We start from the raw sequence: 57,671 nt of genomic DNA on the forward strand, positions 1-57,671 counted from the left end.
GTCCGTACCGCGGGGTTCGGTGGTTCGGTACGGTACGGTCCGACGTCCGTGCAGGTCAGAGCCCAGCTGAAGGAGGAACCGAGGTCAGACGACGGCGGGATCGGAGCCCTTCCAGAGCGCCACGAACTCACGCCGGCCAGGGGTCCCGAGTTTCCGGTAGGAATTCGTCAGGTGCTTTTCCACCGCGCGCGAACTCACCCCGAGTTCGCCGGCGATCTCCTGGTTGGTCAGCCCCCGGGTGACCAGCGCCGCAACCCGGGACTCGGTCGGCGTCAGCAGGGCCTCGGGCGCGGCGCCGCCGGGCGCGCCGGGCGCCTCCTCGCCGGCCGGAGCGCCGCGTTCCGTCCGCCAGGGGGCCGCACAGGCGCGGGCCAGCACGGCGGCCTCCCGCAGGACCGCCTGCGCCTGCCCGCCGTCGCCCAGCCGCCTGCCCAACGCTCGCAGGGTGCGGGCGAGTTCGAGCTCGTTGGCGGAGCCGCGCAGCACCTCGACCGCCTCGCGCAGCAGCGCGGTGCCCGGCTCGCCGCTCAGCAGTGCGCCGTGCAGCCGCAGCGCGCGGCCCACCGCGGCGGGCGCGCCCCAGGCGGTGGCGCGCCCGTGCTCCTCCTCGGCGAGCACCAGCGCCGAGCGGGTGTCACCGAGTCGGCGGTAGAGCCCGATCGCCCAGGGGCGCCAGGGGAACAGCAGGGAGTTGTGCCAGCCCGCCGCCTCGAACGTCCGGCCGCCGGCGAGCACGGTGTCCAGCGCGTCGCTCCAGTGGCCGCGCTGCGCCTGGGCCGCGCCCTCCAGCAGCCGTCGCAGTCCGGTGGAGATCAGACCGGCCGGCTGGTGGCGGCCCAGGTGGCAGAGCACCCGCTCGGTGAACATCGGGTCGCGCACCTCCAGGGCCACGGCGCACAGTGCGGCGGTGGCGATGTCCCCGGCCTCCTGCCAGTCGGCCGGGCCCAGGTCGAAGGCGGACTCCACATGCTCGCGAGCGGGTGCCAGCCGCCCGAGGCCGACGAACACCAGCGCGCGTTCGGCGTGCACCAGCGCGTCGACGGCGGCGCCGCTGTGCCGGCGGGTCTGCTCCTCCGTCGCGTGCCAGGAGCACAGCGTGCGCAGCGAGTCCGCGCCAAGGAAGCCCAGCGCCAGTAGCGGCAGCACCGAACGGGACCGGGCGGAGGTCGCCGGTTCGCGTTCCAGGATCCGGTTGGCGTGCCGGGCGACCTCGGCGGCCGGCACGCCGGCGCTGAGCGTCGCGGCGTTGAGCAGCACGGCCAGCAGCTCGCGCTCGGCGCCCGAGCACACCGCCGGCTCCTCGCCGAGCCGGCGCAGGCGCTCGACGGCGTCGGCCAGTTCGGCCGCGTCCTCGCGGGCGGAGTGCCGCAGCCGCGCCTCCAGCCGCAGTCCCACGTCGCGGGCCGAGCCCCTGAGCTGGTCGGGGCAGCCGAGCTCCTCGGCGGCCCGGCGCAGCAGGTCCACGGCCGAGGGCGGCAGCGTGCCCAGGAAGCCCGGGAAGATCCGCAGTGCGGCGGCGGCCCGGTCCCTGGCCGTGCTCAGCAGCGGGATCGCCTGCGAGATGTGCCGCTCGCAGGCCGAGGTGTCGAAGGAGCGCTCGGCGGTGGCCAGGTCGATGAGCAGCCGGGCCCGGTCCTCGCCCTGCTCGGAGCTGTCCAGCAGCGCGCGGCGCAGGTAGCGGGCGGCGACGTCGGGCGCGCCGCGGCGGACCGCGGTGTCGGCGGCGGTCCGCAGCACGGCCGCCGACCAGGGCATGCTGGAGGTGGCGACGGCCATCAGCTGGGCTGCGACCTGCTCGGCGGGACGGCCCGCCTGGTAGAGCCGGGTCGCCGCGGACTCGTGCCAGTACTGGCGCTGCGCCACGGTCATCGAGGACTCCACCGCGTCCTGGACGACGCGGTGGACGAAGCGCGGTTCGCCCGCGTCGGCCAGCAGCCCCAACTGGTGCAGGCCGCGCAGCGCTTGCTCGGTGCCGATCTCGTCGAGTCCGGCCAGCCGGGCGATCAGCACGGGGTCGCCGTGCTCGCCGAGGGTGGCGATCGCCGCCGCGAGGTCGCGCACGGGTGTGGACTGGGCGCGCAGCGAGTTCGCCAGACGCTCCCTGAGCTGACGGGGGCGCAGCGAGCGGGCCGCCTGGGCCCGGTCGGCGGTCGGGCGGTGGCCGCCGACCGCCAGGCCCACCAGGACCGCGAGCAGGAAGACCGGGTTGCCCGCCGAGATCTCGTGGCAGGCGCGGACGAACTCCTCCTCCCCCGGTTCGCCGAACTTCAGGCGCACCATCGTGCGCACGGCCGCAGGCGACAGCGGCTGGGGGCGCAGCACCAGGGTCGAGCTGTCCACCACCTCGCGCACCAGCGGGTCCTGGGCCCGCGGGTCGCCGTCGCGCACGGTGCAGACCAGCACCACCCGCAGGCCGTTCAGGCGCTTGCCCAGGTAGGCCAGCCAGCGCAGCGAGGAGGTGTCCGCCCAGTGCAGGTCGTCCAGCAGGATCAGCAGCGGCGCGTCCGCGCTCACCCGCGCCAGCAGCGAGCGCAGATCGTGCAGGACCGCCTCGCAGGCGCAGTCGGGGCTCTCCTCGTCGGGCAGGGCGTCGTCGGCGAAGACCAGCCGGGCGGAGCCGGCGTCGCGCAGCCAGCGCTCGCGGTCCTCCGCGGGGGCCACCGCCAGCAGGCTGTCGAAGAGTTGGCGCACCACGCCGAAGGCGAAGTCCTGTTCCATCGGCGCCGCGCCGGCACGCAGCACGTACACCTCCTGGCCGGCGTAGCCGGGCAGCTCCTGGAGCAGCGCCGAGCGGCCGATGCCCAGCGGGCCGGTCAGCAGGATCTGCGCGGACCTGCCCGCCGCGGCGTCCCGCAGCGCCTCTGCGACCTGCGCCGTCTCCGAAACGCGTTCAAGCAGCATCCGTCAGCGTCCTTCCATCGCGCGTACCAGTGCCGACAGTTCCTGGCGGCCACCGATACGAAGCTTCTTGTACGTGCGGCTCAGCCGGAGTTCGACCGTGCGCCGCGACACCGACAGCATGTCGGCGATGTGCTGGTTGCTGTGGCCGTTGCCGGCCAGCGCCGCGGTGTGCCGCTCGGTGTGCGGCAGGGCGGCCCAGAGGGCGGACACGGCGGGCGCGGCGGCCGAGGGCAGCTCCAGCTCCTCGGCCAGCAGGCGCGCCCGTTCTGCCATCGGGCCGGCGGGCTGGGTGGTGGTGAGCGTGCTGAGCCGGGCCAGCGAGGCCGCGGCGGCGCACCGGTCGCCCTCCCCGGCGGCCAGCTCGGCGGCCGCCAGCTCCGCCAGTGCACGCGCGTAGACCATCCCGAAGGGAGCGCCCTGCAACGTACGAACGGCCTCCCGGGCGCCCAGCAGCCGCTGGCGGCCGGCCATCCGGCCGACCGTCAGCTCGGCCCAGCCCAGCGCGCTCGGCGCTCCCCACTGCCGGGCGAAGGCCAGCTCCTCGCGGCTCAGCCGCACCGCCTCCTCCTGCTCGCCGACCGCCTGGGCCGCCAGCGCGGCCATCGAACGCCAGGGCAGGACCGCGGGGTTGACGTGGTGACGGCTGAGCAGCCGGCGCCCGCACTCGCGCAGCAGCTCCCCCGCCCGCGCCGGGTCGCCGTCGGAGGCGGCCACCATCGCCCGGGCGAAGAGCAGGTGCGCCCAGTGCATCCGCTCCTCGCTGCCGGGCGGAGTCTGCACTGCGGCCAGCGCCCGCGCGCTGTCCGGTCGGCCGCTCTCCAGCTCCAGCACGATCCGCACCGCCCGCAGGTGCAGCAGGGTCGGGTCGGCGCCGCCGGGCACCGGCAGCGTCCGGGCGGCGGCGGCCAGATCCTGCTCGGCGGCGCCGATCCGGCCGGCCCTCAGGTGCAGTTCGGCGCGCACGGCCAGCACCTGCGCGACGCCGACGTCCAGGTGGTCGCCGCGCAGCTCGGTGAGCAGCGCGCCCAGCCCCGCCTCGGCCTCCTCGTAGTCGTCGCTCAGACACAGCGCCCGGCAGGCGGCCAGCCGGGCCCGGACCGGCGTGCGGCGGGCCGCCTGCCGCGACAGCGCCCGGCGGGCCAGCTCCCGTACGGTACTCAGCGCGCTGCCGCGCACGGCCAACTCCCAGGCGCGCACGCCGGCCTGGGCCGGGCAGGTGGGGGTGTCGGGCAGCGCGGGCACCTCGGGCGAGATCAGCTCGCAGTCGTCGCGCCGGGAGTGGTCGGCCGACCAGAACAGGGCGATCAGGTTGTCCCGTTCGGCGCCGCGCGCCTGGGGCAGGACGTCGGCGACCGCGCGGCACATCCGGTCGGCGTCGCCCAGGGTCAGCCCGAGGTCGATGGCGCGGACCCGGAGCTCGGCGTGGCCGCCGGGATCGCGGACCAGCGCGTCGAGCAGGCGCCGGCCGGCCTCGGGAGCGGTGACCAGCTCGACGGCGGCCAGCTCGAAGGTCAGCTGGGCGCGCAGGGCCGGCGCCAGCGGCTCGTGCAGGGCCCGGGCGAGGTAGCCGACCGCCAGCCGGTGGTCGCCGCGCCGGATCGCGGCCAGCGAGCTGCGGTGCAGGGCGAGGACCGCCCAGGGCGCGCCGAGCGGCCGGGTGCAGAGCAGCAGGTCGGCCACGGCGCGGTCGTCCGCGGCCGCGCGGTGGGCGAGTTCGGCGGCGCGGGCGTGCAGCTCGGCGCGTTCCTGGAGGCTCATCTCCGCCAGCACCCTGGCCCTGGCCACCGGATCCACCCGCAGGCCGCTCGCAGTGGCCACCGCGATACCGGTCGCCACCAGTTCCGCACGCAGCCGCAGCTCGCCCAGCGAGGTGGACCCGGCCAGCGTGCAGGCCATCGGCAGGTCCAGCAGGGGTCCGCCGACGGCCAGCGCGCGGACGGTGGCGACGGTCAGCGGGCACAGCCCGCGCAGCGCCCACAGGACGCGCTCGCCGGCGACCCGCGCGGCGATCGCGCGCAGCTGCGCCACCTGCCCCGCGACCGGCCGGTGCCCCTCGCGGACGAAGGTGGCGAGCGCGTCGCGCAGCACCGCGGGGCTGCCGCCGGTGGCCTTCCAGGCCGCCGCGCTGAAGGCCGCCTCGCCCCTTTCGCCGCAGGCCAGTTCGACCGTGCGGGCGACCTCGCAGCGGCCCAGCGGCGCGAGCACCAGCTCGTGGGCGATCGCCGGGGCCGGCGAGGTGAGGCTCAGCCAGTCCGGGCCGCCGGCCGACAGGCCGCTGCCCGCCGCCAGCAGCGCCAGCGGCACGCCGCGCGAGCGGCGCAGCAGCGCCTGAAGCCAGCGCAGCGAGTGCGGGTCGAGCCACTGGGCGTCCTCGAGGGCCAGCAGGGTCGGCCGCTCCCGGGCGGCGCCGAGCAGTTCGGCCAGGCCCGGGTGCCGGCCGCCGCGCTGCGGGGCGGCCAGCGCCCGCACCGCCGCCTGCGCCAACCCGTCCAGCGGCGACAGGAGTTGGGCGGCCACCCCGTGCCGCAGGCCGGCCTCCACCGAGCTGGCCCGGGCGCGCAGCACCCGCACCCCGAGTGCCTCGGCGCGCGAAGTGGCCTGGCGCAGCAGGGCGTTCTGCCCGAAGCCGGGCCGGCCGGTCACGGTGGCCACGGCGGGGCGGCCCGCGCCGAGCGCGTCCACCACCGAGGCCAGCACGGCCCGTTCGGGCTCGCGGTGGTGCAGGGCGGGATCGGCGGAGCTTTCACGGGGGTTTTCACGGGGGTTTTCAGGGCAGTTGAACGCAAGAGGCAGATGCATGGTCATACCAGGTCTTCGGGTCGCCGTCCGGTCCGTTCACCGCGGACCTCGTCGTTGAGGTCCGCGCCGCAGTCCTCGGGTCGGCGTCAGGGCACCCGTGCGAGGGCTCGCCCGGCGGGGGCGGCCGGGTTGTGCAGCGCCGAGGCCAGGCCCACTCGTCGGCTGACGCCCAGTTTGCGGTACACGCTGGTCAGATGGGTCTCCACGGTCCGTACGGTGACGAAGAGCGAGGTCGCGATCTGGCGGTTGCTGGCTCCCGCCACCGCCAGGTCCGCGACCCTGCGTTCGGTGTCGGTGAGGATGTCGGCCCGGGAGGCGGTGATCTCGCGCATCCGCCCACCGGCGGTGATCAGCCGACGCCGGGCGGTCCGGGCCAGCGCGAGCGCGCCGCAGCTGCGCGCCAGGTCCGCGGCGACCCGCAGGTGCTCGCGCGCGCCACGCTGGTCGCCCGTCGCCAACAGCGCGCGGCCCATCACGAGTTCGGCCCTGGCGTGGTCGCCCCGGGCGGGTGAGGAGGACAGCAGCTCGACCGCCTCGGTGAGCAACTCGACGCCCGGCGCGCCGGGCGTGATCGCGCCGCGTGCCAGCGCCGCGAGCCCCAGCGCCCGGGCGCTGCCCCAGCGGCGGGCCAGCTCGCCGCCGTGGGCCGCCGCCTCCAGGGCCTCGTCGGTGCGGCCCAGCACCGCCAGGATCCGGGAGGCGCCGATCCACCAGGGAGCGAAGACCGGGTTGGCGAGACCGGCCTGCGCCTGCGCCCGCCCGCTCTCCTGGAGCAGGCGCAGGGCCGTGCCGCCGTCGCCGGCGGCCCAGCGCAGCCGGGCCCTGGCCGTCAGGTGGAGGTGGTACTCCAGGCAGGCGCCGTCCGGGGCGGGCGGCTCGATCCCGTCGAGCAGCTCCTCGGCGCGCTCCAGCTCGCCGCGCTCGGTCAGCACCGAGGCCAGCGCCAGCCGGGGCATCGGCGAGGGGGCGCCACCGCCGTGGCCGTCCTCGGGGAGGGCGGCCACGGCGGCCCGGGCGTCCGCGAGGGCGTCGGGGATCCGGCCGAGGCCGCGCAGCACCAGGGCCCGCTGGGAGAGCGCGAGCGCGCGCGTCCAGGAGGGGCCGCCGCCCTCGCCGCCGCCCTCGCCGCGGGCCAGGACGCGGTTCAGGGCGCCGAGCGCGCCCTCGCTCTCGTCGGCCAGGCCGAGGGCCAGGGCGGCGGTGATCAGCGATCCGCCGCTCGGCGCCGCGCCCGGCGTGTCCGTGACGCCGCGGGCGTGGTCGACCGTGCGGCGGATCGAGCAGCCGTCCAGGGCGGTCAGCAGCGCGGCCAGGGCCGCGCCGTCGTGCCGCATCGCGAGGTCCGGGAAGCTCGCGGGCAGGCGGGCCAGACGCACCCGGACCGGGGCCGCCGCCGCCCCGCTGTGGGCGCACTCGACGAGCAGCCGGGCCGCCTCCAGACGGTTGGTCAGCTCCCGGTGGGCGGCGTCCGGGCCGGGCAGGCGCGCGGCCCGGAGCGCGTCCAGTGCCTCGTCCAGCACCCGTACGGCGGCAAAGGTGCCCTGCACGGCCAGCGAGGTCGTCGCGTGCTGCACCGCGAACCGGGCCCTGGTGCGGACGTCGGTGGCCGCGTCGAGCGCGCCGCGCAGCTGGGCGAGCGCCGCGAAGGGGTCCGCCTCGGCCTGCGCGACGGCGAGTCGCAGCCGCGCCGGGACGTCGCCGGGTTCGGCCTCCAGCACCCGGTGCAGGTAGCGGACGGCCGTGTCGGGGGCGCTGCGGCCGTCGGCCGGCTCGGCCGCGGCGCGCAGCAGCGTCACCATCCAGGGCTCGGGCGTTCCGGGCAGCAGCAGCAGGTGGGCGGCGACCTCCTCGGCCGGGCGGCCGGCGTCACTGAGCAACAGGGCGGCCCGGGCCCGTAGTTCGGCGAGCCGGTCGGCGTCGACCGTGTCGAGCACGGCCCGGCGCACCGCCTGGTGCGCCAGGGCCGGCCGGTCGGGGGCCACCGCCTCGGCGCGGCGCAGTACGGTCAGCGCGTCCTCGACCAGCATGCCGCTGACGCCGGCCAGGGCGCCGAGGTGCACCACGGAGTCCTCGCCGAGCACCGCGATCGCGACGGCCACGTCCCGGACCCAGGGGGCCTGGGTGTCGAGCAGCTCGGGCACCGCGCGGGCGACCAGCAGCCCGCCGATCCCGGCGACCCGCGAGGCGCCCTCGGCGTCCGGTGACACGCCGTCACGGCGCAGCTCGCGCAGCAGGGAGACGGCAGTGCCGGGGTTGCCGCCGGAGACCGCCGCCAGCCGCTCGGTGAACGCGGGGTCGACCGGGCCGGGGAAGACCTGCCGGGCGATGCACCCGATGTCGGCGCCGCTCAGCGGGCCGAGCGCGAGAGTGGTCGCCAGGTGCTGGGCGCAGAGGCCGGCCCAGGCCTCGGCCGCGACGGGTTCGGCCTCGGTGCGGTGGGCGAGCACCACGAGCAGTGGCAGCTCGCCTGCCCGCCGCAGCAGGAAGTCCAGCCAGCGCAGCGAGTGTTCGTCGCACGCGTGGGCGTCGTCCAGGACCAGGGCGACCGGGCGCCGCGCCGTCAGATGCCGCACCAGGCTGTACAGACCGTGCAGGACGGGGTAGGCCGAGGCGGCGTCGACCGGCTGCCCGCCGTCGGCGGCGGGCAGCAGCGCGGGCAGGGCGTGCCGGGCGCTGCCGCGCAGCAGCGGATGCGTGTCGTGCCCGTCGGGGCCGGACAGGCCCAGCGGGCGCAGCAGTGCCCGCACACCGGCGTAGGCCGTCGGATCGGCGCTCCCCCCGGACGCCGATCCGTGCAGCACGGTCATATCGCGGCACTGCGGGCCCGCCAGGAATTCCCGCAGGAGACCGGTCCGGCCCATCCCGGCGGGACCGGAGAGCAGCACCAGGCCCGGCCGGCCGCCGCGGGCGGCCAGGGCGCGGCCGTTCAGGACCTCCAGCTCGTCGGCACGGCCGGTAAACGCCCCGGGCAATCCGGGGATATCAGCCCGATCCAGCAAGGAACCCCCCTCGCATGACGAAAACTACCGGAGCAGTGTTCGGAGATCATTTTCCCGCAACAAATCCAGGATGAACAGAATGATTCAGAATTGATACGGCCGAGTGTACCCGCAGGCCGCTCGCCCGTCCGTCAGAGAACCATTAAGAACACCTTACCTGCCTACCCGGCCCGACGGCAGGCCAATCTCTCGATTCGGAAGCAGGGGACATAAGCGGACAGACCGTGGCAAACCTTCCGGGAGTCTAAGGATTTCCCGGCGCGGACCGTGAGACCAAGAAGTCGTGCAACCAACAGACCCGCCCATGACCGGGCGCCGGACCGGCTTCGGCACCCTCAGCAGCCATCTCCCGGAGGGACCGCGATGACTTCCGCGCCACGGCCGATCCTTTTCGTCAGCCTTCCGGAAAGCGGCCTCGTCAACCCGCTGCTCGTGCTCGCGACCGAGCTCTCCCGGCGCGGCGTGCCCGACCTGTGGTTCGCCACGGACGATCCTCGCCGCGCGGACGTGCAGGCCCTCGCGGTCGGCAGCCCCGTCGAGTTCGCCTCGCTCGGCGAGGTGACCCCCGAGCTGTCGGCGGTCAGCTGGAGCGACGAGGTCTACCGCGAGGTCACCCAGTCCTCGCGCTTCAAGGCCCACCGGGCGGTCATCCGACAGTCGTACAAACCCGCCCTCCAGGCCGAGAAATACCGGGCCCTCGAATCCGTGGTGGACAAGGTGCGGCCGGCTCTCATGGTGATCGAGTGCATGAGTTCCTTTGCGATCGACCTGGCACTGACCCGGCAGATCCCTTTCGTGCTCAGCGTTCCGTTCGTGCCGAGCAACGTGCTCACCTCGTACAACCCGTTCGGCAGGTCCTACACCCCGCAGAATTTCCCCGTCCCGCACTCCGGGCTGCCCTACCCGATGAATTTCGCGCAGCGCATGAGCAACCGGCTGTTCAAGTTCCGGACGCTCGCCATGTTCTTCAACCCGGCGATGGGAAAAGTCCTCTCGGAGGACAACAGGATTCGCCGGGAACTCAACCTCCCGGCGCCCGACATGATGACCAGGATCGACCGGGCCGAAATGGTCCTGTGCAATTCCGTCGCGGAGCTGGACTATCCGTTCGAGATTCCGGAGAAAATGAAGCTGGTCGGCGCGATGACGCCGCCGCTGCCGGAGGCCGGGGCGGACGACGAGCTGGCCCGATGGCTGGACGCCCAGAGCTCGGTGGTCTACATGGGGTTCGGCACGATCACCCGGCTCACCCGGGCCGAGGTCGGCTCGCTGGTGGAGGTCGCCCGCCGGCTGGAGGGCCGGCACCAGCTCCTGTGGAAGCTGCCCAAGGAGCAGCAGCACCTGCTGCCGCCGCGCGAGACGCTGCCGGGCAACCTGCGGATCGAGAGCTGGGTGCCCTCGCAGCTGGACGTGCTGGCCCACCCGAGCGTGGAACTGTTCTTCACCCACGGCGGCGGCAACGGCTTCCACGAGGGCCTGTTCTTCGGCAAGCCGCTGGTGGTGCGGCCGCTCTGGGTGGACTGCTTCGACCAGGCCGTCCGGGGCCGCGATCTCGGCGTCAGCCTGACCCTGGACCGGCCGCAGGAAATGGACCCCGACGACGTGGTGGAAAAACTCACCCGGGTACTGGGAGATCCCTCGTTCCGTCAGCGGGCGTCCCGGTTCGCGCAGTTGCAGGAGGCGGCGGGTGGGCGAAGGGCCGCGGCGGATCTCCTGCTCGGCCTCCCAGCCCTGACATGACAAACCCTGACATGACAAAGCCCGCCGCCCCGATGGCTCACACCTCGATGCCATACAACCCGATTTCGCCGGACAAATCCGGAAGTGGCCGGCAGCGAACTGGCCAGCGACAGAGCGAGGATGGAATGTCGTTCAGGTACCCCGTTTCCCGGCCGAGTCTCGACGGACGGGAACTGGAATATGTCACCGGCACGATCGGCGACGGCTGGATCTCCTCCCAGGGGCCGTACGTCCAGCGGTTCGAGAAGGCCTTCGCGCAGTACAACGGAAGCGCGCACGGCGTCGCCTGCTCCTCCGGCACAGCGGCCCTGACGCTGGCTCTGCGGGCGCTGGGCATCGGCCCCGGCGACGAGGTGATCGTCCCCGAGTTCACCATGATCGCCTCGGCCTGGGCCGTCACCTACACCGGCGCGACGCCGGTCTTCGTCGACTGCGCGGACGACCTGAACATGGACGTCGCGCGGATCGAGGAGAAGATCACGCCCCGGACGAAGGCGATCATGCCCGTCCACGTGTACGGGCGGCGGTGCGACATGGACGCGATCATGGACCTCGCGTTCCAGTACAACCTGCGGGTGGTGGAGGACTCCGCCGAGGCGCACGGCGTCCGGCCGGTGGGCGACATCGCCTGCTACTCGCTCTTCGCCAACAAGATCATCACGGCCGGCGAGGGCGGCATCTGCCTCACCGACGACCCCCGCCTGGCCGGCCAGCTGGCCCACCTGCGGGCGATGGCCTTCACCACCGACCACAGCTTCGTGCACAAGAAGCTCGCCTACAACTTCCGCATGACGGCCATGCAGGCGGCCGTCGCACTGGCCCAGGTGGAGCGGCTCGACGAGATCCTGGCCGCCCGCAAGGAGATCGAGCGGCGCTACGACGAGGGGCTGGCGGACGTCCCCGGCGTCACCCTGATGCCGGCCCGCGACGTGCTGTGGATGTACGACCTGCGCGCCGAGCGGCGCGAGGAGCTGCGCGCGTACCTGACCCGCGAGGGCATCGAGACGCGGCTGTTCTTCAAGCCGATGAGCCGTCAGCCCGGCTACCTGGACCCGGTCTGGCCCTCGCTCAACGCCAACCGGTTCGCCGAGGACGGGCTCTACCTGCCGACGTACACCGGGCTGACCGCCGCCGACCAGGAGTACATCACCGGGAAGGTCCGCGCCTTCTACGGCGCGGTCTGAGCCGCAACCATCGAGAGAGACGTGGAAGACATGACGAGCAGCGAACCCCCTGTGGTCGACTTCCCGCTGCGCAGGCCAGGTGAGGCCTTCCCGCCTCCCCGCTACCAGGACTACCGGGGGCGCGAGGGGCTCGTGGTCTCCTACCTGCCCAACGGGAACAAGGCCTGGCTGGTCACCCGGCACGAGGACGTCCGGGCCGTGCTGACCAGCCGGAAGATCAGCTCCAACCCCGACCACCCGGGCTTCCCCAACATCAGCGACACCATGGGCGTGCCGCGCCAGGAGCAGATCCCGGGCTGGTTCGTCGGTCTCGACTCGCCCGAGCACGACCGCTTCCGCAAGGCGCTGATCCCGGAGTTCACCGTCCGCCGGGTGCGCGAGATGCGTCCGGCGATCGAGCGCACGGTGGAGATGCGGATCGACGCGATGCTGGCCGCGGGCGACCGTGCCGACCTGGTCGCGGACTTCGCGCTCCCGGTGCCCTCGCTGGTGATCTCCTCGCTGCTCGGCGTGCCGCCGGCCGACCGGGAGTTCTTCGAGTCGCGCACCCGCACCCTGGTGGCCATCCGCGCCTCGACCGACCAGCAGCGCGACACCGCCACCAAGGAACTGCTGCGCTACATCAACCGCCTGGTGGCCATCAAGGTGCAGTGGCCCGGCGACGACCTGATCAGCCGGCTGCTGGCCACCGGCACGCTCGATGCCCAGGAGCTGCCGGGGGTGCTGATCCTGCTGCTGATCGCGGGTCACGAGACCACCGCCAACAACATCGCGCTCGGGGTGATGACGCTGCTGCAGAACCCGCAGTGGATCGGCGACGACCGCGCCGTCGAGGAGAGCCTGCGGTTCCACTCGGTCGCCGACCTGGTGTCGCTGCGGGTGGCGATCGAGGACGTGGAGATCTCCGGGCAGCTGGTACGGGCGGGCGAGGGCATCATCCCGCTGGTCGCCGCCGCCAACCACGACACCTCCGCCTTCGCCTGCCCGCACCTCTTCGACCCGGCGCGCGCCGAGCGCCAGCACGTGGCGTTCGGCTACGGCGTGCACCAGTGCCTGGGCCAGAACCTGGTCCGGGTCGAGATGGAGATCGCCTACCGCAAGCTCTTCGAGCGGATCCCGAGCCTGCGGCTCGCGGTGCCGGTCGAGGAGCTGCCCTTCAAGTACGACGGTGTGCTGTGCGGCCTGCACGAGCTGCCGGTGAGCTGGCAGGAGAGCTGATCATGCATGTCACCGTGGCCGCCGACCGCTGCGTCGGCGCGGGCCAGTGCGTCCTCAACGCGCCGGAGGTGTTCGACCAGGGCGACGACGGGCTGGTCACCGTCCTGCGCGAGCGGCCGGCCCCCGAGGAGGCCGCCGCCGTCCGGCTGGCCGGCACGCTCTGCCCCTCGCGCTCCATCACCATCCATCAGGACTGAGAGGACCGGCTCCCTTGACCATCGCCAGTGCCCTGTGGCTGCGACGCTTCCACCCGGCCCCCGACAGCCCCGTCCGGCTGGTGTGCTTCCCGCACGCCGGCGGCTCCGCCCCCTTCTTCCACCCCGTCTCGGCGCACTTCGCCCCCCGGGTGGACGTGATCTCCCTTCAGTACCCCGGACGGCAGGACCGGCGGCGCGAGCCCTGCGTCGAGTCCCTGCACACGCTGGCCGACCTGGTCACCGACGAGCTGCTCACCCTGGACGAGCGGCCCACCGTCTTCTTCGGCCACAGCATGGGCGCCACGCTGGCCTTCGAGACGGCCTGGCGACTGGAGCAGAAGGGCCGGTGCGCGCCGAAGGCGGTCATCGCCTCCGGGCGGCGCGGCCCCTCGACCACCCGGCTGGAGACCGTGCACCACCGCGACGACGACGGCATCCTCAGCGAGCTGCGCCTGCTCAACGGCACGAACCCGCAGCTGCTGGGCGACGAGGAGATCGTCCGGATGGCGATGCCGGCGATCCGCGGCGACTACCGCGCGATCGAGAGCTACCGCTGCGAGGCCGACCGCCGGCTGCGCTGCCCGATCACCGTGCTGACCGGCGAGTCCGACCCCCGCACCTCGCTCGCCGAGGCGCAGGCCTGGAGCGTCCACACCGAGGGCGCGTTCCGGCTGGAGGTGTTCAGCGGCGGCCACTTCTTCATCGCCGACCACCAGGCCGCGGTGAACCGGGAGATCTCGCGCGAACTCGGCCTGGAACTCGGCCTGGAATGAGGGACTCCGCGATGCGCACACTGCTGATCGACAACTACGACTCGTTCACCTACAACCTCTTCCACTACCTCGCCGAGGTCAACGGGCGGGAGCCGGAGGTGATCCGCAACGACGATCCGAGCTGGCGCCCGGAGCTGCTGGACGCCTTCGACAACGTCGTGCTCTCCCCCGGCCCCGGCACCCCGCACCGCCCCGCGGACTTCGGCTACTGCGCGGAGACAGCCAGGGAGGGCCGACTGCCGGTGCTGGGCGTCTGCCTGGGCCACCAGGGCATCGCGCTCGCCCACGGCGCCACCGTCGGGCGCGCACCCGAGCCCCGGCACGGGCGCGCCTCGATGGTGCGCCACGTCGGCACCGGGCTCTTCCACGGGCTGCCCGATCCGCTGGAGGTGGTCCGCTACCACTCGCTCGCCGTCACCGACCTGCCGTCGGTCCTGGAGCCGATCGCCTGGGCCTCGGACGGCGTGGTGATGGCCCTGCGCCACCGCGAACTGCCGCTCTGGGGCGTGCAGTTCCACCCCGAGTCGATCGGCACCGAGGGCGGCCACCGGCTGCTGGCCAACTTCCGCGACCTGACGGAACGCCACCGGTGGCAGCGTCGCAGCGGGACGGCGCCGGCGGTTGCGCCCGTGACCGCGCCGCCGGTGCGGGAGCGCGGGCGGCGGCTGCGGGTGCTGGCCGAGCAGCTGCCCACCCGCTGGGACCCGGAGGTGGTCTTCGACCGGCTGTTCCGGGCCGGCGACCACCCGTTCTGGCTGGACAGCAGCCGCGCGGACGGCAAGCTGGGCCGCCTGTCGATCATGGGCAACGCCTCGGGCCCGCTCGCCCGGGTCGCCACCGCCGACGTCTTCGCCGGCACCGTGACCGTCACCTCGGCGGACTCGACCCGGGTGGTCCGCGACGCGTTCCTGGACTGGCTGGACCGCGACCTGTGCGAGGCCCGGGTCGAGGCGCCCGAGCTGCCCTTCGACTTCGCGCTCGGCTGGGTCGGGGCGCTGGGCTACGAACTGAAGGCCGAGTGCGACGGCGACCGGGCACACCGCTCACCCGATCCGGACGCCGTCATGGTCTTCGCCGACCGCGCGATCGTCCTCGACCACCTGACCGGCACCACGCACCTGCTGGCCCTGGCCGAGGAGGACCGCGAGGACCCGGCGCGCGGCTGGCTGCGCGAGGCGGCGGCGGCGCTCGGCGGGCTCGTGGACCGGGCGCCCGAACCGTGCGAGGCCCCCGGCGCCGGTGGCGCGGAGCTGCGGCTGCGGCACCACCGGGAGGCGTACCTCAAGCTCATCGACGTCTGTCAGGAGGAGATCCGGGCCGGCGAGACCTACGAGGTCTGCCTCACCAACATGATCGAGGTCGAGGCCGACCTCGACCCCTGGCAGGCCTACCGCTTCCTGCGCCGGGCCAGCCCCGCGCCGTTCGCCGCCTTCCTGGACTTCGGCGAGCTGTCCGTGCTGAGCACCTCGCCCGAGCGGTTCCTGCGGATCGACCGGGACGGCGCGATGGAGTCCAAGCCGATCAAGGGGACCCGCCCGCGCGGCGCCACCCCGGACGAGGACGCGCTGCTGGTCGCCGATCTGACCACCAGTGAGAAGGACCGCGCCGAGAACCTGATGATCGTGGACCTGGTCCGCAACGACCTCGGGCGGTGTGCGGAGGTCGGCACGGTCACCGCCGGCCCGGTCTTCCAGGTGGAGACCTACGCCACCGTCCACCAGCTGGTGAGCACGGTGCGCGCCAGGCTGCGCCCGGGCACCAGCGCGGTGGCGGGCGTGCGCTCGGCCTTCCCCGGCGGCTCGATGACCGGGGCGCCGAAGATCAGGACCATGCAGATCATCGACCGCCTGGAGGCCGGCCCGCGGGGCATCTACTCCGGCGCCATCGGCTACTTCTCGCTGACCGGGGCAGCCGATCTGAGCATCGTGATCCGCACGCTGGTGCTCAGCGGCGGGCGGCTTCGGTACGGGGTCGGCGGCGCGATCATCGCGCTGTCGGAGCCGCGGGAGGAGTTCGAGGAGACGGTGGTGAAGGCCACCCCGCTGCTCACGCTGCTGGACGCCGAGATCCCCGGGCAGCGGGTCGCCTCCAGCACGGGCGGGACCGCGCACTTCTAGGGCTTTCCCGGCGGGCATCGGCCGAGCATGGAGCGGAAGCCGCCCAGTGATCTCCGGGGAGTAATGGTGTCCGTCCGCAGCGATGACCAGGTGACCGATTTGGACGCTGGGCTCGAGGGGCTCACGCTGCCGGGGGTCTTCGCGGCCGCCGTGAGCGCGGCGCCGGACGCCGTCGCCCTCGTCGACGGCGAGCGATCGCGGACCTGGCGCCAGTGGCAGGCGGAGGTCGACGCGCTGGCCCGCGGGTTGCAGGAACTCGGGGTCGGCGTCGGCGAGGTGGTCGCGGTCCAGCTGCCGAACTGCTGGGAGTTCCAGAGCCTGCACCTGGCCGTCGCGGCCGTCGGCGCCGTCCTGTTGCCCGTTCACCAGGGCCACGGCAGCGCCGACGTGCGTGCGCTGCTCGAGCGGGTGAGCCCGGTGCTGGTGGTGCTGCCGAGCGACTCGCCGCACGCGGCGGACCAGGGGCGCGCGCTGTGCGAGGCGCTGCCCTCGGTGCTGGCCGTGCTGGTCGCGGGCGAGGGCGGCGGTGTCGACCGGCTGCTGGCGCGGTGGCTGGGCAGCGCGCCGCACCCGGTCGACGTCCGGCCGCAGATGCCGTTCGTGCTGATCCCGTCCTCCGGGACCACCTCGGCACGGCCGAAGATCTGCCTGCACAGCCACGACGGCCTGCTCTCGAACACCTCGGCCGTCACGGCGCAGGCCGCCGACGCCTTCGCCGAGGCGGTCCTCACGGCCTGCCCGCTGACCCACCTGTTCGGCCTCCAGTCGCTGCACTCCGCGCTCTTCCGCTCCTGCCGCCAGGTGCTGCTGCGCAGCTGGGACCCCGACCGCTTCCTCGACCTGGCCCGGGTCGCCAACCCCAGCGCGGTCTTCGCCGTGCCCGCCCAACTGCACGACATCGTGGGGAGGTTGGCCGAAACGCGGCAGCCCGCCGGGTTCCGTCCGGTGGAGGTGCGGACCGCCGGCGCGGCGATCCCCGGCGCGCTGGTCGCGCAGGTCCGCGAGGCGCTGGACACCAGCCTGGTGGTGGTCTGGGGGATGTCCGAACTCGGCACCGGCACCTGCACGGTGGCCGCGGACCCCGCCGACGTGGCCGCCCGCAGCGTCGGACGGCCGACCCGCGGCGCGCGGGTCAGGATCGTCGGTGAGGACGGCGCGCCCTGCCCGGCGGGCGGCTCGGGCGAGTTGCAGTACCGCAGCCCTGGCATGTTCCTCGGCTACTACGGCGAACCGGAGTTGACCCGGTCGGCGCTGACGGCGGACGGCTGGCTGCGCACCGGCGATCTGGCGAGCCTGGACGAGGACGGCCGGGTGCGCTTCGACGGGCGCTCGGCCGAGCTGATCAACGTCGGCGGACGGAAGTTCAACGCCACCGAGATCCAGCGCCTGCTGGCCGACCTGCCCGGCATCGGCCCGCTGGCCGTGGTCGGCCTGCGCGACCAGCGGCTCGGGGAGCTGCCCTGCCTGGTCGTCACCGGCCGGGCGAGCGCGGAGATCGGCCTCACCCGGGTGACGTCCTTCCTGCGCGAGCGCGGGGTGGCCGACTACAAGATCCCGCTGGAGCTGGTGACGGTCGGCGAGCTGCCGCGCACGCCCGCGGGCAAGCTGCACCGGCGGGCGCTGGAGGCGCTGCTCGCGAGCGGCGCCGTCCGGGCGGGCGCCCCCGCTGCGCCCGGCCGGTGGGCGGGGAGCTTCGGCGAGGCGCTCGACCTGGTCCGGGACTGCGTCGCGGCCGTGCTGGGTCCGTCCGCGGCAGCCGCGGTGTCTGCGGCGTCTGCACCGATCAGGCCCGGGGCCACCTTTCGCAGCCATGGCCTGGACTCCATCCTGAGCATCCGGCTGCGCAATCTGCTGGTCGAGGCGACCGGGCTGGCGCTGCCGGTCAGCCTGGCCTTCGACGCGCCCACGCCGGCCGCGGTCGCCCGACTGCTGACCGGGCAGACGGACCTCGAGGACGTGGGTGTCCAGGGCGCGGCGGACGAGCCGGTGGCCATCATCGGAATGGCCTGCCGGCTGCCCGGCGGGGTGAGCTCCCCGGACGAGCTGTGGACGCTGCTCGCCGACGGGACCGACGCGATCTCCGGTTTCCCGACAGACCGCGGCTGGGACCTGGAGCAGCTGTTCCACGACGACCCCGAGCACCTGGGCACCTCGTACGCCCGGGAGGGCGGCTTCCTGCACGACGCGGCCCACTTCGACGCCGCCTTCTTCGGGCTCTCCCGGCGCGAGGCGCTGGCGACCGATCCGCAGCAGCGGCTGCTCCTGGAGACGGCCTGGGAGGCGCTGGAGCAGGCCGGGATCGTCCCGGACACCCTGCACGGCAGCCGCACCGGCGTCTTCACCGGCGCGATGTACCACGACTACGCCGCGGACGCGCTGTCCGCGGCGGACGAGTTGGAGGGGCTGATGACGATCGGCACGGCCGGCAGCGCGCTGGCCGGGCGGATCTCCTACACCTTCGGGCTCGTGGGCCCCGCGCTGACCGTGGACACCGCCTGCTCCTCCTCGCTCGTCGCCCTCCACCTGGCCTGCCAGTCGCTGCGCTCGGGCGAGTCCTCGCTCGCGCTGGCGGGCGGCGTCGCGGTGATGGCCACACCGACCTCGTTCGTGGAGTTCTCCCGGCTGCGCGGGCTCGCCCGCGACGGCCGGTGCAAGTCCTTCGCGGACGCCGCCGACGGCGCCGGCTGGTCGGAGGGCGTCGGCCTGCTGGTGCTCGAGCGGCTGAGCGACGCGCGACGCAACGGGCACGAGGTGCTGGCGGTGGTGCGCGGGTCGGCCGTCAACCAGGACGGCGCGTCCAACGGTCTCACCGCGCCCAACGGCCCGGCCCAGCGACGCGTGATCCGGCAGGCGTTGGCGAGCGCGGGTCTGTCGGCGGCCGACGTGGACGCGGTGGAGGCGCACGGGACGGGGACGAGGCTGGGCGACCCGATCGAGGCGCAGGCGCTGCTGGCGACCTACGGGCAGGAAAGGCAACACCCTTTGTGGCTGGGCTCGGTGAAGTCCAACATCGGGCACACCCAGGCGGCGGCCGGTGTGGCGGGGGTGATCAAGACGGTGCTGGCGATGCGGCACGGTGTGCTGCCGCGCACGCTGCACGTGGACGAGCCGTCCTCTCGGGTGGACTGGTCCGCCGGGTCGGTGGAGCTGCTGACGCAGGCCCGCCCGTGGCCCCGGGAGGAGGGGCGGACCCGGCGGGCGGGGGTGTCCTCGTTCGGGATCAGCGGGACCAACGCCCACGTGATCCTGGAGGAGGCTTCCGCTGAGGTGGTGGAGACGGTGGAGGCGGACGGCGTCGTCCCGCTGGTGCTGTCCGCACGCAGCGGGCCCGCGCTGCGCGCGCAGGCCCGTCGGGTCGCCGCGCGGCTGGCGGCGCGGCCCGGGCTGTCCGTCCGCGACGTCGGCCTCTCGCTGGCCACCACCCGCGCGGTGCACGACCACGGCAGCGTCGTCATCGGCCGGGACCGGGAGGAGTTGGTGGCCGCACTGGCGGCGCTCGGCGCGGACGAGGGCGCGGCGGGGAGCGTCCAGGAGCGCACCGGCAGCGGGGCGTTGGCGTTCGTCTTCACCGGGCAGGGCAGCCAGCGGCTCGGCATGGGACGTGAACTCGCCCACGCGTTCCCGGTGTTCGCGGAGGCACTGGACGAAGTCCGGGCAGCGCTGGACCCGTTGCTGGACCGGACGCTCGACTCGGTGATGTGGGCCGACCCCGACGCAGCCGATGGCGGGCTGCTGGACCGTACCGGGTACGCGCAGCCCGCGCTGTTCGCCTTCGAGGTCGCGCTGTTCCGGCTCTTCGAGTCCTGGGGTGTGCTGCCCGACCTGCTGGCGGGCCACTCGGTCGGCGAGATCGCCGCCGCGCACGTGGCCGGGGTGCTCTCGCTGCCGGACGCCTGCGCACTGGTGGCCGCGCGGGGCCGGCTGATGCAGGCAATGCCGGCGGGCGGCGCGATGCTGGCGGTGCAGGCGTCGGAGGAGGAAGTCCTCCCGCTGCTGAGTGAGTTCGTCTCGCTCGCGGCGGTCAACGGCCCGCGCTCGGTCGTCCTCTCGGGCGCGGCGCAGCCGCTCGCGGACCTGGCCGAGCAGCTCGCCGCCGCCGGGCACCGGACCAAGCGGCTCGCGGTCAGCCACGCCTTCCACTCGCCACTGATGACCCCGATGCTGGCCGAATTCCGGGACGTGGTCAGCACCTTGGCCTTCGGTGCGCCGACGGCCGTCCCGCTGGTCTCCGGCCTCACCGGCCGCCGCCTGAGCGAGCAGGAGGCGCGCGACCCCGACTACTGGGTGCGGCAGGTGCGCGAGCCCGTCCGCCTCCTGGACGCCGTGCAGCATTTGCGGAGCGAACGGGTCGACACCTTCCTGGAGTTGGGCCCGGCCGCCGCGCTCACGCCGATGATCGACGAGTGCCTGGCCGACTCCGGTGCGGCCGTGATCCCCACCGCTGAGGGGGAGGGCGAGGAGCCGGCGGCCGTGCTCACGGCGGTCGGACGGCTGCACCTGCGCGGGGTGCCCGTCGCGTGGGGGGCGGTCCTGCCCGGGGCGCGGCCGGTCGCACTGCCCACCTACCCGTTCCAGCGCGAGGCGTACTGGCTCGCCGCCGGACTCCGCACGGCCGGGGTGGATGCCTCTCTCGAACAGCCCTCCCTGGTAGGCCGGTTGGCTACTCTGGGCGAGGACGAGCAGGAGGCCGTCCTGCTGCGCCTGGTCCTGACGCAGACCGAGGCCGCCCTCGGCGGGCGCCCGCTGAGCGACGCCGACGCCGTCCAGCCGTTCTCGGGCCTGGGCGTCAACTCGGTGAACGCCATCGAGCTGCGCAACCGGATCATCGCGGCCACCGGCCTGCGGCTGCCCGCCACGCTGGTGTTCGACCACCCGACTCCCGCCGCCGTCGTCCGGCTCGTCCGGACCGTTTGGGCCGAACTCGCCGACCGTGGGGCGCAGTCGGCGCCGCGGCCGCGGTCCGCCGATGAGCTGCTGGACGCGCTGGAACGGCTGCTCGCGGCGGGCGAGGGCGTCGAGGCGGACACCGCCGCCCGGCTCAGGAGCCTCGCGCGGCAGTGGGCACCGGCCCCGGCCGTCGCCGACGGCGGCGTCGACCTCGACGGCGCCACGGACGAGGACCTCTTCCGCCTGATGGACGGCGCCAACGGCTGATGTCCGCCACTGAGTTGGACAGGCCCTCTCTCTGCCTCTGGACTGTAGGAGATCACCCATGACCAGGCTCACCGCACCTCCCCCGTCGGAGGTCATGATCGAGGCCCACGAGGTGAGCAAGGTGTACGGCACCGTGCGCGCGCTGGACTCCGTGAGCATCTCGGCGCGCCGAGGGACCGTGCTGGCCCTGCTCGGCCACAACGGCGCGGGCAAGACCACCCTGGTCGGCATCCTCACCGCCGCCCTGCCGCCCACCTCGGGACGGGCCGCCGTCGCCGGGTTCGACGTCGCCAGCCGGCCCCGGGAGATCCGTCAACGCATAGGCCTCACCGGCCAGTTCGCCTCGGTCGACGGCCAGCTGAGTGGACGGGAGAACCTCGTCCTGCTGGCCCGGCTGCTCGGCGCCGGCCGCAAGGCCGCCCGAGCCCGGGCCGACGAGCTGCTGGAGCTGTTCGCGCTCGGCGAGGTCGCGACCCGCCGGGCCCAGACCTACTCCGGCGGCCTGCGCAGGCGCCTCGACCTCGCCGCGAGCCTGGTCGGCCACCCGGAGGTGATCTTCCTGGACGAGCCGACCACCGGCCTCGACCCGTCCAGCCGGATCAACCTCTGGGAGATCGTGGAGGGCCTGGTGGCCGAGGGCACCACCGTCCTGCTCACCACCCAGTACCTGGACGAGGCCGACCGGTTGGCGGACTCGATCACCGTACTGTCCTCCGGAGCCGTGATCGCCAGCGGCACCGCGGCGGAGCTCAAGGCCAGTGTCGGCCAGCGCACCGTGACCGTCACCCTCGACGGCGCCGACGATCCGGCCCTCGCCGTGGCTGCTCTGCGCGAGGCCGCCATGGAGCCGGTGACGGGCCGCCAGGACGGCGCGATCGTCATCCCGATCGCGGCCTCGCGGGACATCGCGGCCGTGGTCAGGGCCCTGGACAACGTCGGGATCGAGGCCGCCGAGCTGTCCTTCGGCGAACCGAGCCTCGACGACGTCTACCTCACCCTGGCCGAGCAGCCCGCCCGGCTCGCCTCCCCGTCCCTCGCCCTGGGAGCAACCGTATGAGCGCCACCACCACGACCACCTCAACCCCCAGCATCCCGCAGTGGGACGGCAGTTCGATGTTCCACCAGATCCGGGTACTCACCGGGCGCTCGCTGCGCGCGCTGGTGACCGACCCGGGCGTGGTGCTGTTCGGGCTGCTGCAACCGGTGATCGTGCTCTTCATGCTGACCCAGGTCTTCAGCAAGATGGGTCCGCCGCCGCACTTCCCCGCCGGCATCAGCTACCTGGACTTCGTCCTGCCGGCCGTCCTGATCGACAACGCCGTGCAGTCCGCCGTGCAGTCCGGGGTCGGCCTGGTCGAGGACCTGAAGAACGGGATCGTCGCCCGACTGCGCTCGCTGCCGATCGTCCCCAGCTCGCTGCTGATCGCCCGGAGCATCGCGAACCTGGTGCGCAGCGCCGTCCAGGCGGTCATCATCCTGGTGCTGGCCGTCACCGTGCTCGGCTACTCGCCGCACGGCGGCCTGGCGCAGGTGGCGGCCTCGGTCGGGCTGACACTGTTCATCAGCTGGTCGCTCGGCTGGGCGTTCATCGCGGCGGGCGCCTGGCTGCGGCGGGCCGAGCCGATGCAGAACCTCGCGATCATCGCGGTGCTCCCGATGATGTTCGCCTCCAGCGCCTACATCCCGATCGCCGACCTGCCCGCCTGGCTGGGCGCGGTGGCCCGGGTCAACCCGCTGACGTACGCGATCAACGCCACCCGCGCCCTGGCCCTCGGCATCCCCGGCGCCGGTGACGTGCTGCCGGCGCTGCTGTTCGGCGGCATCATCGCCGCGGCAGGCGCAACCCTCGCCGTCTACGGCTTCCGCCGCCCGATGTAGCGCCGGATGAGGACCTGAACGGCGGGCACCCCGCTCCCCGCAACCGGGTGCCCGCCGGCCGGTACGCTGCACGACATGATCAACTCACCTGCTGGCCTTGACGATACCGGGGTCGCGACAGCGGCGGCGCGCGCGGGCGCGGAGGTGGTGCGCAGCATGTACGGCCGGCGACTCCCCCGCATCGACAAGGGCGCTGGGGACTTCGCCACCGCCGCCGACATCGAGGCCGAGCAGGCGATCCTCGGCGTCATCCGCTCCGCACGACCCCAGGACGCGGTGCTCGGCGAGGAGGGTGGGCAGCAGGGCGGCACCGAGACTGCGCGCCAGTGGCTGGTCGACCCCCTGTGCGGCACGCTGAACTACGCCGTCGGCAACCACCTGGTGGCCGTCAACGTGGCGCTGCGCGACGGGCCCGCGGCGGTGGCCGACCCGTTCAGCGGCGAGGTCTTCTTCACGGACGGCGAGACCGCCAGGGTGCGGCGGCCCGGCGGCACCGAGGCGCTGCTGGCTCCCACGTCCGCCACTCGGCTGGTGGACGTCAACCTGGACCCGCCGTTCCCGAGCGCACCCGCCTTCCGCGCCGTCAACCTGCTGGCCCACCCCGGATTCGCTGAGCACTTCCGCCCGCGCGTCGTCTCCACCACGCTGGCCCTGGCCTGGGTCGCCGCCGACCGGCGCGCCGCCTACGTCACCGACGGCGGCGACCTCTCCGCAAGCGTCCACTTCGCCGCAGGTATCGCCCTCTGCCGCGCCGCCGGCTGCACCGTCACCGACATCGAAGGCGCCCCACTCGGACCGTCCAGCCGCGGACTCCTGGCGGCCGCCGACGCCAAGACCCACGCGCTGCTGCTGTCGCTGATCCGCAGCTGAGCAAGTTGCATCCAGTAACTCGTCGGGCCCCTGCCCGCTCCCGCTTCGCGTCCGACAGATCGCCGCGTTCATCGAAATCCGTGTCGATCGTTGCTCCGGGGCCCGTACTGTGGCGCGGTGATGACTCGGATGATCGTTCTCAACGGTGGCTCCAGCTCGGGGAAGTCGGGGATCGCCCGGTGCCTGCAAGCGGTCCTGCCGGATCCGTGGCTGGCCTTCGGGGTCGACGGGCTGATCCAGGCGATGCCCGCGTCCATGCGGGCGTCTGATGCGGGGATCGAGTTCGGTCCGGATGGCGGGGTGCTCGTCGGGGCGGAGTTCCGGGCGCTGGAAGCGGCGTGGATCGAGGGGATCGCCGCGATGGCACGTGCGGGCGCCCGGGTCATCGTCGACGAGGTCTTCCTCGGTGGAGCGGCGTCCCAGCAGCGGTGGCAGAAGGCTCTGGGCGGGCTGCAGGTGCTGTGGGTCGGTGTCAGGTGCGAGAGCGCGGTTGCGGCCGGCCGCGAGGTCGCACGAGGCGATCGGGTCACCGGGATGGCCGCGTCACAGGCGGATGCGGTCCACGAAAGCGTGTTCTACGACGTGGAGGTGGACACGACGCATGCCGAGGCGATGGAGTGCGCGCGGGTCATCGCCGCTCTGTCGGGTGACGGACGGCGCGGTTGTCCGCTAGTTCCGGTACCGACGCATGCTCCTCCTCGATCGGGCCCGCGGGGGCCGTCCTCAGGTTAGTTGGGCCAGCCCCACGGAGGCCCGATCAACACTCCTCCACGAGCTACCTGCGATGCCTTGTTCTCCGGGCATGCTGCAGCTTGCGGGTGAAGCGGTGCATATGGGGATCGAGCAGCTCGTCCGGCTGTTCAAGTACCTGCTCGGCTGACAGCCACCGGATGGCGTCGAACTCGTCCTGGTCGTAGGAGGTGATGGACTCCGCGCCGGCATCGAGGAGGTACCAGAGCGAGACGTCGGTGTGTGCGCCCTGTCCCCGGGTTCGGGTGACGGTGAGGAAGAGGGGATGCTCGCCGGTGATCGGCGATGCCACGGCCTCGATGCCCAGCTCCTCATGGCATTCGCGGACCACGGCGGCCCACGGATCCTCACCGGGCTCGACGTGTCCGCCGGCCGGGAGCCACAGGCCCGCCTTGCGGTGCGCGACAAGCAGCAGCTGCCCGCGCGAGCCGTCGAGGACCACGAAGTAGCTCACCAAGTGCATCGCCGGAACATCCGGTTTGCGCACCCGGTAGAGCGGAGCTCCCCCGGCGATCCATTGCGCAGCGGTCCTGAGATGGGTGCGTTCCAGGTCGTCCCACGGCTCGATGGCGCCGACCAACTCCAGGAGAAGGGCGCGCGGCTGATCGTCAGGAGCGGTGAGCAGGCTGTCCGGTGAGGTCATCCATGAATCCTGGCAGGAGGCACCGACACATGACGTCGAGACCGGCCGAGGCAGTCGCGAAGCAGCGGCGGGCCCGTCGGCGGTGTGGGGGTGCAGCAGCGCAGGGGTTACCGCTGCGCTGGCGATCCCTCCGTCAGGACGGGGCGCCCGTAGGCCAGCATGACCGCCAGCACCAGTACACCCGTCAGCACGATGAGCAGCCCGAAGGACGCCCAGCCGGACAGCGCGACGGCCAGGGCGGCCAGCACTGCGTTGAAGACCGCGCAGACGAGCAGCAGGATCCGCACGGCCGGCCGCACCTCCGTGCGCCCGGCCGAGAGCGCCACCAGCACGGCGCAGACCAGCAGGAAGACGGCCAGAGCCCCCTGACCGATCCAGGAGCCCATGGCCATCCTGGAGCTGGAGAGCCCGCCGATCGACATGTGCTGCCGGCTGGCCGCGACACCCATGATCAGCCCGACGAGTCCGAGCACCAGCGACTCGACCAGCAGCACCACCGCCGCCGCTGTGAGCACCACTCTGCGCATACCCTCCGCCTCCCACCTCCGTGAGCGCGGGACCGCTGCTCGGCCACGCCGCAGCCAGAGGTTACTGACGAGTTGTCTTACTCCTCAAGAGGTGGACAGCACCACTTGCCTCCAGGTGCCCGACCGGCGGCGGTCACCCCAGCGTGAAACCAACGGGTCTACGTGCCCGTTCGGGGCGGTGATGTCAGCGCGGCCGGCGTCGCGGTGCCGGCGCTGACCGCACCTGCGTGGCCGTTCGGCATTCGCTTGCCACCACGTGTTCTGACATTGACCAAGAGCTCGCGCGGAATGGTCCGGCTGGTGGGCACAGGCGCTGCTTTGCCGATCGGGTACGGTGTGCCACCGTAGGGCGGCATGAGCGATGATCACGAGAGGGCCGCGGCGCTGACGCGAGCGGTGCAGTTGCGGGAACAGGGACAGGCTGGGCAGGCGCGGGAACAGTTGATGGAGCTGACCGAGCAGTATCCCGAGGATGTCGAGATCGCCTACCAGACCGCCTGGGCACACGATGTTCTCGGCCTGGAGCGCGAAGCCGTCCCGTTCTACGAGCGGGCCCTGGGCGGTGCGGGCCTGTCTCCGAAGGATCGTCACGGGGCCTTTCTGGGGCTGGGGAGCACTCACCGGGTCCTGGGTTCCTACAGGGCAGCCGTGCAGACTCTGCGCTGCGGACTGGAGGAGTTCCCGGACGATCCGGCGCTGCGGACTTTCCTGGCCATGGCGCTGTACAACGACGGTGAGGGCCGCGAGGCGATGCGGCTGCTGTTGAAGACGCTGACCGCCACCAGCAGTGACCGCCGCGTGCAGGACTACCGGCGGGCGATCGAGCACTACGCCGACGACCTGGACGGCGTGCAGCAGACGCATGAGGAGCCGTAGCCGCCCAACCCTTTTACCGAGCCGCCAGTGAGCGGTGATGGCGCAGGCCAGGGCGGCCGTTGATGCTGATGTCGCCCACGACGGCGAACCCGTTACGGGTGAGCACGGCCGCCGAGGCCAGGTTGTCGAGCGTGGTTCTCGCGGTGAGGGCGTCGAGCCCGTAGGCCGCGGCGGCCAAGCGGCACACTTCCCCGACAGCGGCTGTGGCCACGCCCCGGCCGACGGCGCGCTCGGCGATCCGGTAGCCGAGTTCGGCGACCCCGTCCTGCACGTTCATGAGATTCACCCGGCCGATCAGGTCTCCCCGGTCGTCCACGACGACGTGGAAGTGGTCGGAGCCGGTGTCCTGGTCGGCGAGCAGGGCACGGTAGCGGGCGGCGAACTCGGCGAAGAACGCGTCCCCGCGATCCGGGATGGAGCGTGCGAAGTACGCGCGGTTGTCCCGCTCGAACTCCAGCAGGGCAGCCTCATGGTCGGCTCGCAGCCGCTCCAATGTCACCATGGGCGCCAGCATACGAGGCTACGACCCGCGCCCTACTGCTTCCTAATGCTTCCTACTGCTTCAGGAGCTCAGCGAAGCGGTCCAGCGCACGATCGGTGCGGTGGCGGTCGCCGGTTGCTGTGAGATCGAACAGCAGACCCCGGACAACGGCCATGACCAACGTGGGCGTGACGGTGTCGTCCGGACCGCTGGAGACGTCGCGGAAGGTGGCGCCGAGCGTGTCGAACCAGTCAGTGATCGCCTGGCCCTGGTCGGGGTAGTTCTCGGGGTGGACCAGGCCGTCGGCGTGCACCTCGAAGAACAGCCGGACGAACGGCGCACGTTCGTCCGCGCTCATCCACGCCCAGATGCCACGCAGCCGCTCCTGCACCGAGCCCGTCGTTGGCGGAAGGTGCTCGGCCACGCGCACCGCGCCCCGGCGACGGGCCTCGGCGAGGACCGCCGCGACCAACTCCTGCTTGCTGCCGAAGTCGTAGAGCAGCATCCGAGGGCTGGTGTCGAGGGCTGCGGCCAGTGGTCGCAGGCTCAGGCCGGCCAAGCCGTGCGCCAGCACGTAGTCGGTCGCCCGCGCCAGCGTGCGCTCGCGACGGGCGGGATCTGCTGGTCGCCCCACGGTGGATCTCCCCTCGGCGAATCGGAGTTGAAACAGTATCGGCGAGTATATGGTACGACTGTTTCAACAACGAGGGGAGACCACCATGCACACCTTCGACCGAGCACTCGTCCTGGGCCCCGGAAGTCACGTCGGCACCGCCTGGATGGCCGGACTGGCCTCCGGGCTGCGCCGCGACGGCGTGGACCTGGGCGCGGCCGACCTGATCGTCGGCACATCGGCCGGCGCGATCGTCGGAGCGCTACTCGCCACCGGGCAGGACCCGGGGCGGCTCGCTTCTTCGGCCCGCCCAGCCGCTCACCGGGTCAAGGCCGACCCCGGGCGAAGGGGCGCAGTGTTCGCCGTACTCGGCGACCGCAGCCTGGAACCCGGCGAGGCCAGGCGTCGCGTCGGCCGCCTGGCGCTCGACGGCGCCGACCCCCAGGCCGAGGAGGCACTGATCGCGGGGCGCGCTGCCCTGATCGGTGCGGACGCGTGGCCGGAGCGACGACTGCTGATCACCGCCGTGGACGCGACCACCGGTGAGCCCGTGGTGTGGGACCGCGACAGCGGCGTGCCGCTGGTGCACGCGGTGGCGGCGAGCAGCGCCTTCCCCGGAGCCGCGCCGCCGGTCGCCGTCGACGGCCGGCGGTACATGGACGGTGCGTTGCGCGCGGGCCCCAACGCCGACCTCGCGGCCGGCGCCCGCACGCTGGTCGTGGTCGAGCCGATGGCCCACCTGGTCCCCCGCGAGCCACTCAACCAGCAGCTGGCGGCCGTAGCGGCAGACACCGTGGTGACCATCGGACCCGACCCGGCCTCCGTGCACGCTTTCGGCTCGGACGCGGGCGACCTGGCAGCTTGGGAACCGGCCTACCGAGCGGGTCTCCGCCAGGCCGGCGACGTCGGCGCACAGCTCCGCTCCGCGTGGAGGGCAGCAGCCGACGCGGGCTGACCGTGCTGCTGAGCGGATCGGGTCACGACAGGCCCAGCTCGTTGTCGAGGAGGTCGAAGACCTCGTCGTCGGAGGCGGAGTCGAAGTCGAACACCTCACCGTCGGCGGTGGTGATGCTGCCGCTGCCGGTGTCGCGCAGAGCTCCCCACTTGGCCTTGAGGACGTCCAGCCGGCCCGCGACCTGGTCGAAGACCTCCTCGGTGACCTCCAGTTCCCCGAACGAGCGCTCCAGCTTCTCCAGTTCGGCGAGGATCGCCGCCGGACCGGTCGGCGACTGCGGCGCGAGTGCGAGTTGGGTGAACAGGTGGTCCACCAGCTCCGCGGGCGTCGGGTAGTCGAAGACCAGCGTGGCCGGCAGACGGACCCCGGCGAGCGCGCCCAGGCGGTTGCGCAGTTCGATCGCGGTGAGGGAGTCGAACCCGAGGTCCTTGAAGGCCAGTTCGGGATCCACCTCGGCCGCGTTGCTGTGCCCGAGCACGACGGCGACCTGCCCGCACACCGCCGCCAGCAGCGCCTCGCGCCGCTCGGCCTGCGGCAGCGCGGAGAGCCGGCGGACCAGGTCGGGCGCCGAACCGGCGACGGCGCTCCGGCGGGCGGGTGCGGTGACCAGTCCGCGCAGCAGCGGGGGCACCTCGCCGTGCGCTCGCAGAGCCGCCAGGTCCAGGCGGATCGGCAGCACGCTCGGCTCGACACCGGCCACCGCCGCGTCGAAGAGCGCGAGCCCCTGCTCGGGCGTGAGCGGCGGCATCCCCGAGCGGGCCATCCGCTGTGCCTCGGCCTCGGTCAGCTCACCGGTCATACCGGCGGTCCGGGCCCAGGGGCCCCAGGCGAGCGAGACGCCCGGGAGGCCCTGCGTCTGGCGCTGCCGGGCGAGCGCGTCCAGGAACGCGTTGGCGGCGGCGTAGTTGGCCTGTCCCGGGTTGCCGAGCGTGCCGGCTGCCGAGGAGAAGAGGACGAAGGCCGACAGGTCCAGCTCGCGGGTCGCCTCGTGCAGGTTCCAGGCCGCGTCGACCTTGGGGCGCAGGACGGTGGCCAGGCGGTCGGGGGTGAGGGACGGGAGGACGCCGTCGTCCAGGACGCCGGCCGTGTGCACCACCGCGCGGACGGGGTGGCGGGATATCAGGGCCGTGACGGCGTCGGGGTCGGCGACGTCGCAGGCCTCGACGAGCGCCTGCGCGCCGAGGGCGGCCAGTTCGGCCAGCAGCTCGGTGACGCCGTCTGCGGCGGGGCCGCGGCGGCTGACCAGGAGAAGACTGCGGATGCCGTGCTCGGTGACCAGGTGGCGGGCGACGAGACGGCCCAGGCCGCCCGTGCCGCCGGTGATCAGCACGGTCCCTTCCGTGTTCCAGGACGGCGCGGCATCCGAGGTGGGAACCCGCGCGAGCCGCGCCGCCAGCACCTCACCGGCACGAACGAGCAACTGCGGCTCGTCCGACCCCAGCGCCGCGGTGGCGTCGTCCTCGACGCCGTCCAGGTCCACCAGGCCGAAGCGACCCGGGTTCTCCGACTGCGCGGAGCGGACCAGACCCCAGACCGCAGCCGCGGGCAGATCCGCGCCGGAGACCGCGCCACGGGTCACGAAGACGAGACGCGAGACGGCGAACCGCTCCTCGGACAACCATTCCTGCACCAGACCAAGCGCCCGGGCCGTCAGCGCGTGCACCGAGTCCGCGCCGGGGCTGGAAGCGGCCAGCGGGACGACGACGACCGGCGGGACGTCGACCAGCGCGTCGAGGACGTCGACCTCCACGAAGGAGACCGGCGCACCGGCCGAGACCGGCACCCAGTCCAGCTGGAACAGCGGAGAGGTCGCCCCCAGCTGCCCGGCCGAGATCGGCCGGACCACGAGCGACTCCACCGAGGCGACCGGCGCACCAGCGGTATCGGCCAACGCCAGCGACAGCGTGCCGTTGGGCGAGCGCGTCAACCGCGCCCGCAGGGCCGAAGCACCGGTCGCGTGCAGTGACACACCCGTCCAGGAGAACGGGACGCCGCCCTCGCCCTCGCCACCGAGGAAGAGCGCGGCATGCAGGGCCGCGTCGAAGAGGGCGGGGTGGAGGCCGAAGGCACCGCCATCAGCCTGGTCCGGCAGGGCGACCTCGGCGAACAGCTCCTCCCCGCGCCGCCACACCGCCCGCAGCCCCTGGAACACCGGCCCGTAACCGAAGCCGCTGTCCGCGAACCGCTCGTACGCGCCCTCCACCGACACCGACTCAGCCCCGGACGGCGGCCACACCACCGCATCGAACACCGCAGGCCGCGTGCTGGAAGGCGCCAGCACACCGCTCGCATGCAGCGTCCACGCCGTCTGCGGGCTGCTGCCGGGCCGCGAGTGCACGCTGACCGTCCGGCGTCCGGACTCGTCGGCCGCGCCGACGCCCACCTGGAGCTGAACGCCGCCCTGCTCCGCCAGGACCAGCGGTGCGGCGAGCGTCAGTTCCTCCAGCAGGTCGCAGTCCACCGCGTGGCCGGCCCGGATCGCGAGTTCGACCAGGGCCGTCCCCGGCACCAGCACCGAGCCCAGGATCTTGTGATCCGCCAGCCATGCGTGCGACTGCTGGGAGAGGCGACCGGTCAGCAAGAAGCCGTCGGAGCCTGCCAGTTCCACGGATCCCGTGAGCAGCGGGTGCTCCGGGGATTCGAGGCCGGCGAAGCGGACGTCACCGGCGCGCAGGGCGGAGCCGGTCGGCCAGAAGCGCTGGTGCTGGAAGGCGTAGGTGGGCAGCTCGACCTGGCGGGCGCCGGTTCCGGCGAAGAGTGCCGTCCAGTCGACCTTCGCGCCGTCGACGTGGAGCTCTGCCAGGGCCTGGACGAGCGTGGCCTCCTCGGCTCGGTCCCTGCGCATGACCGGGACGAGGAGCGCGTCGGCGTCGGCCGACTGCTCGGCGAGCGCGGACAACACGCCGTCAGGGCCCAACTCCAGGAAGCGGGTGACACCTTGGGCGGTCAGGCAGGCGACGCCGTCGGCGAAGCGGACGGCCCGGCGGACATGGTCCACCCAGTACTGCGGCGAGCAGAGCTGGTCACGGGTGGCGAGTTCACCGGTCAGGTTAGACACGACGGGGATGCTCGGGGTGTTCAGCGACAGGCCCGCGACGACCGTCCGGAAGTCTTCGAGCATCGGATCCATCAGCGGCGAGTGGAAGGCATGCGAGACCCGCAGACGCGTCGTCTTGCGGTCCGCGAAGTGGGCCAGAACCGCGTCGACGGCGTCCTCGGCACCGGAGAGCACGACGGAGGACGGGCCGTTCACCGCAGCAATCGACACGAACTCGTTTAGCAGCGGCAGGACTTCGTCCTCCCTCGCCTGCACCGCGACCATCGCACCACCGGCAGGCAGCACCTGCATCAGCCGACCGCGCGCCGCGACCAGGGCGCAGGCGTCCGCGAGGGAGAACACCCCGGCAACGTGCGCTGCCGCGATCTCGCCGATCGAGTGGCCGGCCACGAAGTCCGGCCGCACTCCGAGAGACTGGACGAGGCGGAAGAGCGCGACTTCGACCGCGAAGAGACCCGCCTGGGCGAAGTCCGTCCGGTTCAGCAGCTCCTCGTCCTCACCCCAGACCACGTCGCGCACGGGAGCGTCGAAGGCCGCGCACACCGCGTCAAAGGCATCGGCGAACACCGGGAAGCGGGCGTAGAGTTCGCGGCCCATTCCGAGTCGTTGCGAACCCTGGCCCGAGAACAGGAACGCCGTCCTGCCTCCACGTGCCGCACCTTCGATCACGCCGGTGACGGGCTCGCCTGCGGCCAGGGCTGCCAGTGCCTCGGATCGGTCAGCCGCGACGACCACCGCGCGGTGCGCGAAGAGCGAGCGCGAGGTGACCAACGAGTGTCCCACGTCCACCGGTTCGAGGCCGTCGGCGTGCGCGAGCAGGCGCGCGGCCTGGGCCCGCAGGGCGGACTCCGTCCGGCCCGACAGCACCCACGGCACCACACCGGCCGTGACGGATGCCTCCGCGACGGCGGGTTCGAACTGCGGCTGCTCAAGCACCACATGCGCGTTGGTGCCGCTGATCCCGAACGACGACACGCCCGCCCGACGCGGACGATCCGCATCCTGCGGCCACTCCACCGGCTCGGTCAGCAACTCGACCGCGCCCGCAGTCCAGTCCACGTGCGAGGACGGCGCGTCAACGTGCAGCGTGCGCGGCAACATGCCGTGCCGCATCGCCATCACCATCTTGATCACACCCGCCACACCCGCCGCAGCCTGAGTGTGACCGATGTTCGACTTCAACGAACCCAACAGCAAAGGCCGTTCCCGCTCCTGACCATAGGTCGCCAGCAGCGCCTGCGCCTCGATCGGGTCACCCAGCGTCGTGCCCGTGCCGTGCGCCTCCACCGCGTCGACGTCGGAGGTCGACAGACCGGCGGACGCCAGCGCCTGGCGGATCACCCGCTGCTGCGACGGTCCGTTCGGGGCGGTGAGGCCGTTGGACGCGCCGTCCTGGTTCACCGCACTGCCACGCAGCACCGCCAACACCCGGTGCCCATTGCGCCGCGCATCCGACAGACGCTCCAGCACCACCATGCCGACGCCCTCGCCCCAACCCACGCCGTCGGCCGAGTCACCAAAGGCCTTGCAGCGGCCGTCCGGTGAGAGGCCCCGCTGCCGGGAGAACTCGACGAAGGTGCTCGGGGTGGACATCACCGTCACGCCGCCGGCCACCGCCAGCGAGCACTCGCCCGAGCGCAGCGCCTGCGCCGCCAAGTGCATCGCCACCAGCGACGAGGAGCAGGCGGTGTCCACGGTCACCGCCGGACCCTCCAGGCCCAGCGTGTAGGAGACGCGGCCCGAGGCCACACTGCCCGCGCTGCCGCTGCCCTGGTGGCCTTCGAACTCCGGTCCGCCGAGCAGGTTGGCGTAGTCGTTGTACATCACGCCGGCGAAGACGCCGGTCTGGCTGCCGCGCAGCGAAACGGGGTCGATCCCGGCCCGCTCGACGGCCTCCCACGTTGTCTCCAGCAGCAACCGCTGCTGTGCGTCGGTCGCCAGCGCCTCGCGCGGGCTCATCCCGAAGAACGCCGGGTCGAACTGCCCTGCCTCGCGCAGGAATCCACCCGAACGGGTGTAGGAGGTGCCCAAGTGCTCCGGGTCCGGGTCGAAGAGCGATTCCACGTCCCAACCGCGGTCGGTCGGGAACCCCGAGATCGCGTCCACGCCGTCCGAGACCAGGCGCCACAGATCTTCCGGCGACTGGACCCCGCCGGGGTAGCGGCAGGACATCCCGACGATCACCACCGGGTCGTCCGCAACCGGCGGCAACACCCGGACCGGCAGGGCACGTTCGGCGCCGAGGAGCTCGTCCAGCAGGTAGCCGACCAGGGCGTCGGCGCTCGGGTAGTCGAAGACCACCGTCGCCGGCAGCCTCAGGCCCGTCACCGCGCCCAGCCGGTTGCGCAGCTCGACGGCCGTCAGCGAGTCGAAGCCGAGATCCTGGAACGCCCGCGTCGGATCCACCGTCTCCGAACCCGCGTGGCCCAGCACCAGCGCAATCTGGCCGCGCACCAGGTCGAGCAGCACCTCACGGCGCTCAACCACGGACAGCCCGGACAGACGTGCCGCGAGATCGGCCCCCACGCCGGAGGCGGCGACCCGGCGGACAGGCAGCCGGATCAGCCCCCGCAGCAACGCCGGAACCTCACCGTGCGCCCGCAGCGCCGCCAGGTCCAGGCGGACCGGCAGCACGCTCGGCTCGACACCGGCCACCGCCGCGTCGAAGAGCGCGAGCCCCTGCTCGGGAGCGAGCGGTGGGACTCCTGCCCGGGTCATCCGGTCCACGTCGGCCTGGCTCAGTTCGCCGGTCATACCGCCACCGGTGCTGATCCACGGACCCCAGGCGAGTGAGACGCCCGGCAGGCCCTGCGACTGGCGATGCCGGGCGAGCGCGTCCAGGAAGGCGTTGGCGGCGGCGTAGTTGGCCTGCCCGGCGCTGCCGAAGGTCCCCGCGACGGAGGAGAAGAGGACGAAGGCCGACAGGTCCAGCTCGCGGGTCGCCTCGTGCAGGTTCCAGGCCGCGTCGACCTTGGGGCGCAGGACGGTCGCCAGGCGGTCGGGGGTGAGGGACGGGAGGACGCCGTCGTCCAGGACGCCGGCCGTGTGCACCACCGCGCGGACCGGGTGGCGGGATATCAGGGCCGTGACGGCAGCGGGGTCCGCCACGTCGCAGGCCTCGACCAGCGCCTCGGCGCCGAGGGCGGCCAGTTCGGCCACCAACTCGGCGACACCGTCCGCGGTGGGACCGCGACGGCTCACCAGCAGCAGACTGCGGACACCGTGCTCGGCGACCAGGTGGCGAGCCACGAGGCGGCCCAGACCACCCGTACCACCGGTGATCAGCACGGTCCCTTCCGTGTTCCAGGACGGCGCGGCATCCGAGGTGGGAACCCGCGCGAGCCGTGCCGCCAGCACCTCACCGGCACGAACGAGCAACTGCGGCTCGTCCGATCCCAGAGCCCCGGCGAAGTCCGCCGCGTCACCGTCCAGGTCCACCAGGCCGAAGCGGCCCGGATTCTCCGACTGCGCCGACCGGACCAGGCCCCACACCGCAGCCCCGGCCAGATCCGCACCGAAGACCGCCCCACGGGTCACGAAGACGAGACGCGAGACGGCGAAGCGCTCCTCGGACAACCATTCCTGCACCAGACCAAGCGCCCGCGCCGTCAGCGCGTGCACCGACTCCGCGCCAGCGCCGGAAGCGGACAGCGGAACGACGACAACCGGCGGGACGTCGATCAGCGCGTCGAGGACGTCGACCTCCACGAAGGGAACGTCGGCGGCCGGGGAGACCGGCGTCCAGTCCAGCTGGAAGAGCGAGTCCCGGGTGAGCGGATCGGTCGCGCCCAGCTGCTCGGCCGAGATCGGCCGGACCACCAGCGACTCCACCGACGCGACCGGTGCACCCGCCGTGTCGGCGAACGCGAGCGACAGCGCGCCGTTGGCCGAGCGCGTCAACCGCACCCGCACCGCCGAAGCACCCGCCGCATGCAGCGACACCCCCGTCCAGGAGAACGGCACCCCGCCCTCACCCTCGCCACCGAGGAACAGCGCGGCATGCAGCGCCGCGTCGAACAGCGCCGGGTGCAGACCGAACGCGCCGCCATCGGCCTGGTCCGGCAGAGCGACCTCGGCGAAAACCTCGTCCCCGCGCCGCCACACCGCCCGCAGCCCCTGAAACACCGGCCCATAGCCGAAGCCGCTGTCCGCGAACCGCTCGTACACACCCTCCACCGACACCGACTCAGCCCCGGACGGCGGCCACACCACCGCATCGAACGCCGCAGGCACCACGCCCGCGGTCCCCAGCACACCGCTCGCATGCAGCGTCCACACCTGATCCGCCGCACCATCAACGCAGGAGTGCACAGTCACCGCACGACGACCTGCGACGTCCAGCTCACCGACCCACACCTGCACCCGCACACCACCCACCGCCGGCAGCACCAGCGGCGCAGCAAGCGTCAACTCCTCCACCTGACCGCAACCGACCTCGTCACCCGCCCTGACCGCCAGTTCAAGCAGCGCCGTGCCCGGTACGAGCACCGCGCCCTTCACCACATGGTCCGCCAGCCACGCATGCGACTCCACCGACAACCGACCCGTGAACAGGTACCCGTCGGAGCCGGCCAGCTCCACCGACCCTGTGAGGAACGGGTGTTCGGCGGACTTCAGGCCGACGGACTCCGCTGTCCCCGCGTACGCCGTCGCGGCCGACCAGTACCTCTGGCGCTGGAACGCGTACGTCGGCAGATCCACCCGGCGGGCGCCCGTCCCTGCGTAGAACGCGGCCCAGTCGACCTTCACGCCGTGGACGTGGAGCTCTGCCAGGGCCTGGACGGCCGTGGCCTCCTCGGCCCGGCCCTTGCGCAGCACCGGTGTGAGGACCGATTCCTCTCCCGCCGACTCCTGGGCCAGCGCCGACAGGACGCCGTCCGGGCCCAGTTCCAGGAACCGGGTCGCGCCGAGCGCGCGCAGCGTCCGCACGCCGTCGGCGAAGCGGACGGCCCGGCGGACATGGTCCACCCAGTACTGCGGCGAGCGCAACTGCTCGCCGGTCGCCACCTCACCCGTCAGGTTCGACACCACGGGGATGCTCGGGGTGTTCAGCGACAGGCCCGCGACGACCGCGTGGAAGTCTTCGAGCATCGGGTCCATCAGCGGGGAGTGGAAGGCATGCGAGACCCGCAGACGCGTGCTCTTGCGGTCCGCGAAGTGGGCCAGGACCGCATCGACCGCGTCCTCGACGCCGGAGAGCACCACGGACGACGGACCGTTGAGTGCCGCGATCGAGACCAAGTCACCGAGCAGCGGCAGGACTTCGTCCTCCGACGCCTGAAGAGCGACCATCGCGCCACCCGCGGGCAGCGCCTGCATCAGACGGCCGCGCGCCGACACCAGCACACACGCGTCCGCCAGCGAGAACACCCCGGCGACGTGCGCGGCGGCGATCTCGCCGATCGAGTGGCCGGCCACGAAGTCCGGCCGCACACCGAAGGATTCGAGCAACCGGTACAGCGCCACCTCCACCGCGAACAACCCCGCCTGCGCGAAGTCCGTCCGGCTCAACAGCCCCTCGTCCCCACCCCAGACCACGTCACGCACGGGAGCGTCGAACTCCGCGCACACCGCGTCGAAGGCCTCCGCGAACACCGGGAAGCGGGCGTGCAGTTCACGCCCCATCCCGAGTCGCTGCGACCCCTGGCCCGAGAAGAGGAAGGCCAGCAGTCCCCCGCCGCCCGACCCCGCGGGCCGCTCTCCGCGCGCCAACACGGCCAGTCCGGCCAGGAGTTCATCGCGGTCGGCGGCAACGACCGCCGCCCGGTGGTCCAGGGCGGCCCTGGTCGCGGTCAGCGAATACGCGATGTCGAGCGGACGGAGGGTGGCCGTCCGGCCGACCAGAGCGAGCAGGCGCTCAGCCTGCGCCCGCAGGGCTTCCGGCGTCGCGGCGGAGAGCAGCCACGGGACGACGACCGGATCCAGGGCTGAGGCCGGGCCGTTCGCCGTTGCGGCGGGCGCCTCCTCCACCAGGACGTGGGCGTTGGTGCCGCTGATCCCGAAGGAGGAGACGCCCGCGCGCCGCGGCCGGTCGCTCGGGCCCCACTCCCGGGCCTCGGTCAACAGCTGGACCGCCCCCGCCGACCAGTCGACCTGGCTGCTCGGCTCGTCGACGTGCAGGGTCGCCGGCAGTGCGCCGTGGCGCATCGCCAGCACCATCTTGATCACGCCTGCCACACCCGAAGCAGCCTGCGTGTGACCGATGTTGGACTTGACCGACCCCAGCAGCAAAGGCCGGTCGCGGTTCTGCCCGTAGGTCGCGAGCAGCGCCTGCGCCTCGATCGGGTCGCCCAGCGTCGTCCCGGTCCCGTGCGCCTCGACCACGTCGATCTGGTCGGCGGCGAGCCGGGCGTTGGCGAGCGCCTGCTTGATCACGCGGCGCTGCGAGGGGCCGTTGGGGGCGGTGAGGCCGTTGCTCGCGCCGTCCTGGTTGACGGCCGAGCCGCGGATCACCGCGAGGACGGGGTGCCCGTTGCGGACGGCGTCCGAGAGCCGTTCGACCACCAGGAAGCCCGCGCCCTCCGCGAACCCGGTGCCGTCGGCGGCCGAGGCGAACGCCTTGCAGCGCCCGTCCGAGGCGAGCGCCCCCTGGCGGCCGAACTCCACGAACACGCCGGGGGTCGCCATCACGGTGACGCCACCGGTCAGCGCGAGCGAGCAGTCGCCCTGCCGGAGGGCCTGGACCGCGAGGTGGAGGGCGACCAGCGAGGAGGAGCAGGCGGTGTCCACCGACACCGCGGGCCCCTCCAGGCCGAGCTTGTAGGAGACCCGGCCGGGGACGACACTGCCGTTCCCGTCGCTGCCGGGATAGTCGTGGTACATCACGCCGGCGAACACGCCGGTCCGGGTACCGCGCAGCGAGGTCGGGTCGATGCCGGCCCGCTCCAGCGCCTCCCAGGAGAGTTCGAGCGTCAGGCGCTGCTGCGGGTCCATCGCCAGCGCGTCCCGCGGGGAGATGCCGAAGAAGTCCGGGTCGAACTCGGCTGCCTTGTGCAGGAATCCGCCCTCGCGGGTGTAGTAGGCGTCCGGCCCGTCGGCGTTCGGGTCGCGCAGCGAGGAGAGGTCCCAGCCGCGGTCGTTCGGGAGCGCGGAGATCGCGTCGCCGCCGGACATCACCAGCTGCCAGAGCTCCTCCGGGGTCGTCACACCGCCCGGGTAGCGGCAGGCCATCCCGACGATGGCGATCGGCTCGTGCCGGGTCGCGACGAGCTCGCGGTTCTGCGCACGCAGCCGCTGGGCGTCCTCGCGTGCGGCGCGCAGCGCGTCGCCGTCGTCCTCACGCTCGCCGTCCAGGTCCGCTGGAGCAGAGGTCGCGATGCGGACCTCCGCCAGTTCGAGCAGGCTGTCCATCAGCCCCGCATCGCGCAGGCGGCTGGTCGGGATCGACTGGAGGGCCTGCCGGATCTCGTCCTCGCCACTGCCGCTGCCCGCCGTACCCGACCACAGCTGCTCGCAGAGGTGGGCGGCGACGGTCTGGGCGTTGGGGTAGTCGAAGGCGAGGGTGGCCGGCAGGCGCAGGCCGGTGAGGATGTTGAGCTGGTTGCGCAGTTCGGTGGCGGCGAGTGAGTCGAAGCCGAGCTCCTGGAAGGCGCGGTCGGGTTCGATCGCCTCGGCCGAGGCGTGCCCCAGCACCGCCGCGACCTGCGCACGCACCAGCTGGAGCACCGCACGGTCCCGCTCGGCGGCGGCCAGCCCGGCCAGCCGCTCCCCCAGCGTGGTCGTCGGCACAGCGGCGACTACGGCGCGGCGAGCCTTCGGGGTGAGGCCGCGCAGCAGGGCCGGGACCTCGTCGGCCCGCGCCCGCAGCGCGGCCGCATCCACCCGGATCGGCACCACGTTGGCCCGCTCGGAGCGCAGACCGGCCGCGAACAGCGCCAAGCCCGCCTCGTGGGTCAGCGCCGGGACGCCCTGACCCGCCATCCGCTTCCGGTCCACATCCCGCAGGAGCTCACCGAGTCCGGCGCCGACTTCCCAGAGGCCGAAGGCCATCGAGGTCGCGACCAGGCCCTCGGCGCGACGCTGCGCCGCCAGACCGTCCAGGAACACGTTCGCCGCCGAATAGTTGCCCTGACCCGCCGTCAGCACGAGACCGCCGGCCGAAGAGAACAACACGAACGCCGCCAGATCCATCCCACGCGTCAACTCGTGCAGGTACCAGGCCGCATCGGCCTTCGGCGCCAACACCGCGTCGATACGCTCAGGAGTCAGCGCACCCACCAGCGCGTTGTCGCCAACACCGGCGGCGTGAACGACGCCGGTCAGCGGACGCAACGCGACGATCCCCTCCACCAGGCCCGCCAACGCGGCACGATCGGACACATCACACGCCACCACCTGGACGGCGGCACCCAGTTCGGACAGCTCGACCACCAACTCCGCTGCACCCGGCGCCTCCAGGCCGCGACGACTCGTCAACACCAGGTGCCCAACCCCGCAGTCGGTCACCAAGTGGCGGGCCACCACCGCGCCCAGACCACCGGTACCGCCCGTCACCAACACCACACCATCAGCATCGAAGACCGACTCGGACGCACCCGGCGCCAGACGCACCAGACGCGGCACCCACACCTCGCCGCCCCGCACCGCACACTCCGGCTCACCCAACACCGCAGCAGCCACAGCCTCCTGAACACCCGCATCGGTATCCACCAGCAGGAGACGCCCCGGGTTCTCCGCCTGCGCCGAACGCACCAGACCCCATACCGGAGCCTGCACCACGTCCACGCCCGCACCCTCAGCCGTCGCCACCGCATCCCGCGTCACCACCACCAACCGCGAACCCGCGAACCGCTCATCCGCCAACCACACCTGCACCGCGTCCAGCACCCGACGCAGCACCGCGCGCACCCCCGACGGCACATCCACCATCGGACCGGCAGCACAGTCCAACACCACCACCGCCGGCACCGCTGCCGACTCCGACAGCTCCTCCCACGCCACCCAGGAGAGACCATCAGCCCCGCCCGACGGCACCACCGACCACTGAACCCCGAACAACGGATCCACCGAACCCAGTTGCTCCACCGACACCGGACGGCCCACCATCGAGTCCACCGACAGCACCGGCCGGCCCGCCAGATCGGCCACCGCCAGCGACCATCCGGCGTCACCCACCCGCGCCAACCTCACTCGTACCGCCGACGCACCCACCGCATGCAGCGACACTCCGTTCCACGCGAACGGAATGGCCGTGTCGCCCGAACTCGTCAGGATCGCCGCGTGCAGGCAGGCGTCCAGCAGCGCGGGGTGCAGTCCGAAGGGACCGCCATCAGCCTGGTCCGGCAGCGCGACCTCGGCGAACAGCTCGTCCCCACGCCGCCAGACCGCCCGCAGTCCCTGGAACACCGGCCCGTAACCGAAGCCGGCCCCCGCAAAGCCCTCGTACGCACCCTCCATCGACACCGGCTCCGCGCCGACCGGCGGCCAGGCGCTCAGGTCGAACGCGGCGACGGCGGCGGTAGCGACCGCAGGCGTCAGGAAGCCGGACGCATGACGCGCCCACGCCTCGCCCTGCCCGCCGTCCGGACGGGAGTGCACGGCCACGCTCCGACGGCCGGAGCCGTCGGGTTCACCGATCCACACCTGGACCTGCGCACCGCCGTGGTCGGGCAGCAGCAGCGGTGCGGCGAGCGTCAGCTCCTCGACCACCTCGCAGCCGACCTCCGAACCGGCCCTCAGGGCGAGTTCGAGCAGTCCCGTACCCGGCACGAGCACCCGCCCGAGCACCGCGTGATCCGCGAGCCACGGGTGCGACTCCAGGGAGAGCCGACCGGTGAAGAGGTACCCGTCCGTGTTGACCAGCTCGACGGCCGCGCCCAGCAGCGGGTGGTCCGCCGCGCCGAGACCGACCGAACTCAGGTCCGCGAGCGGGCTGGTGGCGTCCAGCCAGTACTCCTGACGCTGGAACGCGTACGTCGGGAGGTCAACGGGCCGAGAGCCGGGCCGGGAACCGGCGGCGGGGAAGAGCCCGTGCCAGTCCACGGCCGCGCCGGCGGCATGCAGCCGGGCCACCGCCGTCACCAGCGTGCGGACCTCGTCCCGGTCCCGGCGACAGGCCGGCACCAGCAGGGCACCGGCCGCCGCCTCGTCCAGGCCGTCCTGGACCATGCCGGTGAGCACCGCGTCCGGCCCGATCTCCAGGAACCGGGTCGCGCCGAGCGCGTGCAGCGTCCGCACGCCGTCGGCGAAGCGGACGGCCCGGCGGACATGGTCCACCCAGTACTGCGGCGAGCGCAGCTCCTCGCCGGTCGCCACCTCACCCGTCAGGTTCGACACCACGGGGATGCTCGGGGTGTTCAGCGACAGCCCCGCGACGACCGCGTGGAAGTCTTCGAGCATCGGGTCCATCAGCGGGGAGTGGAAGGCATGCGAGACCCGCAGTCGGGTCGTCTTGCGGCCGGTGAAGTGGGCGAGGACCGCGTCGACCGCGTCCTCGGCGCCGGAGAGCACGAGGGACGACGGGCCGTTGAGTGCCGCGATCGAGACCAAGTCACCGAGCAGCGGCAGGACTTCGTCCTCCGACGCCTGAAGAGCGACCATCGCGCCACCCGCGGGCAGCGCCTGCATCAGACGGCCGCGCGCCGACACCAGCGCGCAAGCGTCCGCCAGCGAGAACACCCCGGCGACGTGCGCGGCGGCGATCTCGCCGATCGAGTGGCCGGCCACGAAGTCCGGCCGCACACCGAAGGATTCGAGCAACCGGAAGAGAGCGACCTCGACCGCGAACAACCCCGCCTGCGCGAAGTCCGTTCGGTTCAACAGCCCCTCGTCCTCACCCCAGACCACGTCGCGCACGGGGAAGTCGAAGGCGGCGCAGACCGCGTCGAAGGCGTCCGCGAAGACCGGGAAACGGGCGTGGAGTTCACGACCCATCCCGAGTCGCTGCGACCCCTGGCCCGAGAAGACGAACGCCGTCGATTCGCCGCTCCGCGCGGACGCCGTGAAGACATCGGGCGCCGAGTCGCCGTCGGCCAGTGCGCGCAGGCCGCTGAGCAGCTCGGCGCGGTCGGTGCCGATCACCACCGCGCGGCGTTCGAGGGCCGCCCGGGTGGTGGCCAGCGCGGCGGCGGTCTCCAGCGGACCTGGCGCCGACGCGGACTCTGCAAACGCGAGCAGTCGTCCGGCCTGGGCCCGCAGGGCCTCCGGCGACGCCGCCGAGAGCAGCCACGGGACAGCGCCGGACGGCTCGGCCGTCGGCGCGGGAAGAGGCTGCTGCGGTCCCTGCTCCAGGATCACGTGGGCGTTGGTACCGCTGATGCCGAACGCCGAGACGCTCGCGCGCCGCGCACGGCCGGTCTCCGGCCAGTCCACCGGGTCCGTCAGCAGCTCGACCGCGCCCTCGGACCAGTCCACGTGCGGCGACGGCCGGTCCACGTGCAGGGTGCGCGGCAGCACACCGTGCCGCATCGCCAGCACCATCTTGATCACGCCTGCCACACCAGCCGCCGCCTGGGCGTGGCCGATGTTGGACTTGATCGAACCCAGCAGCAAAGGCAGGTCACGGTTCTGCCCGTAGGTCGCGAGCAGCGCCTGCGCCTCGATCGGGTCGCCCAGCGTGGTGCCGGTCCCGTGCGCCTCCACCGCGTCGACGTCCGAGGCCGACAGACCGGCGGACGCCAGCGCCTGCCGGATCACCCGCTGCTGCGACGGCCCGTTCGGCGCGGCGAAACCGTTGCTCGCGCCGTCCTGGTTGACGGCCGAGCCGCGGATCACCGCGAGGACGGGGTGACCGTTGCGCAGCGCGTCCGACAGCCGCTCGACGAGCAGCACGCCGACGCCCTCCGACCAGCCGACGCCGTCCGCCGCACCGGCGAACGCCTTGCAGCGGCCGTCCGCGGACAGCCCGCGCTGCCGGCTGAACTCGATGAACATGCCCGGCGTGGACATCACGGTGGCTCCGCCGGCCAGCGCCAGCGAGCACTCGCCCGAGCGCAGCGCCTGCGCCGCCAGGTGGAGCGCGACGAGTGAGGACGAGCAGGCGGTGTCCACCGTCACCGCGGGGCCCTCCAGGCCCAGCGTGTAGGAGACCCGGCCCGACACGACGCTGCCGCCGCTGGTACCGGAGGGGTTCGTGTTGAGCGCGTAGTCGTGGTACATCACGCCCGCGTACACACCGGTCCGGCTTCCCTTGAGCGAGGCCGGGTCGATGCCCGCCCGCTCCAGCGCCTCCCAGGAGGCTTCGAGCAGCAGCCGCTGCTGCGGGTCCATGTAGAGCGCCTCGCGCGGCGAGATGCCGAAGAAGGCCGGGTCGAACGCCGCCGCGTCGTGCAGGAAGCTGCCTCGGCGGGTGTAGCTCTTGCCCTCCTTGCCGACCTCCGGGTCGTAGAGGTCCTCGATGTTCCAGCCGCGGTTGCCCGGCAGGTCCGAGACGGTGTCGCGGCCGTCCACCAGCAGCTGCCACAGCTCGTCGGGGCTGCTCACGCCGCCCGGGTAGCGGCAGGCCATGCCGACGATGGCGATCGGCTCGTCGTCCGAGGCGGCGGGCTGCACGGGGGCGTCCGGGCCCGTGGCCGTACCGGTAGAGCCGCCGAGCACCCCGAGGATGTGGGCGGCGACGGTCTGGGCGTTGGGGTAGTCGAAGGCGAGGGTGGCCGGCAGGCGCAGGCCGGTGAGGATGTTGAGCTGGTTGCGCAGTTCGGTGGCGGCGAGTGAGTCGAAGCCGAGCTCCTGGAAGGCGCGGTCGGGTTCGATCGCCTCGGCCGAGGCGTGCCCCAGCACCGCCGCGACCTGCGCACGCACCAGCTGGAGCACCGCACGGTCCCGCTCGCCCGCGGTGAGCCCGACCAGCCGCTCCCCCAGGGTGCTCGGCACCGGCAGAGCGGCAACGACGGCGCGGCGAGCCTTCGGGGTGAGGCCGCGCAGCAGCGCCGGGACCTCGTCGGCCCGCGCCCGCAGCGCGGCCACATCCACCCGGATCGGCACCACGGTTGCGCGCTCGGAGCGCAGACCGGCGGCGAAGAGAGCGAGGCCGGTGTCGTGCGGGAGGACGGGGACGCCTTGCGTCGCCAGTCGCTTGCGGTCGATGTCGGCGAGGAACCGGCCCATGCCCGTGCCGGCGTCCCAGAGGCCGAAGGCCATCGAGGTCGCGACCAGGCCCTCGGCGCGACGCTGCGCCGCCAGACCGTCCAGGAACACGTTCGCCGCCGCATAGTTGCCCTGACCCGCCGTCAGCACGAGACCGCCGGCCGAAGAGAACAACACGAACGCCGCCAGATCCATCCCACGCGTCAACTCGTGCAGGTACCAGGCCGCATCGGCCTTCGGCGCCAACACCGCGTCGATACGCTCAGGAGTCAGCGCACCCACCAGCGCGTTGTCGCCAACACCGGCGGCGTGAATGACGCCGGTCAGCGGACGCAACGCGACGATCCCCTCCACCAGGCCCGCCAACGCGGCACGATCGGACACATCACACGCCACCACCTGGACGGCGGCACCCAGTTCGGACAGCTCGACCACCAACTCCGCTGCACCCGGCGCCTCCAAGCCGCGACGACTCGTCAACACCAGGTGCCCAACCCCGCAGTCGGTCACCAAGTGGCGGGCCACCACCGCGCCCAGACCACCGGTACCGCCCGTCACCAACACCACACCATCAGCATCGAAGACCGACTCGGACGCACCCGGCGCCAGGCGCACCAGACGCGGCACCCACACCTCGCCGCCGCGCACCGCGCACTCCGGCTCACCCAACACCGCAGCAGCCACAGCCTCCTGAACACCCGCATCGGTATCCACCAGCAGGAAACGCCCCGGGTTCTCCGCCTGCGCCGAACGCACCAGACCCCACACCGGAGCCTGCACCACGTTCACGCCCGCACCCTCAGCCGTCGCCACCGCATCCCGCGTCACCACTACCAACCGCGAACCCGCGAACCGCTCATCCACCAACCACACCTGCACCGCGTCCAGCACCCGACGCAACACCCCACGCACCCCCGACGGCACATCCACCACCGGACCAGCAGCGCAGCAGTCCAACACCACCACCTCCGGCACCACACCCGAGGCCGACAGCTCCTCCCACGCCACCCAGGAGAGACCATCAGCCCCGCCCGACGGCACCACCGACCACTGAACCCCGAACAACGGATCCACCGAACCCAGTTGCTCCACCGACACCGGACGGCCCACCATCGAACCCACCGACAGCACCGGCCGACCCGCCGCATCGGCCACCGCCAGCGACAGCCCGTCCTCCCCCACGCGGAGCAGCCGCACGCGCACCGCCGACGCACCCACCGCATGCAGCGACACATCGTTCCACGCGAACGGGACGACGGTGTCGTCGGTACCGCTCTCCAGGATGACGGCGTGCAGCGCGGCGTCCAGGAGGGCGGGGTGCAGTCCGAAAGGACCGCCATCGGCCTGGTCCGGCAGCGCGACCTCGGCGAACAGCTCCTCCCCGCGCCGCCAGACCGCCCGCAGCCCCTGGAACACCGGCCCATAGCCGAAGCCGGCCCCCGCGAACCGCTCGTACGCACCCTCGACCGACACCGGCTCCGCGCCGACCGGCGGCCACTCCGAGGCGGCGAACGCCTCTGGCTCGACGGAGTCCGCCGCCAACACGCCGCTAGCGTGCCGCGTCCAGGGGCCGTGCTCCTGGCCGTCCGGCTGGGAGTGCACGCTGAGCGCCCGCCGTCCGGACGCATCCGGTATCCCGACGCGCACCTGAACCCGGACACCGCCCCGCGCGGGCAGCAGCAGCGGGGCCGCCAGCGTCAGCTCCTCGACCTGGCCGCAGCCGACCTCGTCGCCCGCCCTGATCGCCAGTTCGAGCAACGCCGTGCCCGGTACGAGCACGGCGCCCTTCACCACATGGTCCGCGAGCCACGGGTGCGACTCCAGTGAGAGCCGACCGGTGAGCAGGACACCCTCGTCGTCCGCCAGTTCGACCGCCGCCCCGAGCAGCGGGTGCTCCGCAGACGTGAGGCCAGCGAAGCGGACGTCACCGGCGCGCAGGGCGGAGCCGGTGGGCCAGAAGCGCTGGTGCTGGAAGGCGTAGGTGGGCAGCTCGACCTGGCGGGCGCCGGTTCCGGCGAAGAGCGCCGTCCAGTCGACCTTCGCGCCGTCGACGTGGAGCTCTGCCAGGGCCTGGACGACCGTAGCCTCCTCGGCCCGGTTCCTGCGTAGCGTGGGAGTGATCAGCGCGTCGGCGTCGGCCGACTGCTCGGCGAGCGCCGACAAGACGCCGTCCGGGCCCAACTCCAGGAAGCGGGTGACACCTTGGTCGGTCAGGGTGCGGACGCCGTCGGCGAAGCGGACGGCCTGGCGGATGTGGTCCACCCAGTACTGCGGCGAGCGCAGCTCCTCGCCGGTCGCCATCTCACCGGTCAGGTTCGACACCAGGGGGATGGTTGGAGCGTTCAGTGTCAGGCCCGCGACGACCGCGTGGAAGTCTTCGAGCATCGGATCCATCAACGGGGAGTGGAAGGCGTGCGAGACGCGCAGGCGGGTCGTCTTGCGGCCGGTGAAGTGGGCCAGGACCGCATCGACCGCGTCCTCGGCGCCGGAGAGCACGACGGACGACGGACCGTTGAGTGCGGCGATGGAGACGAAGTCGCTGAGCAGCGGTAGGACTTCGTCCTCGGTTGCCTGCACGGCGACCATCGCGCCACCTGCGGGCAGCGCCTGCATCAAGCGGCCACGCGCCGCCACCAGCGCGCAAGCGTCCGCGAGGGAGAGGACACCGGCGACGTGCGCTGCGGCGATCTCGCCGATCGAGTGGCCGGCCACGAAGTCCGGGCGCACACCGAAGGATTCGAGCAACCGGTACAGCGCGACTTCGACGGCGAACAAGCTCGCCTGGGCGAAGTCCGTCCGGTTCAGCAACTCCTCGTCCCCGCCCCAGACCACGTCACGCACGGGAGCGTCGAACTCCGCGCACACCGCGTCGAAGGCCTCCGCGAACACCGGGAAACGGGCGTGGAGTTCACGACCCGTCCCGAGTCGCTGCGAGCCCTGGCCCGAGAACAGGAACGCCGTCCTGCCCCCGCGCGCCGAACCCTCGACCACCCCGGCGACGGGCGCGCCCGCGGCCAGTGCAGCCAGCGCCTCCGAGCGATCCGCCGCCACGACCACCGCGCGGTGCGCGAAGAGCGAGCGCGAGGTGACCAACGAGTGCCCCACGTCGACCGGTTCCAGGTCCCCGGCATGCGCGAGCAGCCGCGCGGCCTGGGCCCGCAGCGCGGATTCCGTCCGGCCGGACAGCACCCACGGCACCACACCGGCCGTGACGGACGCCTGCAAGACGGCAGGCTCGAACTCCGCCTGCTCCAGCACCACATGCGCATTCGTGCCGCTGATCCCGAAGGACGACACACCAGCCCGACGCGGACGCCCCGGACCCTCCGGCCACACCGTCTGCTCAGTCAGCAACTCGACCGCACCGGCACTCCAGTCCACATGCGAGGACGGCGCGTCCACATGCAGCGTGCGCGGCAGCACACCGTGCCACATCGCCATCACCATCTTGATCACCCCGGCGACTCCCGCCGCCGCCTGGGTGTGGCCGATGTTGGACTTCAAGGAGCCGAGCAGAAGCGGGCGGACACGGTCCTGGCCGTAGGTGGCGATCAGTGCCTGGGCCTCGATCGGGTCACCCAAGGTGGTACCAGTCCCGTGTGCCTCCACCGCGTCGACGTCGGAGGTCGACAGGCCGGCGGATGCCAGGGCCTGGCGGATCACCCGCTGCTGCGACGGACCGTTGGGGGCGGTGAGTCCGTTCGACGCACCGTCCTGGTTGACCGCGCTGCCGCGCAGCACCGCCAGCACCCGGTGCCCGTTGCGGCGCGCATCCGACAGACGCTCCAGCACCACCATGCCGACACCCTCGGCCCAACCCACGCCGTCCGCCGAGTCCGAGAACGAACGGCACCGGCCGTCGGCCGACAGGCCGCCCTGCCGCGAGAACTCCACGAACGTGTGCGGGGTGGACATCACCGTCACACCGCCGGCCACCGCGAGCGTGCACTCCCCCGAGCGCAGCGCCTGCGCCGCCCAGTGCAGCGCGACCAGCGACGAGGAGCAGGCGGTGTCCACCGTCACCGCCGGGCCTTCCAGGCCCAGCGTGTAGGAGACCCGGCCCGACGCGATGCTCGGCGCACTGCCGCTGCCCTGCTGACCCTCGAACTCGGGCGCGCCGAGCAGGTTGGCGTAGTCGTTGTACATCACGCCGGCAAAGACGCCGGTCTGGCTGCCGCGCAGCGACACCGGGTCGATGCCCGCGCCCTCGAACGCCTCCCAGGTCGTCTCCAGCAGCAACCGCTGCTGGGTGTCCGTGGCCAGCGCCTCACGCGGGCTCATCCCGAAGAACTCGGGGTCGAAAGCGGCGGCGTCGTGGAGGAAGCCGCCCGAGCGGGTGTAGGAGGTGCCGAGCATCGCGCGGTCTGCGCTGTAGAGCGACTCCACGTCCCAGCCTCGGTCGGTCGGGAAGTCCGAGATCGCGTCGACGCCGTCCGCGACCAGGCGCCACAGATCCTCCGGCGACCGGACCCCGCCGGGGTAGCGACAGGCCATGCCCACGATCACCACCGGGTCGTCCGCAACCGGCGGTAGGACTCGGACTGGAACAGAAATTTCGGCGCCGAGGAGCTCGTCCAGCAGGTAGCCGACCAGGGCGTCGGCGCTCGGGTAGTCGAAGACCACCGTCGCGGGCAGCCGCAGACCCGTCACCGTCCCCAGCCGGTTGCGCAGCTCGACCGCCGTGAGCGAGTCGAAGCCGAGATCCTGGAACGCCCGCGTCGGATCCACGTCCGCCGCACCACCGTGTCCCAGCACCACCGCGATCTGCCCGCACACCAGGTCGAGCAGCACCTCACGCCGCTCTACCACCGACAGCCCGGACAGGCGTGCCACGAGATCGGTCGCCGCACCGGAGGCGGCGGTCCGACGGGCAGGCATACGGATCAGCCCCCGCAGCAACGCCGGAACCTCTCCCTGTGCCCGCAGCGCCGCCAGGTCCAGGCGGACCGGCAGAACCGCCGGCTGTCCACCGGACAGCGCGGCGTCAAACAGCGCCACCCCGCGCTCGGGAGAGATCGCCGGCATGCCGAGTCGCGCGATGCGCTCCACATCGGCGTCGCTCAGCCCACCCGTCATACCGGCGGTCTGCGCCCACGGACCCCAGGCGAGTGAGACGCCCGGCAGGCCCTGCGACTGGCGCAGTCGCGCCAATGCGTCCAGGAAAGCGTTGGCAGCGGCGTAGTTGGCCTGCCCCGCGCTGCCGAAGGTCCCCGCGACCGAGGAGAAGAGGACGAAGGCCGACAGGTCCAGCTCGCGGGTCGCCTCGTGCAGGTTCCAGGCCGCGTCCACCTTCGGACGTAGGACGGTCGCCAGACGTTCCGGTGTGAGGGCCGGGACGACACCGTCGTCCAGGACGCCGGCCGTGTGCACCACCGCACGCACCGGGTGACGGAACACCAGGGCCGCCACGGCGTCGGGGTCCGCCACATCACACGCCTCGATGAGGACCTCCGCGCCGAGCGCGGCCAGCTCGGCCACCAGCTCGCCGACGCCGTCCGCCGCCGGGCCGCGACGGCTGACCAGCAGCAGGCTGCGCACCCCGTGCTCGGTGACCAGGTGACGGGCCACGAGACGCCCCAGACCACCCGTACCACCAGTGACCAGCACCGTGCCCTCGGCATCCCACACCGGACCGGTAACCGCATCCGACACGGGAACGCGCACCAGCCGCGCCGCCAGCACCTCACCGGCACGAACGAGCAACTGCGGCTCGTCCGACCCCAGCGCCCCGGCGAAGTCCGCCGCGTCACCGTCCAGATCCACCAGGCCGAACCGGCCCGGGTTCTCCGACTGCGCCGAACGCACCAGGCCCCACACCGCAGCCCCGGCCAGATCCGCACCCGACACCGCACCACGCGTCACGAACACCAACCGCGAGCGACCGAAGCGCTCCTCGGACAGCCACTCCTGCACCAGGCCCAGCACCCGCGCCGTCAACGCGTGCACCGACTCCGTACCAGCGCCGGAGCCGGCCAGCGGGACGACGACAACCGACGGGACCTCGACCAGCGCATCCAGGACGTCGACCTCCACGAAGGAGACCGGCACACCAGCGGGGACCGGCACCCAGTCCAGCTGGAACAGCGAATCGGTCGCGCCCAGCTGCTCCACCGAGATCGGCCGGACCAGCAGCGACTCCACCGACGCCACAGGCGCACCCGCCGTGTCGGCGATGGCGAGGGACAGCGTGCCGCTGCCCGAACGGCTCAGCCGCACCCGCACTGCCGAGGCACCCGCCGCGTGCAGCGACACCCCCGTCCAGGAGAACGGCACCCCGCCCTGGCCCTGCTGCTCACCGTCGAGGAAGACCGACGCGTGCAGGCAGGCGTCGAAGAGCGCGGGGTGCAGGCCGAAGGCACGGCCATCGGCCTGGTCCGGCAGCGCGACCTCGGCGAACAGCTCCTCCCCGCGCCGCCACACCGCCCGCAGCCCCTGGAACACCGGCCCGTACCCGAAGCCGGCCTCCGCCAGACCCTCGTACGCGCCCTCCACCGACACCGACTCAGCCCCGGACGGCGGCCACACCACCGCATCGAACACCGCAGGCACCACGCCCGTAGCCCCCAGCACACCGCTCGCATGCAGCGTCCACACCTGATCCGCCACACCATCGACGCAGGAGTGCACAGTCACCGCACGACGACCCGCACCATCCAGCTCACCGACCCACACCTGCACCCGGACACCACCCACCGCCGGCAGCACCAGCGGCGCAGCAAGCGTCAACTCCTCCACCCGACCGCAACCGACCTCATCCCCCGCCCTGACCGCCAGTTCCAGCAACGCCGTCCCCGGCACCAACACCGCACCCAGCACCACGTGATCCGCCAGCCACGCATGCGACTCCACCGACAACCGACCCGTGAACAGGTAGCCGTCCGTGTTCACCAGCTCGACCGCCGCGCCGAGCAGCGGGTGCTCCGCGGATTCGAGGCCGGCGAAGCGGACGTCACCGGCGCGCAGGGCGGAGCCGGTGGGCCAGAAGCGCCGGTGCTGGAAGGCGTAGGTGGGCAGCTCGACCGGGCGGGCGCCGGTTCCGGCGAAGAGCGCCGTCCAGTCGACCTTCGCGCCGTCCACGTGGAGCTCTGCCAGGGCCTGGACGAGCGTGGCCTCCTCGGTTCGGTCCCTGCGCAGGACCGGGACGATGAGCGCGTCGGCGTCGGCCGACTGCTCGGCGAGCGCCGACAAGACGCCGTCCGGGCCCAACTCCAGGAAGCGGTTGGCACCTTGGTCGGTCAGGGTGCGGACGCCGTCGGCGAAGCGGACGGCCCGGCGGACGTGGTCCACCCAGTACTGCGGCGAGCAGAGCTGGTCACGGGTGGCGAGTTCACCGGTCAGGTTCGACACGACGGGGATGCTCGGGGTGTTCAGCGACAGGCCCGCGACGACCGTGCGGAAGTCTTCGAGCATCGGGTCCATCAGCGGCGAGTGGAAGGCGTGCGAGACGCGCAGGCGGGTCGTCTTGCGGTCCGCGAAGTGGGCCAGGACCGCGTTGACGGCGTCCTCGGCACCGGAGAGCACGACGGAGGACGGGCCGTTCACCGCAGCAATCGACACGAACTCGTTTAGCAGCGGCAGGACTTCGTCCTCCCTCGCCTGCACCGCGACCATCGCACCACCGGCAGGCAGCACCTGCATCAGCCGACCGCGCGCCGCGACCAGGGCGCAGGCGTCCGCGAGGGAGAACACCCCGGCAACGTGCGCTGCCGCGATCTCGCCGATCGAGTGGCCGGCCACGAAGTCCGGCCGCACTCCGAGAGACTGGACGAGGCGGAAGAGCGCCACTTCGACGGCGAAGAGACCCGCCTGGGCGAAGTCCGTCCGGTTCAGCAACTCCTCGTCCCCGCCCCAGACCACGTCACGCACGGGAGCGTCGAACTCCGCGCACACCGCGTCAAAGGCATCGGCGAACACCGGGAAACGGGCGTGGAGTTCACGACCCGTCCCGAGTCGCTGCGAACCCTGGCCCGAGAACAGGAACGCCGTCCTACCTCCGCGCGCCGAACCCTCGACCACCCCAGCGACGGCCTCGCCCGCGACCAGTGCAGCCAGCGCCTCCGAGCGATCCGCCGCCACGACCACCGCGCGCTGCGCGAACAGCGAGCGCGAGGTGACCAACGAGTGACCCACGTCGACCGGTTCGAGGTCCCCGGCATGCGCGAGCAGCCGCGCGGCCTGGCCCCGCAGCGCGGATTCCGTCCGGCCCGACAGCACCCACGGCACGACGCTCGCCGTGACGGACGCCTGCGCGACGGCAGGCTCGAACTCCGCCTGCTCCAACACCACATGCGCATTCGTGCCGCTGATCCCGAACGACGACACACCCGCCCGACGCAGACGCCCCGGACCCTCCGGCCACACCACCGGCTCGGTCAGCAACTCGACCGCACCCGCACTCCAGTCCACATGCGAGGACGGCGCGTCCACATGCAGCGTGCGCGGCAACATGCCGTGCCGCATCGCCATCACCATCTTGATCACACCCGCCACACCCGCCGCAGCCTGCGTGTGACCGATGTTCGACTTCAACGAACCCAACAGCAAAGGCCGTTCCCGCTCCTGACCATAGGTCGCCAGCAGCGCCTGCGCCTCGATCGGGTCACCCAGCGTCGTGCCCGTCCCGTGCGCCTCCACCGCATCGACATCCGAGGCCGACAGACCACCGGACGCCAGCGCCTGCCGGATCACCCGCTGCTGCGACGGCCCGTTCGGCGCCGTCAAGCCATTGCTCGCGCCGTCCTGGTTCACCGCCGACCCGCGCAGCACCGCCAGCACCCGGTGCCCATTGCGCCGAGCATCCGACAGACGCTCCAGCACCACGATGCCGACACCCTCGCCCCAACCCACACCGTCCGCCGAGTCCGAGAACGAACGGCACCGGCCGTCGGCCGACAGCCCGCCCTGCCGCGAGAACTCCACAAACGTCCCCGGCGTCGACATCACCGTCACGCCACCGGCCACCGCGAGCGTGCACTCCCCCGAGCGCAGCGCCTGCGCCGCCAGGTGCATCGCCACCAGCGACGACGAACACGCCGTGTCCACCGTCACCGCCGGACCCTCCAGACCCAGCGTGTACGACACCCGACCCGACGCGATGCTCGGTGCGCTGCCGTTGCCTCGGAAGCCCTCGAACTCCTCGCCCGCCAGCGCGTCGCGGTAGTCGGTGTACATCACGCCCGCGAAGACGCCGGTCTGGCTGCCGCGCAGCGACACCGGGTCGATGCCCGCGCCCTCGAACGCCTCCCAGGTCGCCTCCAGCAGCAACCGCTGCTGGGCGTCGGTCGCCAGCGCCTCGCGCGGGCTCATCCCGAAGAAGTCCGCATCGAAGTCACCGGCCTCGTACAGGAAGCCACCGGAACGCGTGTAGGAGGTGCCCGGGACCTCGCGGTCTGCGCTGTAGAGCGACTCCACGTCCCAGCCGCGATCGGTCGGGAAGTCCGAGATCGCGTCGACGCCGTCCGCGACCAGGCGCCACAGATCCTCCGGCGACCGGACCCCGCCGGGGTAGCGGCAGGCCATGCCCACGATCACCACCGGGTCGTCCGCAACCGACGGCAACACCCGGACCGGAACGGCAGGTTCGACCTCGGCACCGATGAGCTCGTCCAGCAAGAAGCCGACCAGCACCTCCGCGCTCGGGTAGTCGAAGACCACCGTCGCCGGCAGCCGCAGACCCGTCACCGTACCCAGCCGGTTGCGCAGCTCGACCGCCGTCAGCGAATCGAAGCCCAGATCCTGGAACGCCCGCGCCGGATCCACCGTCTCCGAACCCGCGTGGCCCAGCACCACCGCGATCTGCCCGCGCACCAGGTCGAGCACCACCTCACGCCGCTCCACCGCCGACAGCCCGGACAGGCGTGCCGCGAGATCGGCCCCCGCACCGGAGGCGGCGCTTCGACGGGCCCGCGCCCGGACGAGTCCGCGCAGCAGCGCGGGGGTCTCGTCCTGGGCCTGGAGCACGGCGAGGTCGAACCGCACGGGCAGGACCAGGGCGTCCGCCACCGAGGCCGTCATCGCGGCGTCGAAGAGCGCCACGCCCTCCGCAGCCGAGAGCTCGGGCATGCCGGTCCGGGCGATGCGCTGGAGGTCGACCTCGGAGAGCGTGCCGATCATGCCGCCGTCCGGAGTCCACGGGCCCCAGGCCATCGAGACGCCCGGCAGACCCCGGGCTCGGCGGTACTGCGCCAGCGCGTCCAGGAACGTGTTACCGGCGGCGTAGTTGCCCTGGCCGGGGCCGCCGAAGATGCCGGACACCGACGAGAACAGCACGAAGGCCGACAACTCCAGGTCCCTGGTGGCCTCGTGCAGGTTCCACGCCGCGTCCACCTTCGGGCGCAGCACGGCCGCCAGGCGGTCGGGGGTCAGGGCCGAGATGACGCCGTCGTCCAGCACGCCGGCCGTGTGCACCACCGCGCGGACGGGGTGGCGGGATATCAGGGCTGTGACGGCGGCGGGGTCCGCCACGTCGCAGGCCTCGACGAGCGTTTCGGCTCCGAGGGCGGCCAGCTCGGCCACCAGCTCGGCGACACCCTCTGCCGCCGGACCGCGACGGCTCACCAGCAGCAGACTGCGGACACCGTGGGTGCTGACCAGGTGACGGGCGACCAGACGGCCCAGGCCGCCCGTGCCGCCGGTGACCAGGACCGTTCCCTCGGTGTCCCAGGACGGAGTGGCAGGCGCGTCGGGGGCCGGAACCCGGCCGAGCCGGGCCGCCAGCACCTCGCCAGCGCGCACCAGCAGCTGCGGCTCGTCCAGGCCCAGCACCCCGGCCAGGTCTGCCCCCTCGCCGTCGACATCCACCAGGCCGAAGCGGCCCGGGTTCTCCGACTGCGCCGAGCGCACCAGGCCCCACACCGCAGCCCCGGGCAGGTCCGCACCCGACATCGCGCCACGCGTCACGAAGACGAGACGCGAGGCGGCAAAGCGTTCGTCGGACAGCCACCCCTGCAGCAGGCCCAGCACCCGCGCTGTCAGCGCGTGCACCGAGGAACCGGCCAGCGGAACCACGACAACCGGCGGCACCTCCACCAGCGAGCCCAGGTCGTCAACCTCCACGAAGGAGACCGGCGCAGCCCCGGAAACCGCCACCCAGTCCACCCGGAACAGCGAGTCCCCACCAGCCGGGGCGGCCGACACCGGCCGCAGCACCAGCGACCCGACCGACGCCACCGGCCCGCCGGCGCCGTCGGCGACCGCCACCGACACCGAGTCCTCGCCCGTACGGGTGACCCGCACCCGCACGGCGGCCGCGCCCGCCGCGTGCAGCGAGACGTCGGTCCACGAGAACGGGACGACGCCCTTCGGCAGGCCGTTGAACGCGGTGACGTGCAGCGCCGCGTCCAGCAGCGCCGGGTGCAGGCCGTAGGCACCGCCATCGGCCTGGTCCGGCAGCGCGACCTCGGCGAAGACCTCGTCGCCGCGCCGCCAGGCCGCGCGCAGGCCCTGGAACAGCGGGCCGTAGTCGAATCCGCCCTCCGACATACCCTCGTAGAGACCGGTCAGGTCCACCGGCTCGGCCCCGGCCGGGGGCCAGACGGAGGCGTCGAACTCAGCACTCCGCTCGCCGCTCGCCAGGACGCCGCTCGCGTGCTGGACCCAGGGCCACCCTTCGCCGCCCTCCTGCCGGGAGCGCATGGTCAGCGTGCGGCGACCGGTCTCGTCCGGGGCTGCGACGCGCAGCTGGAGCTGGACTCCGCCACGCTCCGGCAGCACCAGCGGTGCGGCGAGGGTCAGTTCCTCCACCAGGTTGCAGCCGACCTCGTCACCGGCTCGGACCGCCAGTTCCAGGAAGGCGGTGCCGGGCAGCAGGACCGAGCCCCGCACGACGTGGTCCGCCAGCCACGGGTGCGACTCCACCGACAGCCGGGTGGTGAACAACAGGCCGTCCCCGTCGGACAGTTCGACGCAGGCGCTGAGCAGCGGGTGGTCCGTCGCGTCCAGGCCGGCCGCGGCGACGTCACCGGTCGACGGCGCGCCGGTCCTCGGCCAGAAGCGCTCGCGCTGGAAGGCGTACGTCGGCAGGTCGAGCTGCCGGGCGCCGGTGCCCGCGAAGAGTGCCGGCCAGTCGACTGCCAGGCCCGAGACGTGCAGCCGCGCCACCGCCGCCAGCGCGGTGCTCTCCTCGTCCTGCTGCCGGCGGAGCATCGGCACCAGCACGGCATCGTCCCCGTCATCGCCCCCGTCCGGAACGGACTCCGCGGCCATCGCGGTCAGTACGCTGTCCGGCCCCAACTCCAGGAAGCGGGTGACTCCTTGGGCGGCCAGGCAGGCGACGCCGTCGGCGAAGCGGACCGCCTCGCGGACATGGCTCACCCAGTACTCCGGGGAGCACAGCCGCTCCTCGGCGGCGATCTCACCCGTCAGGTTGGAGACCACGGGCACCGAGGGCGCGTGGAAGGCCAGCCCCTCCACCACCGCGCGGAAGTCGGTCAACATCGGGTCCATCAACGGCGAGTGGAACGCGTGCGACACCCGCAGCCGGGTGCTCTTGCCGAAGTGCCCGCAGACCTCCGCGACGGCATCCTCCGAGCCGGAGATCACCACCGACGACGGACCGTTCACCGCCGCGATCGAGACGAACTCACCCAGTGGCGGCAGGACTTCGGCCTCCGTCGCCCGCAACGCCACCATCGCACCACCCGCCGGCAGCGCCTGCATCAACCGGCCCCGCGCCGCCACCAGCGCGCACGCGTCCGCCAGCGAGAGAACCCCCGCCACATGCGCGGCAGCGACCTCGCCGATCGAGTGACCCGCCACGAAGTCCGGCCGCACGCCCCAGGATTCGAGCAGCCGGAACAGCGCCACCTCCACCGCGAACAACCCCGCCTGTGCGAAGTCCGTCCGGTTCAGCAGCTCCTCGTCCGTCCCCCACACGACCTCCCGCACCGGCGCCTCGAACCCGGCGCACACCGCGTC

At 72.9% G+C, this 57,671-nt stretch carries 21 protein-coding genes (1 of these 21 only partly in view); 13 read left to right on the forward strand and 8 right to left on the reverse strand.

From position 1 onward, the window contains the following. Window positions 1–84: 84 nt before the first annotated feature. The 3 genes from P3T37_RS15775 to P3T37_RS15785 form a co-directional block, all read right to left on the reverse strand. Window positions 85–2,901, reverse strand: coding sequence for a LuxR family transcriptional regulator (locus P3T37_RS15775; protein WP_280724270.1), 2,817 nt, complete (start codon window positions 2,899–2,901; stop codon window positions 85–87). 3 nt (window positions 2,902–2,904) lie between these two features. Then, window positions 2,905–5,700 (reverse strand): LuxR family transcriptional regulator, encoded by a 2,796-nt coding sequence (locus P3T37_RS15780; protein WP_280724271.1) that lies wholly within the window; start codon window positions 5,698–5,700, stop codon window positions 2,905–2,907. 86 nt (window positions 5,701–5,786) lie between these two features. Then, on the reverse strand, window positions 5,787–8,672 hold the full coding sequence (locus P3T37_RS15785) for a LuxR family transcriptional regulator (protein WP_280724273.1): 2,886 nt from the start codon (window positions 8,670–8,672) through the stop codon (window positions 5,787–5,789). A gap of 390 nt (window positions 8,673–9,062) precedes the next feature. Between P3T37_RS15785 and P3T37_RS15790 the strand changes: the two genes are divergently transcribed. From P3T37_RS15790 to cpt, 11 genes are all read left to right on the forward strand, one after another. Continuing rightward, window positions 9,063–10,439 carry a glycosyltransferase gene (locus P3T37_RS15790; RefSeq protein WP_280724274.1) on the forward strand — a complete coding sequence of 459 codons (1,377 nt, stop codon included), beginning with the start codon at window positions 9,063–9,065 and terminating at the stop codon, window positions 10,437–10,439. 125 nt (window positions 10,440–10,564) lie between these two features. Beyond that, entirely contained in the window at window positions 10,565–11,623 is a 1,059-nt protein-coding gene (locus P3T37_RS15795; RefSeq protein ID WP_280724275.1) for a DegT/DnrJ/EryC1/StrS family aminotransferase, read from the forward strand. Between the two features lie 30 nt (window positions 11,624–11,653). Next, a complete protein-coding gene (locus P3T37_RS15800; RefSeq protein ID WP_280724276.1) occupies window positions 11,654–12,841 on the forward strand; it encodes a cytochrome P450 in 1,188 nt (395 codons plus the stop codon). 2 nt (window positions 12,842–12,843) lie between these two features. Beyond that, complete coding sequence (locus P3T37_RS15805; protein WP_280724277.1) at window positions 12,844–13,038, forward strand: ferredoxin; 195 nt, start codon at window positions 12,844–12,846, stop codon at window positions 13,036–13,038. A gap of 14 nt (window positions 13,039–13,052) precedes the next feature. Then, complete coding sequence (locus P3T37_RS15810) at window positions 13,053–13,811, forward strand: alpha/beta fold hydrolase (protein WP_280724278.1); 759 nt, start codon at window positions 13,053–13,055, stop codon at window positions 13,809–13,811. An 11-nt stretch (window positions 13,812–13,822) separates the two neighbouring features. Further along, window positions 13,823–15,928: an aminodeoxychorismate synthase component I gene (pabB, locus tag P3T37_RS15815; protein WP_280724279.1), complete on the forward strand. Its 2,106-nt coding sequence runs from the start codon at window positions 13,823–13,825 to the stop codon at window positions 15,926–15,928. Between the two features lie 63 nt (window positions 15,929–15,991). After that, window positions 15,992–21,082 carry a type I polyketide synthase gene (locus P3T37_RS15820; protein WP_280724280.1) on the forward strand — a complete coding sequence of 1,697 codons (5,091 nt, stop codon included), beginning with the start codon at window positions 15,992–15,994 and terminating at the stop codon, window positions 21,080–21,082. 58 nt (window positions 21,083–21,140) lie between these two features. Beyond that, window positions 21,141–22,139, forward strand: a complete 999-nt coding sequence (locus tag P3T37_RS15825) for an ATP-binding cassette domain-containing protein (protein WP_280724281.1) — start codon at window positions 21,141–21,143, stop codon at window positions 22,137–22,139. Continuing rightward, on the forward strand, window positions 22,136–22,960 hold the full coding sequence (locus P3T37_RS15830) for an ABC transporter permease (protein WP_280724282.1): 825 nt from the start codon (window positions 22,136–22,138) through the stop codon (window positions 22,958–22,960). The genes P3T37_RS15825 and P3T37_RS15830 overlap by 4 nt, the downstream gene beginning before the upstream one ends. A gap of 75 nt (window positions 22,961–23,035) precedes the next feature. Beyond that, the gene (locus tag P3T37_RS15835; protein ID WP_280724283.1) at window positions 23,036–23,830 is read left to right on the forward strand and encodes an inositol monophosphatase family protein; all 795 of its coding nucleotides are present in this window, start codon (window positions 23,036–23,038) and stop codon (window positions 23,828–23,830) included. 129 nt (window positions 23,831–23,959) lie between these two features. Next, a complete protein-coding gene (cpt, locus tag P3T37_RS15840; protein ID WP_280724284.1) occupies window positions 23,960–24,562 on the forward strand; it encodes a chloramphenicol phosphotransferase CPT in 603 nt (200 codons plus the stop codon). Window positions 24,563–24,605: 43 nt separating this feature from the next. On the opposite strand, the gene P3T37_RS15845 is transcribed toward cpt, so the two are convergent. Next, window positions 24,606–25,223, reverse strand: coding sequence for an NUDIX domain-containing protein (locus P3T37_RS15845; protein ID WP_280724285.1), 618 nt, complete (start codon window positions 25,221–25,223; stop codon window positions 24,606–24,608). 107 nt (window positions 25,224–25,330) lie between these two features. Next, window positions 25,331–25,750, reverse strand: coding sequence for a hypothetical protein (locus tag P3T37_RS15850; protein WP_280724286.1), 420 nt, complete (start codon window positions 25,748–25,750; stop codon window positions 25,331–25,333). 354 nt (window positions 25,751–26,104) lie between these two features. Here P3T37_RS15850 and P3T37_RS15855 point away from each other — a divergent pair, with 354 nt between their 5' ends. Beyond that, on the forward strand, window positions 26,105–26,626 hold the full coding sequence (locus P3T37_RS15855) for a tetratricopeptide repeat protein (RefSeq protein WP_280724287.1): 522 nt from the start codon (window positions 26,105–26,107) through the stop codon (window positions 26,624–26,626). Between the two features lie 13 nt (window positions 26,627–26,639). On the opposite strand, the gene P3T37_RS15860 is transcribed toward P3T37_RS15855, so the two are convergent. Together P3T37_RS15860 and P3T37_RS15865 are read right to left on the reverse strand one after the other, a co-directional pair. Further along, window positions 26,640–27,128, reverse strand: a complete 489-nt coding sequence (locus P3T37_RS15860) for a GNAT family N-acetyltransferase (protein WP_280724288.1) — start codon at window positions 27,126–27,128, stop codon at window positions 26,640–26,642. A 52-nt stretch (window positions 27,129–27,180) separates the two neighbouring features. Continuing rightward, on the reverse strand, window positions 27,181–27,741 hold the full coding sequence (locus P3T37_RS15865; protein WP_280724289.1) for a TetR/AcrR family transcriptional regulator: 561 nt from the start codon (window positions 27,739–27,741) through the stop codon (window positions 27,181–27,183). An 85-nt stretch (window positions 27,742–27,826) separates the two neighbouring features. Here P3T37_RS15865 and P3T37_RS15870 point away from each other — a divergent pair, with 85 nt between their 5' ends. Further along, window positions 27,827–28,675 (forward strand): patatin-like phospholipase family protein, encoded by an 849-nt coding sequence (locus P3T37_RS15870; RefSeq protein ID WP_280724290.1) that lies wholly within the window; start codon window positions 27,827–27,829, stop codon window positions 28,673–28,675. Window positions 28,676–28,697: 22 nt separating this feature from the next. Here P3T37_RS15870 and P3T37_RS15875 read toward each other — a convergent pair whose 3' ends face one another. Further along, on the reverse strand, window positions 28,698–57,671 hold the 3' portion of the coding sequence (locus tag P3T37_RS15875) for a type I polyketide synthase (RefSeq protein ID WP_280724291.1). It continues 1,773 nt past the right edge of the window; the window shows 28,974 of its 30,747 coding nt (coding positions 1,774–30,747); its start codon lies off the right edge, out of view; its stop codon occupies window positions 28,698–28,700.

The organism is Kitasatospora sp. MAA4, from assembly GCF_029893355.1.
Classification (GTDB): Bacteria; Actinomycetota; Actinomycetes; order Streptomycetales; family Streptomycetaceae; genus Kitasatospora.

What these genes read in the sequence shown, in the direction of transcription:
- P3T37_RS15775 (WP_280724270.1), bottom strand. Translation starts at nt 2,901, where the DNA reads ATGCTGCTTGAACGCGTTTCGGAGACGGCGCAGGTCGCAGAGGCGCTG.
- P3T37_RS15780 (WP_280724271.1), bottom strand. Translation starts at nt 5,700, where the DNA reads ATGCATCTGCCTCTTGCGTTCAACTGCCCTGAAAACCCCCGTGAAAAC.
- P3T37_RS15790 (WP_280724274.1), top strand. Translation starts at nt 9,063, where the DNA reads ATGACTTCCGCGCCACGGCCGATCCTTTTCGTCAGCCTTCCGGAAAGC.
- P3T37_RS15795 (WP_280724275.1), top strand. Translation starts at nt 10,565, where the DNA reads ATGTCGTTCAGGTACCCCGTTTCCCGGCCGAGTCTCGACGGACGGGAA.
- P3T37_RS15800 (WP_280724276.1), top strand. Translation starts at nt 11,654, where the DNA reads ATGACGAGCAGCGAACCCCCTGTGGTCGACTTCCCGCTGCGCAGGCCA.
- P3T37_RS15805 (WP_280724277.1), top strand. Translation starts at nt 12,844, where the DNA reads ATGCATGTCACCGTGGCCGCCGACCGCTGCGTCGGCGCGGGCCAGTGC.
- pabB (WP_280724279.1), top strand. Translation starts at nt 13,823, where the DNA reads ATGCGCACACTGCTGATCGACAACTACGACTCGTTCACCTACAACCTC.
- P3T37_RS15820 (WP_280724280.1), top strand. Translation starts at nt 15,992, where the DNA reads ATGGTGTCCGTCCGCAGCGATGACCAGGTGACCGATTTGGACGCTGGG.
- P3T37_RS15825 (WP_280724281.1), top strand. Translation starts at nt 21,141, where the DNA reads ATGACCAGGCTCACCGCACCTCCCCCGTCGGAGGTCATGATCGAGGCC.
- P3T37_RS15830 (WP_280724282.1), top strand. Translation starts at nt 22,136, where the DNA reads ATGAGCGCCACCACCACGACCACCTCAACCCCCAGCATCCCGCAGTGG.
- P3T37_RS15835 (WP_280724283.1), top strand. Translation starts at nt 23,036, where the DNA reads ATGATCAACTCACCTGCTGGCCTTGACGATACCGGGGTCGCGACAGCG.
- cpt (WP_280724284.1), top strand. Translation starts at nt 23,960, where the DNA reads ATGATCGTTCTCAACGGTGGCTCCAGCTCGGGGAAGTCGGGGATCGCC.
- P3T37_RS15845 (WP_280724285.1), bottom strand. Translation starts at nt 25,223, where the DNA reads ATGACCTCACCGGACAGCCTGCTCACCGCTCCTGACGATCAGCCGCGC.
- P3T37_RS15850 (WP_280724286.1), bottom strand. Translation starts at nt 25,750, where the DNA reads ATGCGCAGAGTGGTGCTCACAGCGGCGGCGGTGGTGCTGCTGGTCGAG.
- P3T37_RS15855 (WP_280724287.1), top strand. Translation starts at nt 26,105, where the DNA reads ATGAGCGATGATCACGAGAGGGCCGCGGCGCTGACGCGAGCGGTGCAG.
- P3T37_RS15860 (WP_280724288.1), bottom strand. Translation starts at nt 27,128, where the DNA reads ATGGTGACATTGGAGCGGCTGCGAGCCGACCATGAGGCTGCCCTGCTG.
- P3T37_RS15870 (WP_280724290.1), top strand. Translation starts at nt 27,827, where the DNA reads ATGCACACCTTCGACCGAGCACTCGTCCTGGGCCCCGGAAGTCACGTC.